Origin of the sequence: Microbacterium testaceum StLB037 (genome assembly GCF_008763945.1) — a bacterium.
GTDB classification, from domain to species: domain Bacteria; phylum Actinomycetota; class Actinomycetes; order Actinomycetales; family Microbacteriaceae; genus Microbacterium; species Microbacterium testaceum_G.
The window spans coordinates 420,725-477,300 of the sequence record NZ_VTQH01000002.1 but is presented as its reverse complement, the minus strand read 5'-3'; the positions used below and the strand labels follow the sequence as shown (position 1 = coordinate 477,300).

The window sequence follows — 56,576 nt, the reverse complement described above, 5'->3', positions numbered from 1 at the left end:
ACGGCTCGCTGTGGGTTCTGGGCGACAACCGCAACAGCTCCCGCGACTCGCGGTACAACCAGGATCAGCCCGGCCGCGGGTTCGTCCCCGTCGACAACGTCGTGGGGCGCGCGTTCCTGATCACGTGGCCGTTCGATCGGTTCGGTCTCATCGACTTCCACCACGAGGTGTTCGCGGGGGTTCCCGCGCCGGGAGCGCAGTGATCGAACCGACCCTGACCCTCGAGCGTCGCCTGCTCAAAGAGCACGCGATCGTCATCGCGTGCGATGAGGTGGGGCGCGGGGCTCTCGCCGGCCCCGTGGCGGTGGGCGCGGCGGTCATCGACCCGGCGCGGTCGCGCAAACGGGTTCCGCAGGGTCTGCGCGACTCGAAACTCGTGCCCGAGGCGCGCCGGCCCGAGGTCGCGGCCCGCGCCGCCGCGTTCGTGCAGCACAGCGCCGTGGGGTGGGCGAGCTCGGTCGAGGTCGACGAGATCGGGATCATCCGGGCTCTGGGTCTCGCCGCCGTCCGCGCCATCGCCGACCTGCGCGCGCACGGTGTGGTTCCCGAGGAGGCACTCGTCATCCTGGACGGCAACCACGACTACATCACCCCCGCGGGGGAGTCCGGTCTGACCGTGCGCCCGATCATCAAGGCCGACCGTGATTGCGCCAGTGCGGCCGCGGCATCCGTCATCGCCAAAGTCGCCCGTGACACCCTCATGACCGGGCTGCACGACGATCTTCCCGCCTACGGGTGGGCGCGCAACAAGGGGTACGCGAGCCTCGACCACCGCGACGCCATCAGTGCGCACGGAATGAGCGTGCATCACCGGCACTCCTGGGCGATCGCGGCCGCTCCGACGCTTTTCTGATCTCCTCTGCGGTGACGGCCGGCGAACGCGCCCGAGCGGCTGACGCGTGCGGCCGGCGGGGCGGTGCGCGCCTAGGATGGAAGAACCATGGATGACGACGTCTTCGAGGATTACGACCGCGAACTCGAGCTGGCCCTGTACCGGGAGTACCGCGATGTCGTGCGCCAGTTCACCTACGTGATCGAGACCGAGCGCCGGTTCTATCTCGCGAACGACGTCAACGTCGTGCGCCGCGACACCGAGCACGACTTCTACTTCGAGATCTCGATGACCGACGTGTGGGTGTGGGACATCTACCGCGCCGACCGGTTCGTGAAGTCCGTGCGCGTGCTGACGTTCAAAGACGTCAATGTCGAAGAGCTGTCGCGGCACGACTTCCAGTTGCCGGACGAACTCTCGCTCGACAACTGAGGCTCCTCCACAGCCGGTCGATTCTCGCGACTGTCCCCGGATAGTGCCCTCGCCTCGGCAGGCGGAGTGGGACGGATGCCACGCTCTCGGGCATGGCAGCGAAAGACGAATTCGGCAGAGCCGGCGAAGACCGCGCCGTCGCGTACCTGACGGACGACGGCTACCGCATCCTCACCCGCAACTGGCGGTGCGCCCAGGGCGAGATCGACATCGTCGCCGTGCGCGACGACACGCTGGTCGTGGTGGAGGTCAAGACACGTCGCAGTGAGGACTACGGGCACCCGTTCGAGGCCATCGACGCCCGCAAGGCCCGCCGTCTGTGGTGCGTGGCGATGGCGTGGCTCGCGGCGCATCCCGACGAGGCGCGCGGCCGCCGGCTGCGTCTCGACGCGATCGGGTTGATCGGATCCGACCCCGCGCACGCTCGCCTCGAGCACCTCGAGGACGCCCTGTGACCCTGGCGCGCACGTGGGCGGTAGCCCTGTCGGGGTTGCACGGCGACCTCGTCGAGGTCGAGGCCGACGTGTCGTCGCAGACGCCCGAGTTCTCGATCATCGGCCTCGCAGACAAGGCGCTCGGTGAAGCCGGGCGTCGCGTGCGCGGAGCCTGCACGAACCGCGGCCTCGACCTGCCGAAACGCCGGATCACCGTCAATCTCTCGCCGGCGAGCCTGCCGAAGCGGGGGTCGGGGTTCGATGTGGCGATCGCGGTGGCCGCCCTCGCGACGTCCATACGAATGGATGCCGCCCGCGTGGCGCAGACCGTGCACATCGGCGAACTGGGGCTCGATGGGCGGCTGCGGCCGGTCCCCGGCGTGCTTCCCGCCGTCGTCGCCGCTCAGCGCGCCGGGCACCGTCGCGTGGTGGTTCCGGCCGCCAACGCGGCCGAGGCCGGTCTGATCGGAGGGATCGAAGTGTTCGCGGCTACGTGCTTGGCCGAGGTGGTGCGGTGGCACGGCGGCACGAGCGATGCGCCGGTTCTCGCCCCCGTCGAGGCGCCGACCGTGCCGGCCGGTGACGACGAACCGCTCGAGCTCGCCGATGTCGTCGGGCAGGGCGACGCCGTGGACGCTCTCGTCGTCGCCGCGGCGGGCGGGCACCACCTGCTGATGAGCGGGCCGCCGGGTGCGGGCAAGACGATGCTGGCGCGCCGGCTGCCCGGCATCCTGCCGCCCCTCGACGACGAGGCGGCGTTGGCGGTGGCTTCCGTCCGTTCGCTGTCGGGCGAGGCGGTGACGCGGCTGTCGCGGACGCCGCCGTTCGAGAGCCCGCACCACGGGGCGACCGCGGCTGCGCTGATCGGCGGGGGCTCCGGCGTGGTGCGGCCCGGAGCCATCGCCCGCGCGAGCGAAGGGGTGCTGTTCCTCGATGAGGGCGGCGAATTTCCGGCATCCGTTCTCGACGCCCTGCGTCAGCCGCTCGAGAACGGGGTGATCCAGGTGCATCGGTCGGGGGTGTCGGCCACCTATCCCGCGAGGTTCCAGCTCGTCGTGGCGACCAACCCGTGCCCGTGCGGGCAGTACGGCGTGGCCGGAGGGTCGTGCGAGTGCGCTCCGCAGGCGATCCGCCGGTACACCCGGCGGTTGTCAGGACCGCTGCTCGACCGCATCGACATCGACCTCCGGATGCAGCGTGTGGCGCGGGCGCGACACGAGGGGAGCGCGCGGTCGGTGTCGTCGGCAGAGGCGCGGGCCGTCGTGGCGGAGGCGCGCGCCCGGGCGGCGCGGAGGTGGGCCGAGACGCCCTGGCGACGCAATGCCGACGTGCCGGGCACATGGTTGCGCGGGCCGGCGGCGCCCGCACCCGAGGTGCTGGGTCCCCTCGACACCGCGCTGCGGCGCGGGGCCCTGACGTTGCGCGGATACGACCGGCTCTTGCGAGTGGCGTGGACGGTCGCCGACATCGCGGGCCACGACGACCTCCGCAGCGACGACGTGGGGCGCGCGCTGTACCTCCGCCGAGGAGCGGGGGCGTGATGTCGGTCGGGGAACGCGCGCCCGAGTGGGAGCGGGCTTTGCGGGGACTGCGGGGTCGGGGCGACGATGAGGAGCTCGCGGACGCATACGCGAGGGCGGTCTGGAGCGTTCTGGCGGAGCCGGGCGACGGAGCGGCGGGCGCGCTGATCCTCGAACGCGGTGCGGTCGAGGCGCTGCGGGTGGCCCTGTCGGGCGACGATGAGGAGTTGCAGTCGGCCCGGGCCCGCTGGCTTCCCCGTTATCGACCCGACGAGATCGATGCCGTGCTGGACGCTGCGCGCCGGGCGGGCGCGTCGCTCGTCGTCCCGGGCGACCCGTGCTGGCCCCCGCGGATGGACGACCTCGGTGTGCACACCCCTGTCGCACTCTGGCGGCGCGGGGAGTACTGCCCGGGAGACCGGCCGATGGTGGCACTGGTCGGCGCGCGCGCGTCGACGGCGTACGGCGAGGGAGTGGCCGCCGACCTCGCGGCCGAACTGTCCACGGCGGGTGTCACCGTGGTGTCGGGGGCCGCCTACGGCATCGACGGGGCGGCGCACCGCGCGGCGCTGTCCACGGGCGGCACGACCCTCGCCTTCCTGGCCGGGGGCGTCGATCGCGCGTACCCTCGCGGGCACGAGAGGCTCCTCGCGCAGATCGCGGCCTCGGGTGCGGTGTGGAGCGAGACGCCGTGCGGGGCCGCGCCCACCAAATGGCGGTTCCTCTCGCGCAACAGACTCATCGCCGCGATCGCCGACGCCGTCGTGGTCGTCGAAGCGGGGTGGCGGAGCGGGTCCCTCAATACGGCGGCTCACGCGGCGAGCCTCGGACGGGCTCTTGGAGCGGTGCCGGGCCCGGTCACCAGCGCGGCGTCGGCGGGGTGCCATCGCATCCTCCGCGAATACGACGGGGTGTGCGTGACGTCGGCCGCGGATGTGCTCGAGATGATCGGGGCGGTCGGGCGGACGGCGCACGAGCCGGGGGACCGCACCGACGACACCACGAGGGTCTTCGACGCGCTGTCCGCGCGGTCCGCGCGCTCCACCGCCGAGGTCGCTCGCCGCAGCGGTCTGAGTTCCGACGAGGCCGGGGTGCTCCTGGGCTTCGCCGAGCTCGAGGGGCGTGCCCGTCGAGATGAAGCGGGGTCGTGGTTGTCGGTGCGGTCGGAGCGGGGCAGTGCGAGGGGGTGAGCGAAACGGCGAACGGCGCGCGTCGTCGCCCCCGACCCGCGCGCAGCCGGGCACTCTGGAGGTGTGCAGCTGTCAGCGGTCGTCGAGGGGTACGTCACCCATCTGTCCGTGGTGCGGAGGCTCTCGTCGGCCACCGTTCGGGCCTACCGTTCGGATCTGGCCGATCTGCTGACGTTCCTGGGCGACCGCCCCTTCGAGGAGGTCGTCGTCGAAGACCTGCGGGAGTGGCAGTGGCAGTCGGCGCAGTCGGGACTCTCCAAGGCGACGGCGGCCCGCCGTGCCTCGACGGTCCGCGGGCTGTTCGCGTGGGCCGTCGAGGAGGAGATCGTCGCGGTCGACCCCGCGCGACGGCTCGTCTCCCCGAAGCGCGGGAGGACGCTGCCCTCCGTCGCGACGGCGGACGCGCTGGATGAGGTTCTGTCGCACGCCGCCGAGCTTGCCGCGAGCGGTGACCCGATCGCGCTGCGAGACCACGCACTTCTCGAGGTCCTCTACGGTTCGGGAGCGCGCGTGTCCGAGGTATGCGGCCTCGATCTGGACGACATCGATCACGACCGCCGGACCCTTCTGCTGCGCGGCAAGGGCGACAAGGAACGAGTCGTTCCGTTCGGCGCCCCGGCCGCACGCGCACTGGAGGCGTATCTCGTGCGGGCCCGGCCGGTGCTGCGCGCTCGGGCGCTCGAAAGGGGAGCGTCGGGTGCGGGCGGCGGGGAAGGGGTGCGTCGTGCGGGGGCGACCGCGCCGATCGCCCGCTCCGACGGCCGAGTGCCTGATCGCGCCGTCTTCCTCGGGGCGAAGGGTTCACGGCTCGGGCCACGCGCCGTGCACGCCCTGGTGTCGCGCACCGTGGCTCCGAGCGTGGGTTCCGAGGTGCTCGGTCCGCATGCCCTGCGTCACTCTGCGGCGACGCACCTGCTCGACGGCGGAGCGGATCTCCGAGCGGTCCAGGAGATCCTCGGACACGCCAGCCTCGGCACGACCCAGATCTACACGCACGTCTCCGCGGAGCGCCTCCGCGAGGCCTACCGTCTCGCGCACCCCCGGGCCTGAAGGACCCGGAGCGGTACGTCACGAGTCGGGTCGTGAGATGTACCTCTACAGCCCCCGGACCGTCGACGCGTAGCTCCCGTCTCAATGTCGGAGGTTGGCGATAGCTTTCTGCCATGACCCGCCCCGCACCCTCCGCCGACCGGCCGACGCCGGTGTTTCGGGAGTGCGATGGTGCGCCGTGGCCGAGCGATGACGAGCTCGAGTTCGAAGCCGAGAGGGCGGCTTTCCGGGAAAGCGGCGATGTCGAGTGGTGGACGGATGCCGAGGCCCCGGTGCCCGGTGAGGTGTCTGTGCCTGCGGGGCAGGTGTTTCCGTGTGACGGTCTCGGTGACGTCGATTCGTGGGAGCGGGACGCCCTCACGCACCCGCTCGATAGCGTGTTTCTGGCGGTGTCGGATGTCGATGGGCGGGTGGGCCACCTGGAGAATGTGGTCGCGGAGCGGCAGCGGGCGACGGCGGAGGAGTACCGCCTGATCCTGGCGATCCTCGACGACGCCGCGTTCGATCCGACACCGTGGGTCGGGCCCGACCCGACGCTCGATCGTGCGTGGCAGGATCCCCGGGGCCGCACCCCTAGGGCCGTGCGGCGTGACCGTGTCGATCTCGCCGAGCGCGCGGCGGTGGCGGAGATCGCGGTGCGTCTGCACTTGTCCGAGCAGACCGTTCGCATGCGGGCGGCGCATGCGCGGACGTTGGCGGTGGGGTGCCCGAAGCTGTGGGAGGCGTTCGGTGAGGGGCGCCTGTCCGAGAGGCACGCGGTGGATGCGGCGCGGTTGGCGTCGACTCTGCCCGCCGGTGACGCCGACGCGTTCGCGCGTTTCGATGACGAGGCGTGCCCGCCCGCGCTGGTGCTGACCCCGGCGAAGTTCGCCGTCGCAGCCCGCGCGATCCGTGAACGCGTGCACGCTGAATCGATCGAGGCCCGTCACCGCCGCGCCGCGGAGGACCGCGGGGTGTGGATGAGAGCCGAGCTGGATGGCATGGCCTCCCTGCACGCACTGCTGCCCGCTGACCGGGCTCGGGCCGTCATGTCGCGTCTCGACAAGGCTGCCCGGCACTTGCGTGCTGCGAACGACGAAGAACGCACCCTCGCGCAGCTGCGCGCCGACGCCTTCGCCGACCTCATCACGATGACGGACGCCCCGGCAGAGGCGACGACGGCCCCACCCGTGTTCCCCAACGCTTCCGGTACCGCGCGCGGCGCGCACTCCGCTACCCGCTCCGCACCGTCGCCCGCGTCGCACGGCGCCTCGCCCGTACTGCAAGACGACTCGCCCGCACCGCACGGCGGCTCGCCCGTACCGCACGACGGCTCACCCGCACCGCTCGACGGCTTATCTGCACCGCACGGCGGCTTGACGGCGCCGCCAGATGGCCCGCCCGGACCGCACGACGACCCGCCCGCACCGCACGACGACCCGCCCGCAACACGCGACGACCCGCCCGCGCCTGTCGCGCCTGCCTCACCGCGCACGTTCCGCTCCGCCCCACCGGCGACGATCATCGTCACCGTCCCCGCGCTCACGCTCCTCGGTCACGACACCGAACCGGCCACCCTCGAGGGGTACGGACCCATCGACCTCGACACCGCCCGGCGCCTGGCCGGCACCGCGACCTCGTGGATCCGACTGCTCACCCACCCCGTCACCGGCGCACCCCTCGTGCTCGACCGCAAGACCTACCGGGTACCCGTCGCGCTTCGCCGGTGGCTCGGGATCACCTCACCCACCTGCGTGTTCCCCGGCTGCAACCGCGCCGCACGCGACTGCGACATCGACCACCTCACCGCCTGGGCCGACGGCGGCACCACCGACGACGACAACCTCGACCCGAAATGCCGCCACCACCACCGCCTCCGCCACGACACCCACTGGAACATCAACCACCCACCCGACGCCCCCACCACCTGGACCTCACCCCTCGGCGGCACCTACGACACCGACCCACCACCCTTCTGAGGTCGGCATCGGACGGGCCGGCACGACCAACCGTGCGAACCCAGCACCGGGAGGGAAGCCGCGTCCCAGACCGGCGCTCCCCGTGCTCGCGTGACATCGGTACGAGTGAGGCCGCCCGCCTTGACCGCAGGTGGCAGCGCACCGGTCCGATTCCTGCCGGCACCGGAAGCCTCACGTCCGGCGCATACGAGGTATTTCGTCCCGGTCCGCGGGCACGCCCACGGATGCGGGCCGACCGCCACCCCAACTTCGAGCACGTTCGTGAATATGGGCCAACCCCGTGCCATCTCGAGCACGCCCGTAAACTCCGACCTCAGCCTCACGCGTGCCGGCCGACCGCCACTCCAACTCCGAGCACGCTCGTACACCCCGGCCCCGCCCCAACCGTCCGCAGGCCGGCGCCCGCCGTCCATGGGCCGTCCTGATTGTGAACAACCGCGTACCCGCGGTTCCACCCACACACACACACACACCGTCCGCGCAGCCGCCCTCGCGACCTTCTAGGTGCGAACACCGCCGCCACCCCCTAGCGTGGGGACGTGCCCATCCGCCGCCCGTTCCCCGCCGCCACCGGCGTCATCGCCCTCGTGGCTGTGCTCAGCGCGTGCGCTCCGACCCCCGAGCCCGTCGAGACCCGACTGCCTCCCGGACTCTCTGCGTCGAGCGCTCCGCCGACCGCGGCTGCACCGTCCCCGTCGATCGTCACCGTATCTCCCGCACCCGTGACCTCGGCCACGCCCTCGGCGCCCGCGACCGGCGCGGATGACGGCGCCTTCTCCTGCGGTGACGGCGGCAGTCAGACCGTGTCCGGCGCCGAGCAGACGTTCCGCGTCACGGGGACGTGCGCGGAACTCGCGGTGTCGGGCTCCGCCCTGACCGTCGACGCGTCCTCCGCGCGCATCGGGACGCTGCGTATCTCGGGAGATCGAGCCCGAGTGGATGCCACCGCGATCGACACGCTCGTCCTGCAGGGCAACGACGGCTCGGTGACCTCAGCCGGAGCGATCGGAAGCGCCGACGTCAGCGGCGACCGTGCGTCCATCACGGCGGGCGGCGCAATCTCCGCCGTGACGGTCCGCGGCCAGGACAACGTCGTGCGAGCGACGGGTGGCGTCGGCGCGGTGACGGTCGAAGGGCGCGGCAACCAGATCGGCTGACCCGACCCCGACACGGGCCGGCAGCACGGCAGAAGGACGGCTCGCGGAACACCGCCCAGCAGACGCAGGGGATTGACGTATTCGCCGTTCCACCGGACGCCGAAGTGGACGACCCCCGGTCCCGCGTGACCCTCGACCGACACGCGTCCCACCGGGCCCGCTCGCGCCACGGCCGTACCGACCGTGAGATCGGTGTCGACCGGTTCCAAGGTCGTCACGAGGCCGTCGCCGTGGTCAATCGTGATGAGCGAGCGGCCGGCTACCCTCCCGGCGAAGGCGACCCGCCCGGCGGCAGGGGAGCGGACCGCCTCGGCGCGCAGATCCACGCCCCGGTGACCCGGCCCGTAGGCGTGTGCGGGGGCGACGAACGGCCGGAGCACCTCGGGGGGAGTCACCGGCCACACCCATCCGCGATTCGCGAGGGGATCGACGTCGACGGCCGCGACGGGCGGGGCCGCGAGAAGGGCGCCGACCAGCAGAATCACAGCCACACAGCGGAGGGATGCCGATCTCATGCGGGCAGTCTGCCGCGCGCGGCTCAGCCTGATCCGGTGCGATCGCGTGATCGGGGGGAAACGGTCGCTCGGATGCGGTTGGGGAGGAGTGGTCCTGTATGCTGGAGGACGCATCTCGTATGTCGGGATGACTCCGCGTGCCCACAGCGCACCGTGCCGCCCCTCGGGGCAGCGCACCGCGCGGCATCCACACCCCTTGGTCCCTCGCTCCGGCGAGTGGCGGGTGTGCGCCGGGTACCAGGCTCGCCAGACCTCCGTCTGGCGCGACACAACCACAACCACGGCGCGAGAGCGCCCAGAAACAGGAGTACGACCATGGCCGTCGTCACCATCCGCCAGCTGCTCGACAGCGGCGTTCACTTCGGACACCAGACCCGCCGGTGGAACCCGAAAGTCAAGCGCTTCATCCTGACCGAGCGCAGCGGCATCCACATCATCGACCTGCAGCAGTCGCTCGGGTACATCGACAAGGCGTACGAGTTCGTCAAGGAGACCGTCGCGCACGGCGGCACCATCCTCTTCGTCGGCACCAAGAAGCAGGCGCAGGAAGTCCTCGCCGAGCAGGCGACCCGCGTGGGCCAGCCTTACGTCAACCAGCGCTGGCTCGGTGGCCTCCTCACCAACTTCCAGACGGTGTCGAAGCGCCTCGCCCGCATGAAGGAGCTCGAGGAGCTCGACTACGAGAACCCCGCCGAGAGCGGCTTCACCAAGAAGGAGCTCCTTCTCAAGAAGCGTGAGCTCGACAAGCTGCACAAGTCGCTCGGTGGTATCCGCAACCTGCAGAAGACCCCCTCGGCGATCTGGGTCGTCGACGCCAAGCGCGAGCACCTCGCGGTCGACGAGGCCAAGAAGCTCGGCATCCCCGTGATCGGCATCCTCGACACCAACGCCGACCCCGACGAGTTCCAGTACCCGATCCCCGGTAACGACGACGCGATCCGCTCGGTGAGCCTGCTCACGCGCATCATCGCCGACGCCGCCGCCGAGGGCCTGATCCAGCGCCACCAGCCCGCCGGTGAGGAAGAGGCCGCCGAGCCCCTCGCCGAGTGGGAGCGCGAGCTGCTCGAGGCCCCCGCGGAGTCGACCGAGGCCGCGGCCGCCGAGTCGACCGAGACCGAGGCTCCGGCCGCCGAGTCGACCGACGCCGCGTCGACCGAGGCCGCCGAGACCGAGGCCGCTGACGCCGAGGCCACCGACAGCAAGTAAGCCGCGAGGCACTCCGTTCGCCTCCGCGTGAACGGCGCGCCACCCGCACAGGCTACGATCCGGCGGGGTCGTGACAGCTCCCTCCTCGGAGGAAGCGACACGGCCCCGCCGGGCTCACATTCAGAACCAACGACAAGGAGACGCCACACCATGGCAAACTTCACGATCGCCGACATCAAGGCGCTGCGCGAGCAGCTCGGCACGGGCATGGTCGACACCAAGAAGGCGCTCGAAGAGGCGGACGGCGACGTCGAGAAGGCCGTCGAGATCCTGCGCCTCAAGGGTGCCAAGGGCAACGCCAAGCGCGCCGACCGTTCGACCAGCGAGGGTCTCGTCACCGCTCGCGAGAACGACGGTTCCGTGACGCTGCTCGAGCTCGCTTGCGAGACCGACTTCGTCGCCAAGAACGAGCGCTTCATCGCGCTGGCCGACAAGGTCGTCGACGCCGCGGCCGCCGCCGGTGCCGACTCGGTCGAGGCCGCCCTGGCCGCCGACGCCGACGGCAAGACCGTCGAGCAGCTCATCTCGGACGAGGCCGCGATCATCGGCGAGAAGGTCGAGCTCCGTCGCGTGCGCACCATCTCGGGCGACAAGTTCGAGGTCTACCTGCACAAGACCAGCAAGGACCTGCCCCCGCAGGTCGGCGTGGTCCTGGCCTACTCGGGCGATGACGCCGAGACCGCTCGCTCCATCGCGCAGCACATCTCGTTCGCGAACCCCTCGTACCTCACCCGCGACGCCGTGCCCGAGGCCGACGTCGAGAAGGAGCGCGAGATCGTCACCGAGATCTCCCGCAACGAGGGCAAGCCCGAGGCGGCGCTCCCGAAGATCGTCGAGGGTCGCGTGAACGCGTTCTTCAAGCAGGTCTCGCTGCTCGACCAGGACTACGCGAAGGACAACAAGCTGTCCGTCGCCAAGGTCGCGTCCGACGCCGGTCTCACGCTGACCGACTTCGCGCGCTTCAAGGTCGGCGCGTAACCCTTCGACAGGCTCACGGCCCGTCATGAGGCCCGGGATGCCACGGCATCCCGGGCCTTTTCCCTGCCCGCGATCGAGAAGGCTTCCTGCGTATCGGTCGAGCGGGCGGGGGGATAGTTTGTTCAAGACGAGAGGACATCACACGTGATCGATGAATCCACCAAGCGCCGCCGCGTTCTGCTGAAGCTGTCGGGGGAGGCGTTCGGCGGAGGCCAATTGGGCGTGAACCCCGACGTCGTGGGGCAGATCGCCCGTGAGATCGCCGAGGCGGTCGACCGCGTCGACATCGCCATCGTCGTCGGAGGTGGGAACTTCTTCCGCGGCGCCGAGCTCAGCCAGCGCGGCATGGACCGGGGACGCGCCGACTACATGGGCATGCTCGGCACCGTGATGAACTCCCTCGCGCTGCAGGACTTCCTCGAGCAGGCCGGCGCCGCCACGCGCGTGCAGTCCGCCATCTCGATGACCCAGGTGGCGGAGCCCTACATCCCGCGCCGCGCCGTCCGCCACCTCGAGAAGGGTCGCGTCGTGATCTTCGGCGCGGGAGCCGGCCTGCCGTACTTCTCGACCGACACCGTCGCCGCCCAGCGCGCGCTCGAGATCGGCGCGACCGAGGTGCTCGTCGCCAAGAACGGCGTCGACGGCGTCTACACCGCCGACCCGAGAGTCGATTCCTCCGCGACCAAGCTCGACCACGTCACCTACGGCGACGCCCTCCAGAAGGGACTCAAGGTCGTGGACTCCACCGCCTTCAGCCTCTGCATGGACAACGGCATGGACATGCGCGTGTTCGGGATGGAACCCGCGGGGAACGTCACCAAGGCGTTGCTCGGCGAGACGATCGGAACCCTCGTCACCGCATGACGCGCCGCGCGGGCCCGGGGGAGCCGGGCCCGCGCGCGACTAGACTGAACAGTCAGTCCCAACGAATGGAGTCACCGTGATTTCCGATGTCCTCGCCGATGCCGGAGCGCGCATGGATCGCGCCGTGGAGGCCGCCAAGGAAGACTTCGCGACGGTCCGTACCGGGCGCGCGAACCCGCAGATGTTCCAGAAGGTGCTGGTCGACTACTACGGTTCGCCCACCCCGCTGGCTCAGCTCGCCTCGCTGAACAACCCCGAGGCTCGCACTCTCGTCATCAACCCGTACGACAAGTCGGCGCTGAAGGCGATCGAGCAGGCCATCCGCGACATGCCGAACCTCGGGGTCAACCCGACCAACGACGGCAACATCGTGCGCGTCACCATGCCCGAGCTCACCCAGGACCGCCGCAAGGAGTACGTCAAGATCGTGCGCGGCAAGGGCGAGGACGCCAAGGTGCAGGTGCGCAACCTCCGCCGCAAGGCCAAGGACGACCTCGACGCGCTGAAGAGCGATGTCGGCGAAGACGAACTCGTCCGCGCCGAGAAGGAGCTCGACACGGTCACGCGCACGCACGTCGACCTGATCGACGAGGCTCTCAAGCGCAAAGAGGCAGAGCTCCTCGAGGTCTGACCCCGATGTCCGACGCCCCCGAGACCGGTGAGAGCGAGCCCGTCGATCCGACCGGCCCGACGCGCCGGACTGACGCGGCGCGCCGATCGCCGATCACCGGCGAGGGCGTGACCGCGATCGAATCGCAGCTGCGCGCGATGCGGTCGGATGCCGATCAGCGCATCGCGCACGCGCGCGCCGAGTTCGATCAGGCCAACGAGCGCATCAAGCAGCGCACCGGCCGAGACCTCATCGTCGCCACCCTCATCGGGGTGGGGATCGGCGTGATCGTCATCGCCTCGCTCATCTTCATCAAGTGGCTGTTCGTGCTGTTCGCGGCGGCCGCCATGGTGCTGGGCGTGCTCGAGTTCTCGCGCGCCCTGCAGGTGTCGGGCCGCCGCGTCGACGTCGTACCGCAGTTGATCATGGGGTTCCTGCTGCTTCTCAGCGGGTTCTTCCTCGGCCCGTGGGTGCATTGGATCACCACCCTCGTCGCCGTCGTCGTGGTGATCGTCTGGCGTCTGGTCGCGCAGATGTTCGCCTCCGACGGTCGCGCGCACATCGAGGTCATCGGCGACGTGCTCGTCGCGAGCTTCGTCCAGCTGTACGTGCCCTTCCTCACCAGCGTCGCGATGATCCTCCTCGCGCAGCCGCGCGGGGAGTGGTGGGTGCTCGCGTTCCTTATCCTCGCGGTGGCCGCCGACACCGGCGCGTACGTCTCGGGCCTCACGTTCGGCCGGGGCGGACGGCATCCGATGGCCCCTCGGATCAGCCCGAAGAAGACGTGGGAGGGATTCGCCGGCGCGTGCGTCGCGGCGCTCGTGGCGGGGGCGCTCCTCGCGGCCTTCATGCTGCAGGTTCCCTGGTGGGCCGGACTGATCTTCGGCGCCGTGGTGCTGGCGACGGCCACCGTCGGCGACCTGGGGGAGTCGATGCTCAAGCGCGATCTCGGCATCAAGGACATGAGCTCGTGGCTGCCCGGGCACGGGGGAGTGCTCGACCGCCTGGACTCGATCCTGCCGTCCGCCACCGCCGCCCTCGTGATGTTCTACCTGCTCGCCCCGTTGGGAGTGTCATGACCGAGACGCCGATCCACGACACCGTGGCCGCGACGCCGTTCCCGACGACCTCCGGTCGCACCAAGGGGTATGAGAAGCGCGCCGTCGACGTGTTCCTCGCCCGTGCGCGCGAGGCGTTCGAAGCCGACGAGGTGGGTGCCCTTCGCTCCACCGAAGTACGCGCGGCCGCCTTCCCGCTCGTGAAGGGCGGCTACCGGATCGATGCGGTCGATGCCGCCCTCGGCCGCGTCGAAGACGCCTTCGCCGCGCGCGAGCGCGAGTACGCGCTGTCTCGTCTCGGCGCCCGCGCCTGGGTCGCCGAGACGCGCGACACGGCGCAGGTCGTCCTCGACCGACTCCGCCGCCCCCGGGGGTCGCGCTTCGATCGCGTGGGGTTCCTGCGATACGGCTACCGCGTCGACGAGGTCGACGTCGTGGCCGATCGCGTCGCCCGCTACCTGGCGGCCGGCGACCCGGTGACCCCGGAGCAGGTGCGATCGGTCGCGTTCCGGATGCAGCGCGGGGGGTACCGCGAGACCCAGGTCGATGCGGTGCTCGACGCGGTCGTCGAAGTGATGCTCGCCGTCGGATGACGCCGTCCCGTGGAAACCGCCGCCGGGCGTCGGTAGAATCGAGCGCACTGTGACTTCTGGTTCGGAACTCTCCCGCGCATCCGCCTCCCGGCTCGCCCGCCGGGGCGCGTCGGTCGATGTCGTTCCGCCCGCCCTTCCTCGCCGCTCGGGCCCGCGGTGGTCGCGTCGGCGCGGGGTGGTCGGCGTCTTCGGCGCCGCCGCAGCCGTGCTCTTCGCGGGAGCCTACGTCGGCCCGATGGGGGCGTCGCTCCTTCCGGCCCAGGCCGATGAGCCGCACACCGTCACTCTCTACGCCGAGGGACTCGGCGACACCCAGGCCGTGTCGACGTCGGGCGAGAAGCAGGCGCCGCAGCTGGACCGCGCGAGTTACAACGTCTACGTCAAGCCCAAGCCGACCCCGACGCCCACCCCGACCGCGTCTCGCTCGCAGGACTCGGGATCCGGCTCGTCCTCGGGCGGCTCCGGGCCGGTGCTGTACTCCGGCGGCGGCGCACCCGCCGAGTGGATGGCCGCGGCCGGCATCTCCGAGGCCGACATGGGCTACGTCGACTACATCGTGAGCCGCGAGAGCGGCTGGAACCCGAACGCGACGAACCGCTCCTCGGGCGCGTGCGGGCTGGTGCAGGCTCTGCCGTGCAGCAAGGTCCCCGGCAACGGCTACGACCCGGTCGACAACCTGCGCTGGGGGACCGGCTACGCCACCGGCCGGTACGGCGGATGGGCCGGCGCCTACGCGTTCTGGACCGCCAACCACTGGTGGTGAGCGGCATCCATGCCCCGCTCCCGTAGACGACGCTCCGATTCATCGCGCGCGGACGAGTCGCTCGACCGCCTCATCGCGGGGTGGAAGCGCACCGAGGTCAAACGCGGCGGCGAGTGGACCGTGCAGCCGATCTCGGCTCCGCAGGCGGTCAAGGACTACCTGTGCCCGGGGTGCGGCCGCACGGTCGAGGCGGGCACCGCACACGTCGTCGTCTGGCGCGCCGACGGCGTCCTGGGCGACGCCGCCGACCTCGCCGCCCGTCGCCACTGGCACACGCACTGTTGGAGGATTGCCTGATGGAGATCCGCGGACCCGTTCTGCTTCCCGCCCGTCGTGAAGACATCGAGCTGCGCACGGTCGACGAGCTGACCCTCGTCGGCGAGCTGGCCCTGCCCGAGGACCGCGAACCGGTGGGAACGCTCGTCACGCTGCATCCGCTGCCCACGGCCGGCGGGTTCATGGACTCCCACATCCTGCGCAAGGCCGCCGGCCGCCTTCCGGCGCTGGCCGATCTGGCCGTGCTGCGCTTCAACACCCGCGGCACCACGTCGACGCGGGGAACCAGCGAGGGGTCGTTCGACGGGGGAGCGAAGGAGTGCTTCGACGTCGCCGCGGCCGTCGACTTGGTGCGTGAACGCGGTCTTCCGCGTCCCTGGCTCGTGGGCTGGTCGTTCGGTACCGAACTCGCGCTGAAGTACGGGCGCGATCACGACATCGAGGGCGTCATCCTGCTCTCACCCCCGCTGCACCGTGCGACGGCCGACGAGGTCGCCGCCTGGGCGGGCGATACGCGCCGCATGGTCGTGCTGGTGCCCGAGTTCGACGACTACCTGCGTCCCGACGAGGCCCGCGAGCGGTTCTCTTCGGTCCCGGATGCCACGCTCATCGCGGTCGAGGGTGGCAAGCACCTGTGGGTCGGCGAGACGCAGACGCGCCGCGTGCTCACGGAGATCGTCGCCGCGGTCAACCCCGACGCGCTGCCGCTGCCCGTGGAGTGGGACGGCGACGTCGCGGGCTGAACCCGCGGGCCGGTGCTCCGGCGTCGGCCCCGAGCGTTCGCGCGGCGTCAGCGCTCGTTCTGCCGCGGGATGATGACCTCGCGGTAGATGATGAGGATGCTCGCGGCGACCGGGATCGCGATGAGCGCCCCCAGCAGGTTCAACAGCGCGCCGCCCGCGAGCGCCGAGATCACCACGACCGAGCCCGGCACCGACACGGCACGGTTCATGATGCGCGGCGAGATCACGTACGCCTCCACCTGCATGTAGACGAGGTAGTAGATCGCCGCGGCGAGGATCGCCCAGGTCGGCGTCCCCAGCCCCGGGATCAGGCACGTCAGCACGATGATCGTCGAGCCGGTGAGCGTTCCGACGAGCGGGATGAGCGAGAAGAAGAACGCGATCACGGCGAGCACCGCCGGGAAGGGCGCATTGATGATCGAGAGGAAGATCGCGCTCAGCACGCCGTTGATGACGCCGAGGCTGACCTGCCCCATGACGTAATACCCGACCGAGTCGGTGATCTTCTCGGCGAGCTCGATGAAGCGGGCGCGCTTCGAGGCCGGCACGAGCTGGTAGACGGCCGACTTCAGCGAGGGGGTGGATGCCGTGAAGTAGATCGTGAGGATAAGCACGATGAACGCGCCCCCCAGTCCCGCGGCCACCGCGCCGCCCACGGTCAGCAGGCTGTTGCCGATCATCGTCGAGATGCTCCCGACATCGAGCGTCGAGAACCAGTGCTGGATGCCGCCCCAGACGTCGTCGATCTTCAACCACGGGAGCGTCTGCGAGACCCACCTCTGCACGTCGGTGACGATCTCGTTCCAGCGACCGGGTTGCAGCAGCTGCTCGATCTGGGTCACGAGCTGGCCGATCTGGTTCACGATGATCGGGACGACCATGAAGATGATGCCCGCGAAGACGCCGAGCACCGCCAGGATCGTCACGAGCACCGCCGCCCAGCGCGGCAGGCCGCGCCGCTCGAGGAATGAGACCACGGGGTCGAGACCGAGAGACAGGAACAGCGCGGTGCCGACGTAGAGCAGGATGGTCGACAGGTTCTGCACACTGCCGATGAGCAGCAGGCCCACTCCCACGCCCAGTGTGGCGAGCAGAGCGACCCGGAAGGGGTTGTGGATCTTCATGCCGAACGACTCCCGCATCAGCCGGGCAAGCGCGCCCGTGTCGTCAGGATACTGAGCCGGTCGCCGTCGCGAGTGCGCGGCGGGCCTCGCCGCGAACTTTCAGGCGCCCTCGGATAGTCTGAAATGTCGATTCGGTGGCGCCCGAGCCACCGGTGGGGATGGTGTGAAGCGTGAGATTCGTCTGGGCCGTGGTGGCATTCGTCATCGCTGCGGCCATGATCGGTGCCGGTATCGCTCAACGGACCGTGTTCCACGGTCCGTCCGAGACCTCGGCGAACGTGCAGACCGAGGGCTCGACGGCGTTCACGCTGATCGACGGAGCCGTCCTGAACAGCGTCCCGGGCGCCCAGACGTTGCGCGTGCAGGGTGACGGCGCGGTGTTCGTCTCGTACGGGCGCACGGCCGACGTCACCGCCTGGCTCGCCGACGTCCCGTACACGGCGGTGACCGTCGACGGCGAGGGCACCGTGCAGACCGCCGAGGTCGACCCGACGGTGGCTCCCGCCTCGGGCGCCGCGACCACCGGGCGTTCCCCCGTGGACTCCGACCTCTGGCTCGACGAGTTCGAGCAGACGGGATCGCTGTCGACCACCCTCCAGCTCCCGAGCGACATGAGCGTGCTCGTCGCCTCCGACGGCACCGCCCCGGCCCCGGCGAACATCAGCGTCACCTGGCCCATCGACGACTCGACGCCCTGGGCCGGCCCGCTCATCGTCGGCGGCGGTATCGTCCTGCTCGTCGGGCTCGTGCTGTACCTGCTCGGCATCCGCCACGTGCGTCGGCAGCGACGCCCCCGCCGCAAGGGTCTGCCCCTGCCCGTCACCGAGCCGATCTCGACCGTCGACGCGGATGCCGAGAGCAAGGGCGTCGTGAGCACGACCCCCGGACGACGCGGTGCGGCCCGTGCCCTGGGCGGGCGTCGCGCGCTGATCGCCGTGCCGGCCCTAGGTATCTCAGCGGCTCTTCTCGCAGGCTGCTCCGCCGACGCGTGGCCGCAGTTCGCCGCGACCGAGTCGCCGAGCCCCACCCCGACCGTGATCGTGCCGGAGGGGCAGTTCCCGCCGGCGGTCACCGAGGCGCAGGCCCAGCGGATCGTCGCGAAGGTCTCGTCGACTGTCGCCCAGGCCGATGCCTCCCTCGACGCGACCGCCGCCGCGGAACGCCTCGCGGGCCCCGCCCTGGCGGAGCGCGAGACCAACTACAAGCTGCGCGCCGCGATCTCGGATCGCCCGGCGCTGCCGGCGATCCCCGCCGAGCCGGTGCAGATCGTCCTGCCGCAGACCACGGGAACGTGGCCGCGCACCCTGATGACGGTGGTGGAATCGGCGGATGCCGCGACCCCCACGACCACGATCATGATGATGACGCAGCAGACGCCGTGGGAGGAGTACAAGGCCTCGTACGTGGGCAACCTCGAGGCGTCGACCAACCTGCCCGAACTCGCCGCGGCGTACGTGGGCGCGACGCAGGTGCCGCCGGACTCGTCGTTTCTCGTGATGGCTCCCGAGAAGGTGGCCGCGGCCTACGCCGACGTGATCAACAACGGCCAGAACAGCGCGTCGTACGCGAAGTTCGACACCGCGAACGACCTGCTGCTCGCCGCCATCCAGGACAACAAGACCAAGCGCACGGACGAGCTCAATCAGACCGGTGCGGGCACGGCCGAGATCAGCTTCTCGGCCTCGGCGGGAGCGGCGACGCCCATCGCCCTGGCCACCCTCGACACGGGCGCGATCGTCGCGGTCAACGTCTACGAGAGCGACACGGCCAAGCCGACCAACAAGGACGCCGTGATCAAGCTCGACAACAACCCGGCGGTCAAGGCCCTGACCGGGGTCGACCAGTCGGCGACAGGCTTCACCACCACCTACTCCGACCAGGTCTTCTTCTACGTGCCCAGCCAGGGCTCCGACGATCAGATCCGTCTGCTCGGCTACCGATCCAGTCTCCTCGAAGCGAAGGTGTCCCCGTGAGCATTCCCGCCCCCGGTTCCGTGATGCGCGGTGCCGTCGACCTCTCGTCGCTGCGCAACCGCCCCCAGCCTCCCGCTGCACCCGCAGCAGGCGCAGCGGGCCCGGCCGGCGCCTCCGCCGCGCCCGCTCGTCCGGCCGGGTCGCTCCCGCTGGTGTTCGACGTGACCGACGACACGTTCGGCGAGGTGCTCGAACTCTCGCGCACGGTCCCCGTCGTCATCGACCTCTGGGCCGAGTGGTGCGGACCGTGCAAGCAGCTCAGCCCCGTGCTCGAGAAGGTCGTGACCGAACTGGCCGGTCGCCTCGTGCTGGCCAAGGTCGACGTCGACGCCAACCCGCAGCTCGCGCAGGGTTTCCGTGCGCAGTCGATCCCCATGGTGCTCGCCCTCGTGGCCGGCCAGCCCGTCCCCCTGTTCACGGGGGCCGTGCCCGAGCAGCAGGTGCGCGACGTCTTCGCGCAGCTCCTGCAGCTCGCCGCGCAGCACGGGGTGACCGGGACGGTTCCGGTCGACGGGGCCCCCGACGCCGAGGCCTCCGCGGCCGAGCCCGAGCTGCCCCCGCTGCACGCCGAGGCGTTCGCCGCGATCGAGGAGGGCGACTACGCCCGCGCGATCAGCGCGTACGAGCAGGCTCTGGCCGAGAACCCCCGGGATGCCGACGCGCGTGCCGGACTCGGTCAGGTGCGCCTGCTCGACCGCGTCCAGGGGGCCGACCTGCAGGCGGCCCGCGCTGCGGCGGCCGCCGAGCCCACCGGGCTCGAGGCGCAGTTCCTCGTGGCCGACCTCGATGTCGTGGGCGGCCACGTCGACGATGCTTTCGGCCGACTGCTCGACCTTTTCGCGGCCCTGCCGGCGGACGAGCGCGCTCCCGTCCGTGAGCGACTGCTGGAGCTGTTCGGTCTCGTCGGTGACGAGGACGCGCGCGTCATCCGGGCGCGGTCGCGCCTGGCCTCGCTGCTGTTCTGATCGCGGAGCCGACTGGGCCCCGCTCTCCTTCGGGAGGGCGGGGCCCCTCTTGTTCTTGAACACGAACGGCGAGACCCCGGGTGCCGAGCGGAGGGATCCGCACGGCATCCGGGGTCTGATGACTCCGTGTCAGCTTGCGGATCGGTGGTGCAGCCAAAGCACGCCGAGCGGCGGAAGCGTGAGCGTCGCGCTGCCGCGGCCGTCGGTCTCGACGGCGCCGAGATTACCCTGACCCGAACCGCCGAAGGCCTCGGCGTCGCTGTTGAGGATCTCGGTCCACGTGCCCGACTCGGGCAGGTCGAGCGGGAAGTCGGTCAACGGGACTCCGGAGAAGTTGCAGACGACCGCGATCGTGTTGCCGTGGTGGTCCCGGCGGGCGAACGCGAGCACGTTGGTGTTCCACGCGGGAGCGCCGAGGCGCGAGAACGCGGCTCCGTCGTGGTCGCGCGACCACAGGGCCGCCTGATCCTTGTAGACGCGGTTGAGCTCCGCGACGAAGGAGTGCAGCTGCGCGTGCGAGGGCTGATCGAGCATCCACCAGTCGATGCTGCGCGACTCCGACCACTCCGACATCTGGCCGAACTCCTGGCCCATGAACAGCAGCTGCTTGCCCGGGTGGCCCCACATGTACGCCAGGAACGCGCGCATGTTCGCGAGCTTCTGCCAGTGATCTCCCGGCATCCGTCCGAAGAGGCTGCCCTTGCCGTGCACGACCTCGTCGTGGCTGATCGGAAGGACGAAGTTCTCGCTGAAGGAGTAGACGAACGAGAACGACAGCTCGCCCTCGTGGTGCGAACGGTACATCGGGTCGCGCGCGATGTACTGCAGCGAGTCGTTCATCCAGCCCATGTTCCACTTGAACCCGAAGCCGAGGCCCGCGTGCGAGGTGGGGGCGGTGACGCCCGGGAAGCTGGTCGATTCCTCGGCGATCATCGCGATGCCGGGATAGCGCTTGTAGGAGGTCGCGTTGACCTCCTGCAGGAAGCGGATCGCCTCGAGGTTCTCGCGGCCGCCGAACTGGTTGGGCGCCCACTCCCCGTCGTTGCGGGAGTAGTCGAGGTAGAGCATGGAGGCCACGGCATCCACTCTCAATCCGTCGACGTGGAACTCCTCGAACCAGTACAGGGCGTTGGCGACGAGGAAGTTGCGCACCTCGTTGCGGCCGTAGTCGAAGATGAGCGTGCCCCAGTCCTTGTGCTCTCCGCGGCGGGGGTCGGGGTGCTCGTACAGGGCCTCGCCGTCGAAACGGGCGAGGGCGAATTCGTCCTTCGGGAAGTGTCCGGGGACCCAGTCCATGATCACGCCGATGCCGGCCTGGTGCAGGCGGTCGATCAGGTAGCGCAGATCGTCGGGCGAGCCGAAGCGGCTGGTGGGGGAGTAGTACCCCGACACCTGATAGCCCCACGAGCCGCCGAAGGGGTGCTCGGCCAAGGGGAGGAACTCGACGTGCGTGAAGCCCTGAGCGCCGACGTAGTCGATGATCTCGTCGGCCGCCTGGCGGTACGACAGTCCCTGCTTCCACGAGCCGAGGTGGAGTTCGTAGATCGACATGGGACGGTCGATCGGCGCGGTGCGCGACCGCTCCTCGACCCAGGCGTCGTCGGCCCATTCGTACGCGGAGTCGGTCACCACGGATGCCGTGGCCGGAGGAACCTCGGCGAGACGCGCCATCGGGTCTGCCTTCTCGATCCACTGGCCGCCCCGGGTGAGGATCTCGAACTTGTAGCGGGTGCCGACGCCGATGCCGGGGACGAACAGTTCCCAGACGCCGCTGCCGCCCATGGAGCGCATCGCGTGGCCGGAGCCGTCCCACCCGTTGAAGTCGCCGATCACCCGCAGGGCGCGCGCGTTGGGCGCCCACACCGTGAAGGCGGTTCCCGAGGAGCCGTCGAGCTCGCGCACGTGCGCGCCGAGGACGCGCCAGAGCTCTTCGTGACGTCCCTCGGTGATGAGGTGCAGGTCGAGCTCGCCCACGGACGGGGCGTGGCGGTAGCCGTCGTCGGCGACGTGTTCGGAGCCGTCGTACGACGCGCGCACGGTGTAGGCGCCGGGGTAGCCCTCGACGGGCGCCTCCCAGATGCCCCCGCGCACGTGCTCGAGGGTCACCGTCGAGCCGTCGGCCAGCTGGGCGACGACCTCGCGCGCGAGCGGGCGTCGCGAGCGGATGACCCACCCGTCGCCGGTCTCGTGCGCACCGAGCACGCTGTGCGGGTCGTGGTGCGCGCCGTGGGCGACGGCGTCCAGGATCTCGGGGGAAAGGGAGGTCATCGGTTCTCCTTGACATGCAGGATGTGCACCGGCTCGACGAAGGCGTCGAGGCGCACGAAGTTGTGGTCGGCCCAGGTCCACACCTGACCGGTCACGAGGTCCTCGACCTCGAAGGGCGTGCCGGGCTCGACGCCGAACACCGTGGTGTCGAGGTGCACCGTCGTCTCGCGCGCGGAGTGCGGGTCGACGTTGGCGACCACGAGGATCGTGTCGCTCTCGCCGGTCGGGGAGAGCTCAGCCGCGAGGTGCTTTGAGTACACGAGGATCAAGTCGTCGTCGCTCCAGTGCACGCTGAGGTTGCGCAGCTGCCGCAGCGCGGGGTGTGCGCGACGAGCGCCGTTCAGCATGCGCAGGTACGGAGCGAGGGAGTCGCCCGCGGCCTCGGCGCCGGCCCAATCGCGGAACTTGTACTCGTACTTCTCGTTGTCGATGTTCTCTTCCGAGCCCGGACGCGCGACGTTCTCGAAGAGCTCGTATCCGGCGTAGACGCCGTAGGTGGGTGCCGCGGTCGCGGCGATCGCGGCGCGGATCTTGTACGCTGGTCGACCACCGAACTGCAGGTACTCGGTGAGGATGTCGGGCGTGTTCACGAAGAGGTTCGGACGCAGGAAGTCGTCGGTCTCGTGCGCGAGGCCCGAGAGGAACTCCTCCAGCTCCTCCTTGGTGTTGCGCCACGTGAAATAGGTGTAGCTCTGCTGGAACCCGGCCATCGCGAGTCCCTGCAGCGGAGCCGGGCGCGTGAACGCCTCAGCGAGGAAGACCGCACCGGGCTCTTCGGCGCTGACGGTGGCGATGAGCCACTCCCAGAACTGAAGGGGCTTGGTGTGCGGGTTGTCGACGCGGAAGATCGTGACGCCCTGTGCGATCCAGTGGCGGACGATGCGCAGCACCTCGGCGCGGATGCCGTCGGGGTCGTTGTCGAAGTTCACCGGGTAGATGTCCTGGTACTTCTTCGGCGGGTTCTCGGCGAAGGCGATCGAGCCGTCGGGGAGCGTCGTGAACCACTCGGGGTGCTCGGCGACCCAGGGGTGGTCGGGAGAGGCCTGCAGGGCCAGGTCGAGGGCGACCTCGATGCCGTTGTCGCGCGCGGTGCCCACGAAGGCCCGGAAGTCTTCGAGCGTGCCGAGGTCGGGGTGGACGGTGTCATGACCGCCGGCGGCGCCGCCGATGGCCCACGGCGACCCGGGGTCGCCCGGCTCGGTGACGAGGGTGTTGTTCGGCCCCTTGCGGTTCGTCTGGCCGATCGGGTGGATCGGGGGGAGGTAGAGCACGTCGAAGCCGAGGTCGGCGACGGCGGGGAGACGCTCGGCGGCGGTGCGGAAGGTTCCGCTGATCACCGTGCCGTCGTCGGCGCGACGCGCGCCCTCGGACCGCGGGAAGAACTCGTACCAGGCACCCACCCCGGCGCGCTCGCGCTCGACGAGCAGCTCGGCATCTTTGCCGACCGACACCAGTCCCATCATCGGACGCACCTCGAACAGCGCGGCGATCTCGGGGTCGCGAACGATCTGCAAGGCGGTGTCGTCGTGCACGTCGGGGTCGCGGAGGGCGCGGGCGGCGTCGTAGAGCCGGTCTTTGTCGCTGCCGGGGCGCTTCTTCTCACCGCGCGCGCGGTCGAAGAGTTGCGCGCCCATCTCGCGCATGAGCGCGACGTCGACGCCCGCGGCGATCTTCAGCTCGGCGGCGTGCTCCCAGGTGGCGAAGTCATCGGCGAACGACTCGAACCGGAAGCGCCACACGCCCTGCTCGAGCGGGGCCACCAGGGTCGACCAGCGGTCGAAGCCGTCGTTCAGCGGGCGCAAACGGTGCAGCGACTCGTCGCCCGAGGGCGAGAACAGGCGCACCTGGACGCCGATACGGTCGTGCCCCTCGCGGAAGGCGGTGACGGTGAACGGAACGGCCTCGCCGACGTAGGCGGAGGGGCGGAAGCGGCCCCCCGGCACGCTCGGATGCGGCAGCGCCATCGGGATGCGCGGGGTGACCACGCTGCGCGAGGTGGGCGTCGGCTTGACCGGACGCACCGGAATCGAAGCGGCGCTGCGCCAGGGCAGCTCGGGCGAGGGAGTCGTCGTGGTGGCCACGGTCCGAACCTATCGCGGGGCGCCGACATCGCCGTACGGTTTCGCCCGGCCTTGACAGCGGGCCCGGATCAGTCGACGCGGAACAGCCGCATCGACGCCCCCGCGACCGGTACCACCTCGCCCGGGACGAAACGCTCCGCGGTCTCGACCGGTGTCTCGTCCGCGCTGGACCAGAGCGGGACGTAGACAGCGTCGTCGATGTCGGGCAGCGTGATCTCGGTGTCGACCTCGGTGCCGTGGACGACCAGCAGCACCCGGTTGGGGGCTTCGTCCTCGGGAGTCGAGGTCGCCAGGTATTGGAGCGTGCGGTGAGCGGGGTCGTTCCATCGCTCGCTCGACATCGTCGCGCCGCGCTCGTCGAACCACTCCATGACCGAGGCCGAGGGGATGACCTCGCCGAGCCGCGCGAAGCGCTTCGGGCGCAGCGCCGGGTTCTCGCGTCGCAGCTGGGTGAGCCGTCGCGTGTGCGCGAAGAGGTCGCGCTGCCACTCCGCGAGGTCCCACGAGAGCCACGTCAGGGCGGAGTCGTGGCAGTAGGCGTTGTTGTTGCCGCGCTGCGTGCGCCCCATCTCGTCGCCCGCGGTGATCATGGGCACCCCCGCCGACAGCAGCAGCGTCCCCATGAGGTTGCGCATGGCCTTGCGCCTGGTCGCGAGCACGCGCTCGTCGTCGGTGCGCCCCTCGGCGCCATGGTTGAAGGAGCGGTTCGTGTCGGCGCCGTCGCGGTTCTGCTCGCCGTTGCCGAGGTTGTGCTTGACGTCGTACGAGACGAGGTCGCGCAGCGTGAACCCGTCGTGCGCGGTGACGAAGTTGACGCTCGCCAGCGGCCCCCGCTCGTCGCTGAACGTGTTCGACGACCCGGCCAGGCGCGTGGCGAAGCCGCCGACGCCCACCGGGGCCGTGTCGGCGCGCCGGGCGTAGTCGATGTCGCTCAACCAGAAGTTGCGGACGCGGTCGCGGTAGCGGTCGTTCCACTCCAACCAGCCCTCGCCGAAGTTGCCGGTCTGCCAGCCGCCCATGCCGACGTCCCACGGCTCGGCGATCAGCTTCGTCCCGGACAGCACGGCGTCGTCGCGGATCGCCCGCAGCAGCGGGTGATCGGGGGTGAAGGAGTGACGCTCGTCGCGACCCAGCGTCACCGCGAGATCGAACCGGAACCCGTCGATCTGCACCTCGTCGCTCCAGTACCGCAACGAGTCCAGAATCAGGCGCGCAGCGGCATCCGTCGAGGTGTTCACCGCATTGCCGCAGCCGGTCTCGTCGATGTACGCGCCCTCGACGGTCTGACGGTAGTACGCCCTGTTGTCGATGCCGCGCAGGCTCGTGCGGGGGCCGCCGATGCCCTCTTCCGCGGTGTGGTTGTAGACGACGTCGAGCAGCACCTCGAGCCCCGCCTCGTGCAGCAGCTTGACCATCCCCTTGAACTCGCGCAGCACGGCCTCGGGCCCCTCGGCACGGCTCGCGGCGGTGGCGTACGGCGCGTGCGGGGTGAAGAAGTTCAGCGAGTTGTAGCCCCAGTAGTTCGACAGACCGAGCTGCAAGAGCCGCGGCTCGGTGGCGAAGGCGTGCACCGGCAGCAGCTCGACGCTGGTCACACCGAGAGAGAGCAGGTGCTCGATCATCGCGGGGTGCGCGAGTCCGGCGTAGGTGCCGTGCAGGGCGGGAGGGATGAACGGATGCCGCTTCGTCAGCCCCTTCACGTGCCCCTCGTAGATGACCGTGCGATCCAGGGGCACGCGCGGCTTCTGCGAGGCGCCCCAGTCGAAGGAGCCGTCGACGACCACCGAGCGCCAGTCGCCGTAGTTGCCCGAGACCAGTCCGCGCGAGTACGGCTCGATCAGCAGCGACTGCGGGTTGAAGGTGTGCCCCGGGCCCTGCGGTCCGCCGACGCGGATCGCGTAGCGCGCACCCGGGCGCAGCAGGGGAGTGGTCGCCTCGAACACGCCGCCGCCGACGGGGGTCATGGTGATGGTCTCGGTGGCCCAGTCGAGATCGACCTCGTCGAACACCAGCACCTGCATCGCGTCGGCCGAGCCCGACCACACGCGCAGCGTCCCGCCGTCGGGACCGAGCCGCACGCCCAGATCGTCGAGCGACGGATCGAGCAGGGCGGGACGGGTGGGCAGGACAGTCTCGGGTCGGACCATGCGTCTTAGGGTAGTGAACGGCGCTGGCGTTACCGGAAGGGCGAGGATGCGGGTATACCTCGATCACGCGGCGACCACCCCGTTGCGTCCCGAGGCGCGCGCGGCGTGGCTCGCCGCCCACGACGTGCTCGGCAACCCCTCGTCGATCCACGGCGCGGGCCAGGACGCCCGTCGCCTGCTCGAGGACGCCCGCGAGGCCGTCGCCGCGGTGCTCGGCTGCCAGCCCATCGAGGTGGTGTTCACCTCGGGCGGGACCGAGGCCGCCAACCTCGCCCTGAAGGGGCTGTGGTGGTCGCGCCCCGCCGACACCGAGGCGATCGTCCTGCCCGACGGAGAGCACCACGCGACCCTCGACGCCGTGGGCTGGCTCGCCTCCACGCACGAGGCCCGGGTGCGTCCGGTGCCCCTCGATCCGCTCGGCCGCATCGATCCCGAGGCGTTCTCGATCGCCCTGCCCGGCTCCGCCCTCGCCACGGCGCTGGTCGCGAGCAACGAGGTCGGAACGGTCCAGGATGCCGCCGACCTCACGGCCCGCGCACGCGACGCCGGAGTGCCCCTGCACCTCGACGCCGTCTCGGCGCTCGGCCAGATCCCGGTCGATTTCGCCGCCTGGCGCGGGGCGGGGAGCGACGCGTTCGGACTCGTGGCGATGTCGGTGTCGGCGCACAAGGTCGGCGGTCCCGTCGGGGTCGGCGCGGCCGTGGTCTCGCGACACGCCCGACTCACCCCGCTCGTCCACGGCGGAGGCCAGCAGCGCAGCCTGCGCGCCGGCACGCAGGACGTCCCGGGCGCCGCCGCCTTCGCCGCCGCCCTCACGGCGGCCGAGCGCGAGCGACACGCCGAGACGGCGCGGCTCGAAGCCCTCCGGGAGCGCCTGGTGGCCGGCATCCTGTCGTCCATTCCCTCCGCCCGGCTGCTCGGGCACCCGACCGAGCGTCTGCCCGGCAATGCGCACGTGCTGTTCCCGGATGCCGCGGGCGAGACGCTGCTGTTCCTGCTCGACATGCAGCAGATCGCGGTGTCGACGGGGTCGGCGTGCCAGGCCGGCGTCGCGGAGCCGTCGCATGTGGTGCTCGCGCTCGGGCTCGACGATCGCGCGGCTCGCTCGGTGCTGAGATTCACCCTCGGCTACACCTCTACGGCCGACGACGTCGACGCGGTGCTCACCCGGCTTCCGGACGCGTACGCCCGCGCGGTGGCATCCGGCGCCCGTTCAGACCGACGTTCGTAGACTGGGACGATGCGAGTTCTGGCGGCGATGAGCGGTGGGGTCGACTCCGCGGTGGCTGCGGCCCGCGCGGTGGAGGCGGGTCACGACGTGGTCGGCGTGCACCTGGCGCTCTCGCGCGCGGGCGGGACGCTGCGCGCCGGCAGCCGCGGCTGCTGCACGATCGAAGACGCGATGGACGCGCGGCGGGCCGCCGACAAGCTCGGGATGCCGTTCTACGTGTGGGACTTCTCGGAGCGCTTCCGCGACGACGTCATCGATGACTTCGTGTCGGAGTACCGCGCGGGGCGCACCCCCAACCCCTGCATGCGCTGCAACGAGAAGATCAAGTTCGCCGCCCTGCTCGAGCGCGCTCTCGAGCTCGGCTTCGACGCCGTCTGCACCGGGCACTACGCCACGCTCGTCGACACGCCCGACGGGCGCGAGCTGCACCGGGCGTCCGACAACGCGAAGGACCAGTCGTACGTGCTGGGCGTGCTCACGGCGGAGCAGCTCGCGCACACCTACTTCCCGCTCGGGTCGACCCCGTCGAAGGCGCTCGTGCGCGCCGAGGCCGAGGAGCGCGGGCTGTCGGTGGCGCAGAAGCCCGACAGCCACGACATCTGCTTCATCCCCGACGGCGACACGCGCGGGTGGCTCGCCGACAAGGTGGGCGCCGAGCGCGGCGAGATCCTCGACCGCAGCGGTGCCGTGGTCGGCACGCACGAGGGCGCGCACGCCTTCACCGTGGGGCAGCGCCGGGGCCTGCAGCTGGGTGTGCCCGCCGCCGACGGCAAGCCCCGCTTCGTTCTCGAGGTGCGCCCGATCAACAACACCGTCGTGGTGGGGCCCAAGGAGGCGCTCGCGTGCTCCGAGATCGCGGGAGAACGCTTCACCTGGGCGGGACGGGCTCCGGATGCCGACTCCTTCGCGTGCGACGTGCAGATCCGCGCGCACGCCGACCCGGTGCCGGCATTCGCGTCGATGACCGACGGTCTGCTGACAGTGCGCCCCGAGACGCCGTTCGACGGTGTGGCCCCCGGGCAGACCGCCGTGCTCTACGACGGCACGCGCGTGCTCGGGCAGTTCACGATCGACCGGACGGTGTCGGCGGTCCCGGTCGAGGCCTGAGCCGCGCCGGGGTGGGGCGTGCAAGGCCCTCCGGCGATGTCGGAACCCCTCCCTAAGCTGGATGCGTGACCGAGCACGATCAGCTTCCCGACCTCAGCCTCGACGAGGCCCGCGCCGAGGCCGCCGACCTCACCCAGCGCATTGTCGCGGCGCGCGACGCCTACTACGGGCGCGACGCCGAGGTCGTCGACGACGCGACCTATGACGGGTGGATGCACCGGCTCGAGGCGCTCGAGCGCCTCCACCCCGAACTGCAGGGGCAGGACAGCCCGACCCTCTCGGTTGGCGCGGCCGAGGCCACCGATCTCGCGACGATCGAGCACGCCGAGCGCATGCTCAGCCTCGACAATGTCTTCTCTCCCGAAGAGCTTCGTGACTGGGCGGTCAAGACCGAGGCCGCGGCGGGCCGCGCCGTGCACTGGTTGAGCGAGCTCAAGATCGACGGCCTCGCGATCAGCCTGCGCTACGAGAACGGGGTGCTCACCTCGGCCGCGACGCGCGGCGACGGCCGGGTGGGCGAGATCGTCACCGAGAACGCGCTGCGTCTCGCCGACATCCCCCGCGAGCTGTCGGGCGAGGGCCACCCCGCGATCGTCGAGGTGCGCGGCGAGGTGTTCATCCCCGTCGCGAAGTTCGAGAACCTCAACCGTCTGCAGGGGGAGTTCCGCGAACGCGCGCTGGCCGAGGCGCGCGAGCGTGCCGCCGGCCGTCGCGGGGGCCGCGCGTTCGACGAGGAGAAGGCCGAGATCGCCGCCGCGCGCCGCTTCCCGGCGTTCGCCAACCCCCGCAACGCGGCCAGCGGCGGCCTGCGCCAGCAGATCGAGAAGAAGACCGGCCTCGAGCTCGAAGCAGGCCTCGCGCGCATCGACTCCCTCCAGCTCTACGTTCACGGCATCGGTGCGTGGCAGAACCCTCCGGTCGCCGCGCAGAGCGAGATCTACGACCTCCTGGCATCCTGGGGCCTGCCGACCTCGCCCTACAGCCGCGTCGAGTCGTCCATCGACGGCGTGCTCGCCTTCGTGGCGCATCACGGCGAGCACCGGCACGACGTCGAGCACGAGATCGACGGCGTCGTCGTCAAGGTCGACGAGCTCGCCCTGCACGACGAGCTCGGCGCCACCAGCCGCGCCCCGCGCTGGGCGATCGCGTACAAGTACCCGCCCGAGCAGGTGAACACGAAGCTGCTCGACATCGTCGTCTCGGTCGGACGCACCGGTCGCGCGACGCCCTTCGCGGTCATGGAGCCGGCCAAGGTCGCCGGCAGCGTCGTCCGCCAGGCTACGCTGCACAATCAGGACGTCGTGAAGGTCAAGGGCGTCCTCATCGGCGACACGGTCGTCCTCCGCAAGGCCGGCGACGTGATCCCCGAGGTCCTCGGCCCGGTGGTCGAACTGCGCGACGGCAGCGAACGCGCGTTCGTCATGCCCGCGGACTGCCCCGAGTGCGGCACGCCGCTGCGCCCCGCGAAAGAGGGCGACATCGACCTGCGGTGCCCGAACGCCCGCTCGTGCCCGGCCCAGGTGCGCGGGCGCGTCGAGCACATCGGTTCCCGTGGGGCGCTCGACATCGAAGCCCTCGGCGAGGTCACGGCCGCGGCCCTCACGCAGCCCGAGGTCCCCGACCAGCCGCCGCTCGACACCGAGGCGGGACTGTTCGAGCTGACCGTCGACCAGCTCGTCCCGATCGAGGTCGTCGTCCGCGACTCCGAGACGGGGGAGCGCAAGGTCGACCCCGACACCGGCGAACTCGTGCGGCGCCTGCCGTTCCAGAAGCTGTCGCCCGCGACCTATCCTCCCGGCACCGAAGACCTCGATCCGGCGGAGCGCCGCCGCCGCGGCATCCGGAAGGACTACCGCGAGGTCCGTCCCTCCGAGCAGGCGACGAAGCTCCTCGCCGAGCTCGACAAGGCCAAGACCAAAGACCTCTGGCGGCTCCTCGTGTCGCTCAACATCCGTCATGTCGGGCCGGTCGCCGCCCGCGCGCTCGCGCAGTGGTTCGGATCACTGGATGCCATCCGCGCGGCGTCGCGCGAAGAGCTCGCCGCGGTCGAGGGGGTGGGCGGCATCATCGCCGACGCGGTGATCGACTGGTTCGAGGTCGACTGGCACCGCGAGATCGTCGAGCGGTGGGTGGCCGCCGGGGTGCGATTCGCGATTCCGGGGCACCCCGGGCCGGGGGCGGCGGCGGCCGCGGGCGGCGTGCTCGCGGGACTGACCGTCGTGGCGACCGGATCGCTCGAGGGGTACACGCGCGAGGGGGCTCAAGAGGCGATCCTCGCCGCGGGCGGCAAGGCCGCCTCCAGCGTGTCCAAGAAGACCGACTTCGTCGCCGCGGGTCCGGGCGCCGGTTCCAAGCTCGCGAAGGCGGAGGAGTTGGGCCTGCGGATCCTCGACGCGGCGCAGTTCCGCATCCTGGTCGAGCAGGGCCCGGCGGCGCTCGACGGGGCGCTCGGTGATGGCGGAGCGACGGAGGCTGACGACGCCGGTGAGGTGACGTAGCCGCGGACGGAAGCGCGACGGACGAGGGCCGTAGCCCCCGCCCGTCGCGTCCCGAACCGTGGTGATCAGCTTGCGCAGGCCGACGCGGCCTCGGTGAAGCTGGTCTGCAGCGTGTTCACCTGCTCGCCGATCCCGCTCGCCTGGGAAGGATCGGCCACGACCTTCTCGAGGAAGGCCGCGTAGTCCTGCAGGGCTCCGCTCGCCTTCTGCGCGACGGGGGCGATCTCTTCGTTGGTGATGCTGGAGAACTCCGTGCTGACGTCGGAGGCGAGCTGGGTGAACTGCGCCAGCGTCGCCTGCGGGTCGGAGGTGTTCACCGTCGATCCGGCGCTGCTGACCTCCTCGAGCTGCGTGCGGATGATGTCGCAGGCTTCCTGCTTCGACTGATCCCCGCCGCCGGCCGCGGGGGCGGCGCTCTCCTGCGTCGTGGTGGTCCCGGCGTCGTTCAGGCTCTCGTCGCTCGACTCGGAGTCGCCCGACGACCCGCCGGCACAACCGGTGAGCAGGAGCAGGGCCGAGGCGGCGATGAGTGCGAACGGAGCACGCGTCGTGGTCATGTGATTCCCCCCAAGGTCACATCCGGGCGCGAGTCGGCCCGCGATGCGCCCACGGTACCGATCCGACCGGCGCGCTGACCAGTTCGGTTCGACCCTTGCGCGATCGGCCCCCCTTGCGGCAGGGGTCGACGGCCTTCAGCCGGCGAGGAGCCGATCGCGCACCTGACGGCGCAGCACCTTGCCGATGAGCGAGCGGGGGAGCTCGTCGACGACGACGATGCGCTTCGGGACTTTGTAGGGGGTCAGGATGCCGCGGGCGAAGGCCCGCACCGCCTCGACGTCGACCTCACCCGGCGTCGAAGCGACGACGGCGGCGACGACCTCCTCGCCCGAGTGCGGGTCGGGAAGACCGACGACGGCGACGTCGGCCACCGAGGGGTGCTGACGGAGCACGTTCTCGACCTCCGTGGGGGCGACGTTGAAGCCGCCGGTGATGATGAGCTCCTTGATGCGATCGACGATGCGGACGAATCCGGCCTCGTCGATCGTCACGATGTCGCCGGTGCGGAACCACCCGTCGACGAAGACCCGCGCGGTCTCTTCGGGCTTGCCGTAGTAGCCCGAGAACACCTGCGGCCCCCGGACGAGCAGCTCACCGCGTTCGACGTCGACGCGCGGGTCGTCGGGATCGACGACACGGCATTCGGTTCCCGGCAGCGGCAGACCGACCGTCCCCGCGACGCGATTGTCGGCGACAGGGTTGGCCATCAGGACCGGGGAGCACTCGCTCAAGCCGTAGCCCTCGACGAGGAACCCGCCGGTCGCCTCTTCGAACGGCACGACGAGAGAATGAGGCAGGGCCATCGCGCCCGAGATCGCGACGTCGGTGCCGGTGAGCGCCACGCCCTTCTCGTTCGCCGCGGCGAGGAGGCGCTCGGCGATCGGGGGGACCAGCGGCAGGAACGTCGCGGGGTGCTTCTTCGTCACCGCCAGCACGAGGTCGGGGTCGAACTTGGGGAAGAGCACCAGGCGCGCCCCCATCGACATCGCGAAGGTCAGGCAGAGCGTGAGCCCGTAGGCATGGAACATCGGCAGCACGGCATACACGACGCATCCTTCGCCGCGCACGATCTGCGGCACCCAGGCGCGGGCCTGCGCGGCGTTGGCGAGGAGATTGGCGTGCGTGAGCATCGCGCCCTTGGGGGATCCGGTCGTACCGCTGGTGTACTGGATGATGGCGAGATCCGTCGCGGCCGGCCGGGGATGCGTCTCGGGCAGGGGCGCATGCCGGAGCAGGTCGGCCCAGGTGTCGGCATCCCGAACCGTCGTCGTCAGAGCGGAGCGGGCCTCGCGCGCCTTCGCGATGGGCAGACGCAGCGCGAGGCGGGTGCGCAGCGGCATGGCCTCGGTCACGTCGACCGAGACGAGGGTGTCGACCCTCAGGTCGGCGGGGAAGTCCTGGACCGTGGCGACGACCTTGCTCCACACGATGGCGTGCTTCGCGCCGTGGTCCTCGAACTGCTTGCGCAGCTCGCGCGGCGTGTAGAGCGGGTTGTGCTCGACGACGACGGCGCCCAGGCGCAGCACGGCGTAGAACGCCACGATGTGCTGCGGACAGTTCGGCAGCACGATCGCGACGGGGTCTCCCGCCTTCACCCCGCGCTCGGCGAGGGCTGCGGCGACCCGCGCGATCTCGCGGGCCATCTCGGCGTAGGTCGTCTCGCGGCCGAAGAACTGCAGGGCGGGGGCGTCGGGGTAGTCCCGCACCGAGGCGTCGACGATGTCGACGAGCGACCCGCTCTGCGGCTCCAGGTCTTCGGGGACCCCGGCGGCATAGCTCGAGGTCCAGGGGCGCGGCGGATCGAAGCTCGTCACCCGGCCAGCCTAGGGGCCGGTGCGCGGCGGGGGCGAGGCGGGGACCGCACCGTGTGCGAACTAGACTTGCCGGGTGTCTGAAATCACTCCTGATCTCGTGCGCCATCTCGGTGTGCTCGCCCGGATCCAGTTGAGCGACGAGGAGGTCCAGAGCCTCACCGGCCAGCTGGATGCCATCGTCGACAACATCGCGAAGGTGTCCGAGGTGGCAACCCCCGAGGTCGTCGCGACGAGCCACCCGATCCCGCTCGAGAACGTCTTCCGCCCCGACGTCGTGCAGCAGCAGCTCACGCGCGAGCAGGTGCTGCAGAACGCGCCCGACCAGGCCGACGGCCGGTTCCGGGTGACCGCGATCCTGGGAGAAGAGCAGTGACCGATCTGACCCGCCTCACCGCCGCCGACCTGGCATCCGCGCTCTCGAGCAAAGAGGTGTCGAGCGTCGAGGCCACGCAGGCCCACCTCGACCGCATCGCCGCCGTCGACGGCGACGTCCACGCCTTCCTGCACGTCAGCGACCACGCCCTCGAGGTCGCGGCCGACATCGACCGTCGCCGCGCGGCGGGCGAGCAGCTGCACGAGCTCGCGGGAGTCCCGCTCGCGGTGAAGGACGTGCTCGTCACCACCGACATGCCCTCCACGAGCGGATCGAAGATCCTCGAGGGCTACATGTCGCCCTACGACGCCACGGTCGTCGCGCGCTCGCGCGCCGCGGGCCTCGTGCCGCTCGGCAAGACCAACATGGACGAGTTCGCGATGGGCTCCTCGACCGAGTTCTCGGCGTACGGCCCCACCCGCAACCCGTGGGACCTCGACCGCATCCCCGGCGGCTCCGGTGGAGGCTCGGCCGCGGCCGTCGCCGCCTTCGAAGCCCCGTTGGCCCTCGGCTCCGACACGGGCGGCTCGATCCGCCAGCCCGCGCACGTCACCGGCACGGTCGGCGTGAAGCCCACCTACGGCGGTGTGAGCCGCTACGGCGCGATCGCCCTGGCGTCCAGCCTCGATCAGGTCGGTCCCGTCACCCGCACCGTTCTCGATGCCGGTCTGCTGCACGACGTCATCGGCGGGCACGACGTCAACGACTCGACCTCGCTGTCGGACGCGTGGCCCTCGTTCGCCGCCGCCGCCCGCGAGGGCGCGACGGGAGAGGTTCTGAAGGGACTCAAGGTCGGCGTGATCCGCGAGCTCGACGACCGCGGCTTCCAGAAGGGCGTGTCGGACTCGTTCCGCGCGTCGCTGGCCGCCATGGAGGCGCAGGGCGCCGAGATCGTCGAGATCAGCGCCCCGCACTTCGAGTACGGCGTCGCCGCGTACTACCTGATCCTCCCCGCCGAGGCCTCCAGCAACCTGGCGAAGTTCGACTCGGTGCGCTTCGGCCTGCGGGTCACCCCGCAGGGGACCCCCACCGTCGAGAACGTCATGGCCGCGACGCGCGACGCGGGCTTCGGTCCCGAGGTCAAGCGCCGCATCATCCTCGGCACGTACGCCCTGTCGGCCGGCTACTACGACGCCTACTACGGCAGCGCCCAGAAGGTGCGCACGCTCATCCAGCACGACTTCGACGCCGCGTTCGCGCAGGTCGACGTCATCGCAACGCCGTCGGCGCCGACCACGGCCTTCCGCCTCGGCGAGAAGATCGACGACCCGCTGCAGATGTACCTCAACGACGTGACCACGATTCCCGCGAACCTCGCGGGCGTACCCGGCATCTCGGTGCCGAGCGGTCTCGCCGCAGAGGACGGCCTGCCCGTCGGCATCCAATTCCTCGCCCCCGCCCGTGAGGACGCCCGGCTGTACCGCGTCGGTGCCGCCCTCGAGGCGCTGCTCGTCGACCAGTGGGGCGCCCCGCTGCTCGACAAGGCCCCCACTCTCACGAACGGAGCGTCCCTCTGATGGCGAAAGATGCCCTGATGGACTTCGACGAGGCGCTCGAGATGTTCGAGCCGGTCCTCGGTTTCGAGGTGCACGTCGAGCTCAACACGGCGACCAAGATGTTCTCGGCCGCGCCCAACCCGGCCAACGAGGCCCACCACGGCGCCGAGCCGAACACGCTCGTCGCCCCCGTCGACATGGGTCTGCCCGGCGCCCTGCCGGTGGTCAACGCCGAGGCCATCCGCTCGTCGATCAGCCTCGGACTGGCGCTGGGGTGCTCGATCGCGCCGTCGAGCCGTTTCGCGCGGAAGAACTACTTCTATCCCGACCTCGGCAAGAACTACCAGATCTCGCAGTACGACGAGCCGATCGCCTTCGAGGGCTCGGTCGAGGTCGAGCTCGAGGACGGCACGATCGTGACCGTGCCGATCGAGCGCGCGCACATGGAAGAAGACGCCGGCAAGCTCACCCATATGGGCGGCTCGACCGGGCGTATCCAGGGTGCCGAGTACTCGCTCGTCGACTACAACCGCGCCGGCGTGCCGCTCGTCGAGATCGTCACGAAGCCGATCTTCGGCGCAGAGCACTCCGCCCCCGCGCTGGCGAAGGCCTACGTCGCGACGATCCGCGACATCGTGCGCGGCCTCGGCATCTCCGAGGCGCGGCTCGAGCGCGGAAACCTCCGCTGCGACGCGAACGTGTCGTTGCGCCCCCGCGGCCAGGAGAAGCTGGGCACGCGCACCGAGACGAAGAATGTCAACTCCATGCGTTCGGTCGAGCGTGCGGTGCGCTACGAGATCCAGCGTCAGGCCGCGATCCTCGCCAAGGGTGGGACGATCACGCAGGAGACGCGTCACTGGCACGAGGACACCGGTCGCACCTCCCCGGGGCGCCCGAAGTCGGATGCCGACGACTACCGGTACTTCCCCGAGCCCGACCTGCTGCCCGTCGTGCCCGCCCCCGAGCTGATCGAGGAGCTGCGCGCCGCCCTCCCCGAGCCGCCCGCGGCTCGTCGCCGCCGCCTCAAGAGCGAGTGGGGCTTCACGGACCTCGAGTTCCAGGACGTCGCGAACGGCGGACTGCTCGACGCGGTGGCCGACACGATCGCCGCCGGTGCCGCGCCCGCCTCGGCGCGCAAGTGGTGGACGGGTGAGATCACCCGCGTCGCCAACGCGCAGGAGCGGGATGCCGCCGACCTCGTCTCGCCCGAGAACGTCGCCGCCCTGCAGAAGCTCGTCGACGAGGGGACGCTCACCGACAAGCTGGCCCGCCAGGTGCTCGAGGGCGTCATCGCCGGCGAGGGCACCCCGCAAGAGGTCGTCGACGCCCGCGGTCTCGCCGTGGTCTCGGACGACGGAGCGCTCATCGCCGCGATCGACGAGGCCCTGGCCGCCCAGCCCGACGTGCTCGCGAAGATCCGCGACGGCAAGGTGCAGGCCGCCGGCGCCGTCATCGGCGCGGTGATGAAGGCGATGAAGGGCCAGGCCGACGCCGCGCGCGTGCGCGAGCTCGTGCTGGAGCGCGCCGCCGCGCAGTAGTCGACACCGGATGCCACGGCACCGCGCCCCGCGAGGGGTGGGGCCGTGGCATCCGGCGTTTTCGGGCAGGTGCGCGCGTTCGTTTCCGCACACCCTCGGTCATCTGCGCAGGGTCAGTGGCGACGGGGCGATGGCGGCTGAGGATGTGCGGATCGCTGAGCTACCGCGATCGCCCGCGGTCCGATGTCGGAGGTCCGGGGGAGAATGGATGCCATGGGACGAGGTGACGGAACGGGGCGCATCGTCTCGCGCCCCGACGCCGACGACACGGGCACGGGCATCCTGCACGTGGACATGGACGCCTTCTTCGCCTCGGTCGCCGTGCTCGACGACCCCTCGCTCGCGGGCAAGCCCCTCATCATCGGCGGGTCCGAGGGGCGCGGCGTGGTCTCGAGCGCCTCATACGAGGCCCGCCGCTACGGCGTGAAGTCGGCGATGCCCGTCTCGATCGCGCTGCGCCTGTGTCCCACCGCGATCGTGGTGAACCCTCCGTACCACCGCTACACCGAGATGTCGCGGCAGGTCATGGCGATCTTCCACGACGTCACCCCGCTCGTGGAGCCCCTGTCGATCGACGAGGCCTTCCTCGACGTCCGCGGCGCCCGGCGACTGTGGGGGAGCCCGGGCACGATCGCCCGCGACCTGAGGGCCCGGGTGAAGGCCGAGACCGGCCTCACCTGCAGCATCGGGGTCGCCGCGACCAAGCACGTCGCCAAGATGGCGTCCACCATCTCCAAGCCCGACGGACTGCTCGTGGTCGCCGAGGCCGACACCGAGGCGTTCCTTCGCCCTCGCTCGGTGCGGGCGCTGTGGGGCGTGGGACCCAAGGCGGCCGAGGCGCTCGAGTCCCGCGGCATCCGGCTCATCTCCGACATCCTCGACACCCCGCGGCACTCGCTCGACCAGGTCCTGGGTGCGGCGATGGGGGAGCGGATCTGGCACCTGTCACGGGGCATCGACGCCCGCGAGGTTCACACGGGACGCAGCGAGAAGAGCGTCGGACACGAAGAGACCTTCCACACCGACCTCTCCGACACCCGGTTGCTCCACGTCGAGCTGCGGCGGCTCGCCGACCGCGTCGGTGCGCGCCTGCGCGGGCAGCACTACGAGGCCTCGACGATCTCCATCAAGGTGCGCTTCTCCGACTTCGCGACGCTCAGCCGCTCGCGGACCCTGAAAGAGCCCACCTCCGTCGGCCAGCGCATCGGCGACGCGGCGATCGAGCTCTTCGACTCCATCGACCGGCGCCAGGCCGTCCGCCTCGTCGGCGTTCGCGGCGAGAAGCTGAGGCCCGCGGCGATGGCCGCGACGCTCTGGGACGACGATGCCGAATGGCGTCGGGTCGAGGGGGCGCTCGACGGCGCCATCGCCCGTTTCGGCCGCGGCGCGGTGACGCGCGGTTCGCTGCTCGGCCCCTCGCGCGGCGGGGGAGCGCTGCCGACCAATCCGCGGCCGTCGTACGATCACTGACACGCGGCTCCCCACCGCGCAACGCCCCTGGGAGGTGCCGGGTCGGGCCGGTACGGTGGGGGGCATGCCCAACATCGCATTGGAACTCGGCAAGCAGGCCACCAGTCTCGGCGTCACCTCCGCCTACGGCGAGCAGCAGGACGTCGACGGCGTGCGCATCGTCCCCGTCGCCCTGGTCTGGGCCGGGTACGGTGGCGGCTCGGACGAGCAGGGGAACGGCGGCGGTGGCGGCGGCGGGTACACGCTCCCGCTCGGCGCCTACATCCGACGCGGCGACGACCTGCGGTTCGATCCGAACCTCGTCTCGCTTCTGGCCGTCGGCATCCCGTTCGTGTGGGTCGCCGGTCGCGCCCTCAGCCGTGTCATCCGCGCCCTCAAGAAGTAACGCGGACCCGGTCGACCACGCCCTCGCCGCGGCCCTCGCCGCGGTGACGGCGCGCATCGCCGCGGTCGGAGCGGCGAACCCGGTCGTGGCCGTGGACGGGCGCAGCGGGGCAGGAAAGAGCTCTCTAGCCCGACGCCTCGTCGCGGCCTGGCCCGGGCGCGGACGCGTGCAGCTCGTCGCCCTTGACGACCTGTACCCCGGGTGGGACGGCTTGGCCGACGGCGTCGAGTACGTGCGGCAGACGATCCTCTCGCCGCACGCCCGCGGTCTCGTCGGGGTGTGGGAGAGGTGGGACTGGGAGTCCGGCGCGCGCGCCGAGGCATACGCCGTCGACCCCTCCCTCCCGCTCGTCGTGGAGGGCTCCGGTCTTCTCACCCCCGACATCGCCCGCCTCGCCGACGTGTCGGTCTGGGTCGACGCGCCGCTGCCGTCGCGCAAGGCGCGTGCCCTGGGCCGCGACGGCGACACCTATCGCCCGCACTGGGACCGGTGGGCGGAGCAGGAGGAGCGACACCTCGCCGCGCACGACCCCGCACGCCTCGCCGACCTCGTCGTGTCGGTTCCCTGACGGGGCCGTCCCGCGGTCCTACGCGCGGTCGAGGGCCGCGACGAGGCCGTCGAGGCGGTAGCCGATCCAGTCGTACACGCCGTACCGGGGATCCTGCGGGTCGTGATCGTCATCGGATTGGATACCGAGACGCGTCGCCATCACCAGGCGCAGCGCCGAGAGGGTTCGCATCCACGCGAGAGCTTCGGTCTCGCCGAGGGCGACGGCGATCGTCGCGTCGGGGTCGCTCTCGGGGTCGAGATCAGCGCCGTCAAGACCGAGGGTGTGCAGAACCGTCGCGGCGTCCTGCGAGCGACGCTCGAGAAGGTCACCGCCCGTGAGACGGCGGAACTCGCGGCTCGCGGCGGCATCGTCGGGGTAGGCGTCGGGTTGCAGTCGCTCGATCGCCGGGTCGTCGCCGGGGCGCGACTCGGCCAGCAGGTCGCGGAACTGCCCCACGATGCCCGCGAGATGCAGGGCCTCGAGTCCGCTGATCTCCAGCACGACGATGCGCTCGCTCACGCGGGGTCCTTTCTGACGGTGGCCCAGAGGCTGTAATCGTGCATGGCCTGCACGTGGGCCTCCATGACCTCGCGCGGGCCGCGGGCGACGACGGCGTGGCCGTCGTGGTGCACCGCGAGCATCAGCCTGTTCGCAGTGGGGGCGTCGTACCCGAAGTAGGTGCGGAAGACGTGCGTGACGTAGCTCATGAGGTTGACCGGGTCGTTCCACACCACGGTCTGCCACGACGACGGCGGCGCCGCGGTGAGCTCGGTATCGAGGTCGACATCGAGATCGGGAGTGGCCAGCCCCGTCATCACGCCCACCCCAGTTCGTGCAGCCGCTCGTCGTCGATCCCGTAGAAGTGGGCGATCTCGTGGACGAGCGTGGTGTGGATCTCATCACGCAGTTCGGCCTCGTCCTCGCACGCGGCGAGGTGCGGCTCCCGGTACACGATGATGCGGTCGGGGAGCTCTCCGACGCCGTAACGCTCACGCTCCGTGAGCGCCCACCCGTCGTAGAGCCCGAGCGGATCGAGAGAGCCGTCTTCGGGGCGGTCCTCGACGACGAAGATGACGTTGTCGAGTCCGTCGACCATGTCGTCGGGCAGGCGGTCCAGCTCATCGATCACGAGACGTTCGAATGCCTCGGCGTCCATCTGGAGCGCCGGGCGCGCGTCGACGTCGTCGGTCACGGCGGGCCTCCCGGGGTTGTCGAGCCGTCTCACGGATGCGGGCACCGCTCCCTGGCATCCCGAACCGATTCTACGGCGCGGGGGAGAGAGGGTCTCGAACGACGAAGGCCCGGGAGCGATGCTCTCCGGGCCTTCGAGGGGATGGGGTGGCTAACGGGACTTGAACCCGCGGCCCCCGCGACCACAACGCGGTGCTCTACCAACTGAGCTATAGCCACCATGTGTCTGCCGCAGCAGACAACTGAACAATTATGTCATACGTCGAGCGCGAACGACGACACGGCCGACGCCGAGACGGCCTTGGCCTCGTCGCTCGTGGGCCCCGGCTGGGGAACGAAGACCGCGGCGCGGTAGTACGCGAGCTCGCGGATGGACTCGCGGATGTCGGCCAGGGCGCGGTGCCCGCCGTTCTTGGTGGGCGCCTGGAAGTACGCGCGGGGGTACCAGCGGCGCGAGAGCTCTTTGATGCTGGACACGTCGACGTTGCGGTAGTGCAGCCAGCGGTCGACGCGGGGCATGTACTTCGCCAGGAACATGCGGTCGGTGCCGATGGTGTTGCCGGCGAGCGGCGCCTTCCCCTCGACCGGCGCGAACCGCTGGATGTACTCGAGCGTCTGGAACTCGGCATCCGCCAGGCTCACCCCGTTCGGGATCTCCTCGAGCAGGCCCGAGGAGCGGTGCATCTCGGTGACGAAATCGCCCATGTTGGCGAGTGCGGAGTCGTCGGGTTTGATGACGATCTGGAAGCCGGGGTCGAGCACGTTGAGCTCGAAATCGGTGATGACGACGGCGATCTCGACCAGTTCGTCGACGCCCAGGTCGAGCCCGGTCATCTCGCAGTCGATCCAGACGAGCCGGTCGTTCTCGGAGGCGTTTACCATCCCCACATTCTAGTGAGGGGTCCCGACACCGGCTTCGGTCCCCCAGACACGATTCGAACGTGTGACCGGCGGATTAGAAGGCCGCTGCTCTATCCACTGAGCTACTGGGGGTCGTGATCAGGATATCGCCCGACTCCGGCGCGCCGCACCAGCCCCTGGCGCGTCCGCCGCGGCGGGGGTACATTCCGGCGAAAGAGAGCAAAGGAGCACTCATGTCCGAGACGGTGACACGACGCATCTGGGTGGCCTACGGCCCGAACGGTGTGGTCGGGAAGATCCAGAAGGATGCCGACGGCTACCGCGTGCACATGGCGGGCAAGGACGAGCCGCTCGGCGTCTACCCCACGATGGAGATCGCCAAGAACGCCGTGCACTCCCACCTCAAGCCCGGCAGCGAGAGGCCTGAGTTCCGGGAGCACTGAGCGCGGCCTGAGCCGCGGGCGCCGGGGATTCGTCTCCGGCGCCCTCTTCACCCTCGCGCCCTTTTCACGCTCGCGCCCTTTTCACGCTCGCGCCCTTCTCGCGCTCGCGCCCTTTTCACGCTCGCGCCACCTTCACGCTCGCGCCACCGAGCGCGGGGGAGCGGCGTGCGTCGGTGCGGCGAGTAGCGGGAGGGCCAGGTGCACGAGGGGTCCGATCCCGAGGGCGAACACGACCGTACCGATGCCGACGGTTCCTCCGAGCAGCCAGCCCAGCAGCAGGACCGAGCCCTCGACGCTCAGCCGGCACGCCCAGATCGGCCACCCGAAGCGCGCATTCATCCCCGTCATCAGTCCGTCGCGCGGCCCGGGCCCGAAGTGGGCTCCGATGTAGAGACCGGATGCCACGGCCACCAGCACCACACCCGCGACGAGCATGAGGGCCTGGAGCCAGAACGTGTCGGGGTGGGGGAGGACGCCGAGCGAGAGCTGCAGACTCGTTCCGACGAGGAGGATGTTCGCGACGGTTCCCACACCGGGCTTCTGCCGGAGGGGGATCCACAGGAGCAGAACGCCCAGTCCGACGATGTTCGTGATCCAGCCGATGCCGATCCCCGACACCCGCGACAGCCCCTGTGCGAAGACGGTCCACGGGTCGACGCCGAGCCCGGCGGCGACGGTGACGGCGCACCCGAAGCCGTAGAGCACGAGTCCGACGAAGAGGCGCACGATCCGAGAAGGCATGGGGGAATCCAATCACGGGATTGGCTACGTGCAAGGATGCCAATTCGACTACCGTGGCCGCATGGACTCTCGCGTATCGGCTCGAACCCTGGCATCGGCGCTGGGCGGGTGGCGGGGGAGCGGTCCGGCCTACGAGTCCCTCGCCGACGGTGTGCGCCTGCTCTGCCTCGACAACCGACTGGCGCCCGCCACCGCTCTGCCGGCGGAACGCGAGCTGGCGGCCGCCCTCGGGGTGAGCCGCACCACGGTGGCCGCCGCCTATCAGAGCCTGCGCGACACCGGTCACATCGAGAGTCTGCGCGGCAGCGGAAGCGTGACTCTGCCGCTGCGTCGCACCGATCCGGGGCGACACGAGCTCGACGCCGAGACGATCGACCTGCAGCAGGCGAGTCCCGCGGCGTGGCCGGGACTTCCCGGGGTCATGGCCGAGGTGGTCCAGGACGCCCCCGCACTCGTCGCGCGCATCGGCTACGACGTCGTGGGCGACCCGGGCCTGCGCACGGCGATCGCCGAGCACTACCGCGAACGCGGCCTGGCGACCACCGCCGACCAGATCCTCGTGACGACTGGAGCGCAGAGCGCGATCCATCTCATCGCGTCCGTCCTGCTGCACCGCGCGGACCGCGTCTTGATCGAGACACCCACTTACCCGCACGCGGCCGACGCCTTCCGGCGGGTCGGAGCGCGTCTGGTGGGCGTGCCCGTCGACTCCAGGGACGGGTGGGACCTCGACCGCGCGGAGCAGACGTTCGCCCGGACGCTCCCGTCGCTCGCCTACCTCATGCCGGACTTCCACAACCCCACCGGACGCACGATGTCGGAGGCCGACACGGAGGCCTTCCTCGCCGGCGCGCGCTCTGCGGGCACCCTGCTGGTGCTCGACGAGACCACCGCGCAGCTCGACATCGACCGCCCCACCGGCCCGGCACGGTTCCCCGACGACGACCGCGTCATCCGGGTGGGGTCGCTGGGCAAGACCGTGTGGGGTGGGTTGCGGGTGGGGTGGGTGAGGGCCGCTCCCGACATCGTCCGCCGGCTGGCGAGCGGTCGCCCCGTGCACGATCTGGGAACGCCCGAACTCGAGCAGGCCATCGCGGCTCGTCTGATTCCCCGCCTCGGTGAGATCGCCGCGCAGCGCGGCACCCTTCTGCGGGCCGGACGTGACAGCGTGGTCGAGGAGCTGCGCCGGCTCCTGCCCGAGTGGGAGATTCCCGACGTCACCGGCGGAGTCTCGCTGTGGGTGGGGATCGGAGAGCCGCTGAGCACGCCGCTGGTCATGTCGGCCCGCGCCCGGGGGCTTGCCCTCTCGGCGGGGTCGCGGTTCGCGGTCGAGGGTGGCCACGATCGCCGGCTGCGCGTGCCGTTCACGGCATCGCCGCCGACGTTGCGGCGAGCCGTCGGCATCCTTCGCGCCGCGTGGGACGACGTGCGAGGCGGGAGCGACGTTCCGACACGCACCGACTTCGCGACCGTGGTCTGAGCGGTGCGGCGCCGACGGCCCCGATCGCTCGGGGCGGCCCCGATCGGCGCGGCCGCGCCGCCTCACCGCAGGTAGCGCAGACACTCGAGCGCGTCGGTGGACGACCAGAACTCGCCCAGGCGACGGAAGCTGCCGGTGGCGGTGTGGAACCGCTCGGCGGCGTAACGCCAACCCCCCTCGGCCGCGATGGCGCGGACGTGGCCCACGACCACCCCGCGCGGGTCGGCGATGCGCCACAGGCCCGCGGCGACGTGCGTCGCCGCTCCCCACCCGGCCGGACGCGGGGCCGGGGCGAGGTCGTTCCACAGTGCGGTGCTCATGCGATGACGGTAGAACCAACCTCCGACATTGCCCCGGCCGTTTGCCGCGCCCCTCCCTCCCCAGGCGGCGAGGTGGGCGAGTTCTCCACGGAACGGGGAGAGGAGCCGTTCGTGCGGGTGCGGATCCGGCCATCCTGAGCGTGGCTCCGGCATCCGTCGGGCACACGGATGCCGGAGCGCACACCCCGTCGAGAGGAAGCAAGGACATGAGCGATCACATCACCCTGGTGGGCAACATCGTCGGCGAACTGGAGCAGCGCTCCACGCGGAACGGAGGTCCGATCGCAGCCTTCCGGCTCGCCGTCGGCGAACGTCGACTCGATCGGGAGCGGGGGGAGTGGGTGGACGGCCACACGAACTACTACAACGCCTCGGTCTTCGGCGATCTCGGCGCGCACGCGCTGACGTCGCTGCGCAAGGGGCAGCGGGTCGTGCTGACCGGCCGGCTCCGACTGCGCGAGTGGGAGAACGAGAGTAAACGCGGCGTCAGCGCCGATGTGACCGTCGACGCGATCGGACACGACCTGCGCTGGGGGACCTCGACGTTCGAGCGAGCGGGCAAGCCGTCGGCCGACGCGCTCGCGGGCGGCGCAGAGGCGGTGGCTGCGGCGGCCGAGGAGGCGTGGGCGGCTCCGGGCGTCGACGAGAGCACGAACGGCCTCGACGTGATCGGCGTGGGTGCCGGAGTGGAGGGCGCGCCTTCGGCGGGAGCGCGAGAGGACGGGCCGTTCTGAGTCCGGGTGCCGGGCCGTGGTCGGGTCGCGGAGCCGACTCACCCGCGGCCCGGATCACGGCGGCCGGGTCCGTAGACTCGGACGCGTGTCTCGTCTCTTCGGTCGTCCCCTCGCCGCCCTGACCGTCGTCGCGGTGCTCGGCCTGGCCGGGTGCACCGGCCAGACCCCCGACCCGGGTTCCGTCGGCACGGCGGATGCGTCGGCCTCGGCGGCCGAGACGTCCGCCGCCCAGACCCCCTCGGCGGACGCGTCCGCCTCCACCGTCCCGACCGCCGCGGCGCCCACCTTCGTCGCGGGTGGGACGGCGGCGCAGAACCTGCCGTTCTTCGCACAGGTCGTGTCGGGCGTGTGGTCGGGGCCCGATCAGGCGAAAGGTCGCGCCTACATCGACGCCCTGACGGCGGCGGGCTTCGACAAGGCGGCGATGCAGGTGACCGCCGATCAGTCCACGATCGGCAACCCCGCCGAGAGCATCGAGTTCTCGGTGCGCAGCGGCGACGAGTGCCTCGTCGGGCAGGTCGGGCCCTCGATCGGCAACCCCGTCACGTCGGTGCTTCCGGGGCTCTCGTCGGGCGGGTGCCTGATCGGGCAGACGCGCACGATCGACTGGTGACATCGCGCCGTCCCCCGTCGGCGAGAGGTCTCATCGCCCCTAGACTGGATGGGTTATGGCGGAATACATCTACTCCATGGTCCGCGCCCGCAAGGCTGTGGGCGACAAGCTGATCCTCGACGACGTCACCATGTCGTTCCTCCCCGGTGCCAAGATCGGCATGGTCGGGCCGAACGGTGCGGGTAAGTCGACGATCCTGAAGATCATGGCGGGGCTTGACAACCCCTCCAACGGCGAGGCGCGGCTCAGCCCGGGCTTCACCGTGGGCATCCTCATGCAGGAGCCCGAGCTCGACGACAGCAAGACGGTGCTGGAGAACATCCAGGACGGCGTCGCGATCAAGCCGAAGCTCGACCGGTTCAACGAGATCTCGGCCCTCATGGCCGACCCCGACGCCGACTTCGACGCCCTGCTCGCCGAGATGGGCACCCTGCAGGAGGAGATCGACGCCGCCGACGGCTGGGACCTCGACTCGCAGCTCGAGCAGGCGATGGACGCCCTGCGCACCCCGCCCGCGGACGCGTCGGTCGTGCCCCTCTCGGGTGGTGAGCGTCGCCGCGTGGCCCTGGCGAAGCTGCTGCTGCAGAAGCCTGATCTCCTGCTCCTCGACGAGCCCACCAACCACCTCGACGCCGAGAGCGTGCTCTGGCTCGAGCAGCACCTCAAGGCCTACAAGGGCGCCGTCATCGCCATCACGCACGACCGGTACTTCCTCGACAACGTCGCGGAGTGGATCGCCGAGGTCGACCGCGGGCACCTGTACCCCTACGAGGGCAACTACTCGACCTACCTCGAGAAGAAGGGGCAGCGTCTCGACGTCCAGGGCAAGAAGGACGCCAAGCTCGCCAAGCGCTTGAAGGAAGAGCTCGAGTGGGTCCGCTCGAACGCCAAGGGCCGTCAGGTCAAGTCCAAGGCGCGCCTCGCCCGTTACGAGGAGATGGCGGCCGAGGCCGAGCGCACGCGCAAGTTGGACTTCGACGAGATCCAGATCCCCGCTGGCCCGCGCCTGGGCAGCATCGTCATCGATGCCAAGAAGCTCGAGAAGAGCTTCGGCGACCGATCGCTCATCAGCAACCTGAGCTTCAACCTGCCCCCGAACGGCATCGTCGGCGTCATCGGCCCGAACGGTGTGGGTAAGACCACTCTGTTCAAGACGATCGTCGGACTCGAGCCCCTCGACGGCGGCACGCTGAAGATCGGTGAGACCGTGAAGATCAGCTACGTCGACCAGTCGCGCGCCAACATCGACCCCGAGAAGACGCTGTGGGAGGTCGTGTCGGACGGGCTCGACATCATCACCGTGGGCAAGACCGAGATCCCCTCGCGCGCCTACGTGTCGAAGTTCGGCTTCAAGGGGCCCGACCAGCAGAAGAAGGCAGGCGTGCTCTCCGGTGGTGAGCGCAACCGTCTCAACCTGGCCCTGACGCTGAAAGAGGGCGGCAACCTGCTGCTCCTCGACGAGCCGACGAACGACCTCGACGTCGAGACGTTGAGCTCGCTCGAGAACGCCCTGCTCGAGTTCCCCGGCTGCGCCGTGGTCATCACGCACGACCGGTGGTTCCTCGATCGCATCGCGACGCACATCCTGGCCTACGAGGGCACCGAGGAGAACCCCGACCAGTGGCACTGGTTCGAGGGCAACTTCGAGGCCTACGAGGCGAACAAGATCGAGCGTCTCGGCGCCGACGCCGCCAACCCGTCGCGCTCGACCTACCGCAAGCTCACGCGTGACTGACGATCGTTCGACGATCCCCGACGAGGGTCCGGCCGACGCCGGGCCCTCGCGGGTGCACGTGCCCATCCACCTCCGGTGGGGCGACCTCGACGCGCTCGGTCACGTGAACAACACCTCGATGCTGAAGCTGCTCGAAGAGGCACGGTTGCGCGCCTTCTGGCACAGCGACGACGAGGGCGAGCCGCTTCCCACGGCCATCTTCGACATGGACGTGCTCGAGAACGGCGGTGCCCGCGCGACACTCATCGCCCGGCAGGAGATCGAGTACCTCCGGCCCGTGCCGTACACGCAGCGCCCTCTCGACGTGCACATGTGGATCGGCGCGATGGGCGGCTCCAGCGCGGACATCTGCTACGAGGTCTACAGTCCCGTCGGCGAGGCCGAACCCGTGCTCTACGCCCGGGCCACCGCCGTCACGGTGCTCGTCGACACCTCGACCGGTCGGCCCACCCGCTGGACCGACGCCGAGCGCTCCGCGTGGGCGCCCTACATCGGCGACCCGATCGAGTACCGCCGGCGCCCCTCGCGCGGCTGAGTCCTATGAGCGTGCCACCGCGGCGCCCCCTCGAGGGGCCCGGGCGCTCGCACACCGACCGGACCAGCGCGCGAACCCCCGCGGATCGCCGGGTTTCCGGCATCCGGGATCACTCGCGCGGGACGCGCACCATGACCTCCTGCGCGACGCTCGCGAGGAGAACGCCGTCGCGCGTGTAGATGCGGCCCGTCGACAGGCCGCGACCGCCGCGGGCGTTGGGCGACTCCTGCACGTACAGCAGCCAGTCGTCGACCCGGCCGGGGCGGTGCCACCACATGGCGTGGTCGAGGCTCGCGACCCGGAGTCCGGGGGCGTTCCACGCCACGCCGTGGGCCCGCATGATCGATTCCTGGATCGTGAGATCGCTGAGATACGCGAGGGCGGCTCGGTGCACCGCCGGGTCGTCGCCGATCGGGCGTCGAAGTCGCATCCACACCGCCTGGCGCGGCACGTGCTCTCCCTCGACGGCCGAGTACAGCGGCGAGGTCACGTGCCGTACGTCGACGGGGCTCTCGGAGAAGATCCGACGGCTCATCGGGTGCAGGGCCTCGATGTCGAGGGCGGGGGAGTCGTCGGGCTGCGGGATGCCCTCGGGCATCGGCTCGAAGTGCTCGAGACCGGGATCCTCGTCCTGGAACGACGAGATCATCGAGAAGATCGGCACCCCGGACTGGAATGCCTGCGTCCGACGCGTCGAGAACGAGCGGCCGTCGTGGATGCGGTCGACCGAGAAGGTGATTCCGTCGTCCGGGTCTCCCGGACGCAGGAAGTATCCGTGCATCGAGTGCACGGAACGCTCCGGGGGGAGCGTGCGCGAGGCCGCGACGATGGTCTGCGCGAGCACCTGGCCGCCGTAGACGCGACCGGTCGGCATCGGCTGCGACACGCCCGTGAAGATGTCCTCCGTCGTGCGCGCGCCCGCGTCGCGCAGATCGAGCACGGCGAGCAGAGACGCGACGGGATCGTGGGCCTCGGTCACTCTGTCTCCCGTTCCGGCGCGATGGAGCCGCACCGCTTGATAGTTTAGGGCGGGTGTCCGCGCGCCTGTTGTTCCCCGACCCGCAGGCGGCAGCCGACCTGCTCACCTTCGCCGCCCGAACGATCCGTCTGGGTGACGGAACCGTCCGGCTGCGCGCCGAGGCGGGCGTGCTCGTCGCCACCGCCGCCCCTCTCGCTCCGCGGGGACTGCTCGACGCGACTCCCACGGTGCTGGGGCTGCGCGTCTCGGCGATCGACCCCGAACTCGAGTGCGATCTGGTGGTGGAGGCGTCTGCCCTGCTCCCGGCCCCCGACGACGCCACGGCCGTCGTGCTGCCCGAGACCGCGACCTCTCCCGCCTGGGCCGGCATCTCGCCCCCGCGCGGAGGATGGGAGCAGACGGATGCCATCGACGCGGCCGTTCTGGCCTCCCGCGCTCAGTACGGGGTCGCGGCCGTCGCCGACGCGCTTCCTGCCGACGCCGGCGAAGACGTGGTGCGACTGGTCCGGGCGCAGGTGTGGGGCCCGCCCGACGACGCCCTGGGCGGTCTGCCGCTGGGAACGGCGTTCGCAGCTTTCGCCCTGGGCTTCATCGCCGGGTCCGAAGAGGCGCCCGTGCGCCGCAGCGGGGCCTGGACGCGAGTGAGCCTCGCGCGCGGGCACGTGCTCGTGCGGGGCCCGGTGCGGTCGGGTCTCACCGCGGTCCGCTCCACCGGCAGCTGATCCAGCAAGCGCACAGGTGGCCTCTTTACGCTGAACACAGCAAGGGGAGTACTCCCGACGCGGCGTATCCGTCATCACGAGCCCACGGTTGGGTTCCGGGTGCGTCGGTCCGAAAGGGCGGAGGAGACCTTGACGTCGCGGCAGCATGCCGCCCGTCGAGAGGTTTCCCCCATGGTCTCGTTCTCCCGTCTGTTCGATCTCGCCTCCAAGGCCGCCGGTAAGGCCGCGTCGTCGCCGCGGACGCCGGGGGCTGCCGGCGGCAAGGACTGGCGCGATATGGTGCGCTCCGCCGCCGACGCCGTCACGGGCGACCGCCGCGCGGACGCGCCGCCGGCAGCGCCGCCCTGGAGCACCACGCACGCCGCGACCGGTCGGTACGCCCCGCCCGCGGCATCCGGTTCGTCCTCGGCCCTGTCGGCCGACGACCGCGCGGCGATCGCCCGCTACGACTACCTGCTGCGCACCGCCGACCCCGATCGGGTCGAGCAGATGCACCGCGAGGCGTTCGCCCGTCTCACCCCGGCGCAGCGCGCGCACGTGAAGGAGCGGATGGATGCCGATCTCGCCCCGCACGAGCGTCCTCGGACCGACGCCGCGGACGACCTCGCACGCACCGCTGCGCGTGCGGAGGCCGCGCGCCCGGGGCGCATGTCGGGGCTGCTGGCGAAAGCCGGCCGCGGGGGTCTGATCGGCGCAGGCGTCGTCGGGGCCGGAGGGCTGTTGGCCGCGGTGGCCGGCGGAGCGATCGTCAGCGCCGTCGCGGGCCCGCTGCTCGCGCACGCCGGACAGATGGGCGTCGACTTCGCGGGGCTCGCAGAGGGGGTCGACCTCGAGGCGATGGCATCCGGCGTCGATCTCGCCTCGCTCGCGGAGGACACCGGCATCGGCGAGTGGGCGGGTGGCGCTCAGGATGCCTGGTCGGGCGCCGGCGAGCAGATCAGCGGGTTCGGCGAGGGGCTGTCGAACCTCGACATCCCCGGGTTCGGCGACTTCCTCGGGCGGTGAGTCCGGCGGCGGTCAATCGCTCGCGCGGATCGGGAGCCCCGTGTCGGGGCGCCCGCCCTGCTGAGGGCCGATGCCGCGCGGCTCGAACGTGTTGACCATCGCGTACGCCGCCCGTTCGAGGTAGTCCCACAGGGGCGCTTCGAACGCGGGCGGCAGCGAGATCTCATCGACGGCCGCGCGCATGTGGCGCAGCCACCGGTCCCGCGCGTCGGGGTCGACGTGGAACGGCATGTGGCGCATGCGCAGGCGCGGGTGCCCGCGGGTCTCACCGTACGTCGTCGGTCCGCCCCAGTACTGCGCGAGGAACAGCGTGAGGCGCTCGGCGGCCGGGCCGAGGTCTTCCTCGGGGTACATGGGCTTGAGCACCTCGTCGGAGGCGACCCCGCGGTAGAACGCATCGACGAGGCGGCGGAAGGTATCCATGCCGCCGACCTGGTCGTAGAAGCTGACGGGCTCGGTCACGACTCGTCCTTCTCGTCGGCGCGCACGGCCGGGGGCGTGGGTTTGGGCTGGCCGGCACCGGGCGCGGGCGGCAGATCGACGATCGCTGTGGGGGTGTCGTCTCGCACGGCCTTCTTCTTCACCTTCGGTGCGGGGGCGTCGGCCGTGTGATCCTCGACGGTCTCCGACACGTCGAGCTTGCTGCGGCGGGGGCGCCAGATCGGGCGGCTTGCCGCGACGGGGACCTGGGTCTCCTTCGTCTTCGGCGGGTGCGCTCCGCGGACGCTCTGAGCGCCCTCGGCGCCGGTCAGCACGATCGAGTTCAGCTGCGGCAGCGCGATGCCCATCGCGTCGATCGCCCTCTTCAGACGCGCGCGCAACTCGCGGGCGACGTCGTCCTTCGCACTCGAGCGCGTCTTCATGACGAGCCGGATGACGAGGGCGTCGCCACTGATGGACTCCAGGCCCCAGATCTCGGGCTGCTCGATGATGCGCGAGCGCCACTTGGTCTCTTTCGCCATCGTCTTCGCCGCGGTGAGCATGGCCTTCTCGACGTCGTCGATGTCGGCGTCGACCGGCACGGCGAGGTCGATGATGACGCGCGACCAGCCCTGCGACATGTTGCCGATGCGCGTGATCTCGCCGTTGCGCACGTACCAGAGCGTGCCGTTGACGTCGCGGACGTGGGTGATGCGGACGCTGACGAACTCGACGATTCCGGTCGCGAGCCCGAGGTCGACGACGTCGCCGATGCCGATCTGGTCCTCGGCCACGATGAAGATGCCGTTCAGCACGTCTTTGACGATGTTCTGCGCGCCGAAGCCGAGGCCGGCGCCGATCGCGGCGGTCAACAGCGTCAGTGAGGCGAGGGCATTAGGAGCGACGATCCCGGCGATCCACACCAGGGCGACGATCACGAGGATCACGTTGACGATGTTCTGCAGGATCGTGCCGAGCGTGCGGGTGCGCTGCACCAGTCGCACCGCACTGAGCGGTGAGCGGTCGAGCGCCTGCGTATCGTCGACGCGCGCTTTGCTCTTGGCGCCGTTGACGATGCGGTCGACCACGCGGCGGATGATGACGCGGAGGATCCAGGCGGCGACGGCGACACCGACTATGATGCCCAGGATTTGCAGCAGCGTGCTGCCGAAGCTCAGCAGCTGGCCGCCGATCCAACTCAGGTTGTCGGAATTCACCAGATCGGCGGGCGAGGTGAAGGTGGGCGTGGGGCTCGGTTCGGGGGTTTCGGCGAGAACGAACATCGGATTCAGCCTAACGACGGATGCCTCGGCGCCGGCTGAGCGTCGAGGCATCCGCCACAGCGGTCGTCAGGCGTCGCGCGAGCGCAGGGCGACCCACCCCACCAGCAGCGGACCGACGACCCACCCGGCCATCGTGAGGGCGGGTTCGAGCAGGTCCTCGGCCCCGGGCTGCGTCAGGGAACCTGCCGCGCTGACGGGGAGGTACGTGCCCGACTCGACCACCCACATCCAGTCCGGGCCCGCGATGGAGAAGAGGCTGAGCATGATCGGCAGCACGAACAGCACACCGACCGTCACGGCGATGGCCCCCGCGCCGCTGCGCAGCAGGAAGCCGAAGCCGACCCCCATCAGGGTGAAGCAGGCCATCGACAGCACGCCGAGGGCCAGCGGAACGACCGAATCGGCCGGCGACGTCCAGTCGATGCTCGTGCCGAGCAGGGGTGCGGTGGCCGCGATCGCGACGGCGTAGATGACAACCGTGGTCGCCATCATGGTGAGCGCGACGATGATCGCCTTCGCCAGGAGCACCGCGCCCCGGCGCGGTTCAGCGGTCAGCGTCGAGCGGATCATGCCGGTGGAGTACTCCCCGGTCACCACGATCGCGCCGAGGATGCCGGCCACGAGCATCGTGAACTGGGTGGGCGCCAGAATGACGTTCGTCGGCGCCATGCCCCCTTCGAATCCGCTCGTGGCGAGCGCGATGAGCAGCGAGATCCCCACCGACAGCGCGGCCGTGACGCCGAGCGACCACCAGGTCGAGCGGAGCGTGAGGATCTTGATCGCCTCGCTCTTGAGGAGGTGCGCGAAGCTGAGGCGGTGGGTGCCTGTGTGCGTCGCCCGGCGGGGCGCGGCGGCGAGGGCGGTCATGCGATCTCCTTGGTCTTGTACTCGACGGAGTCGTCGGTCAGCGCGAGGTAGGCGTCTTCGAGCGAGCCGACCCGCGGGCTGAGTTCATAGAGGGGGATGCCGTGAGCGGCGGCGGTGTCGCCGACGGTCTCGGGCGTGATCCCGGTGATCTGCGCCGCACCCGGCTCGACGGCCGAGATGGTGGCATCCGGGATCTCGAGGGCGGCCACGAGCTCGCTCAGACGGGGGGAGCGCACGACGAGCGTGGTCGTGGTCCAGGTGCGCACGAGCTCGGCGAGCGGGGCGTCGGCCAGGACTCGGCCGCGGCCGAGGACGATGACGTGGTCGGCGGTCTGCGACATCTCGCTCATGAGATGACTCGACAGCAGCACCGTGCGACCCTCGGCGGCGAGGTGCCGCACGAACTGGCGCACCCACCGCACGCCCTCGGGGTCGAGCCCGTTGACCGGTTCGTCGAGGATGAGCGTGTGCGGGTCGCCGAGCAGGGCCGCCGCGATCCCGAGTCGCTGCCCCATGCCGAGGGAGAAGCCGCCGGCGCGCTTGCCCGCGACGGCGCCGATCCCGGTGAGCTCGATGACCTCGTCGACGCGCTGGGTGCCGATGCCGTGCGTGGCGGCCATCGCGCGCAGGTGGTTCCGCGCCGATCGACCGGTGTGGATGGCCTTGGCATCCAGCAGCACGCCCACCTCGGTGAGGGGGGAGCGCAGGTGCCGGTAGTCCTGACCGCCCACAGTGACGTGTCCCGCGGTGGGGCGGTCGAGCCCGACGATCATGCGCATCGTCGTCGACTTGCCCGCACCGTTGGGGCCGAGGAAACCGGTCACCCGGCCGGGGGCCACCGTGAACGAAACGCCGTCGACGGCGGTCTTGTCGCCGTATCGCTTGGTGAGGTTCTCTGCAACGATCATGGCTTCCACGCTACGGAGGGGCCTCCGTGCGCCGCGTCCCTCGAAAGGATGACCCGGCCTGCCGCGAGGATGACCGGAAACGACGGATGCCCCCTCCCGAGGGGGAGAGGGCATCCGATCGAGCGGGACGGATTACTGCGCGTCGCGCTCCTGCACGGCCAGGGCGCGCTCGACACCGGCGAGGTTCTCGCCGACGAGGCGGCGAAGGGCGGGCGCGGCGTCGGCGTTCTGCGCCAGCCACGCGCGCGTCGCATCCCGCAGGGCGGTGTTCGCCAGAGCGGCCGGGTAGAGCCCCACGATGAGGTAGTTCGCGATCTGGTAGCTGCGCGACTCCCAGATGGGCAGCAGCATCGCGAAGTACGGCTCGACGAAGTCGGCGAGCACGTCGACCGTCGCGGGGTTCGTGAAGCCGGCGGCCGTCGACCGCACGATGGTGTTGGGGGCGTCGGTGCGCTCGATGAGCGAGTCCCAGGCCTCCTGCTTCGCCTCGTGCGAGGGCAGCGACGCCTTGGCCATGGCAGCGAACTCACCGCCCTTGGCCGTGTTGTCGGCGGCGCGCGCCTCGTCGATGTCGGCCGCAGTGACCGCACCCGCAGAGGCGAGCGAGACCAGCAGCTGCCATGACAGGTCGGTGTCGATCTCGAGGCCCTCGAGGGTCGTCGTGCCGTCGCGCAGGGCCTTCACCGTCTCGGCGTGCGCCGGAGTGGCGGCGGCCGAAGCGAACGCGGTGACGAACTGCAGCTGGCTGTCGCTACCGGCCTCGGCCTTCTGCGCGAGCTCCCACAGCCCGTCGGCCACGCGCGCGCGCGCGGCGGCGCGGGTCGACGGCGCGACGTACGAGTTCGCGGCGAGCTGCAGCTGCCCGAGGGTCGTGCGCACGGTGGTCGACTCGGTCTCGGAGCCGATGTTCTGCAGGACGAGGTCGAGGTAGTCGGTCGCCGAGGACTCGGCATCCCGAGTCTGATCCCACGCCGCACCCCACACGAGCGAGCGCGCGAGCGGGTCGGAGATGTCCTTGAGGTGCGCGATGGCGGTGGACAGCGAACGCTCGTCGAGGCGGATCTTCGCGTAGGCGAGGTCGTCGTCGTTGAGCAGGACGAGATCGGGACGACGGATGCCGCGCAGCTCGGCGACCTCGGTCCGGTCGCCGTCCACGTCGATCTCGATGTGGTGCACGCGCTCGAGGGCGCCGCCCTCGGTGAGGGAGTAGAAGCCGACACCGAGGCGGTGGGGGCGGATGGTCGGGTAGTCGCTCGGTGCGGTCTGCACGATGGCGAAGCGCGAGATCGTGCCATCGGAGCCCTCTTCGATGAGCGGGGTCAGGGTGTTCACGCCCGCCGTCTCGAGCCACTTCTTGGCCCAGTCGCCCAGGTCGCGGCCGCTGGTGGCCTCGAGCTCGACGAGCAGGTCGCCCACCTCGGTGTTCGACCACTGGTGCTTCTGGAAGTACGCGGCGACCCCGGCGAAGAACTGCTCGATGCCCACCCACGCGGCGAGCTGCTTGAGCACCGACCCGCCCTTGGCGTAGGTGATGCCGTCGAAGTTGACCTGCACGTCTTCGAGGTCGTTGATCTCGGCGACGACGGGATGGGTCGAGGGCAGCTGGTCCTGGCGGTAGGCCCAGGTCTTCTCCATGGCGTTGAAGGTCGTCCAGGCGGCCTCCCACTCGGTGGCCTCGGCGGTGGCGATGGTCGAAGCCCACTCGGCGAACGACTCGTTCAGCCACAGGTCGTTCCACCACTTCATGGTCACGAGGTCGCCGAACCACATGTGGGCGAGCTCGTGCAGGATCGTCACGACGCGACGTTCCTTCACGGCATCCGTCACCTTGCTGCGGAAGACGTAGGTCTCGGTGAAGGTGACCGCCCCGGCGTTCTCCATGGCGCCCGCGTTGAACTCGGGGACGAAGAGCTGGTCGTACTTGGCGAAGGGATAGGGGAAGCCGAACTTCTCCTCGAAATAGGCGAAGCCCTGCCGGGTCT

The 56,576-nt window shown here is 70.7% G+C and carries 55 protein-coding genes, 2 tRNA genes and 1 pseudogene (2 of these 58 running past the window's edge); 37 read left to right on the top strand and 21 right to left on the bottom strand.

Annotated features, from left to right (window positions below; translation table 11 throughout):
* The 9 genes from lepB to F9B98_RS10905 form a co-directional block, all read left to right on the top strand.
* A protein-coding gene (lepB, locus tag F9B98_RS10945; protein WP_150957202.1) for a signal peptidase I crosses the window boundary here: on the top strand, positions 1–203 show its end. The gene continues 547 nt to the left of window position 1, outside the view; 203 of the gene's 750 nt are visible here — the last part of the coding sequence; the start codon falls outside the window, past its left edge; its stop codon occupies positions 201–203.
* Positions 200–853: a ribonuclease HII gene (locus tag F9B98_RS10940; RefSeq protein WP_150957199.1), complete on the top strand. Its 654-nt coding sequence runs from the start codon at positions 200–202 to the stop codon at positions 851–853. Before lepB ends, F9B98_RS10940 begins: the two co-directional genes overlap by 4 nt.
* A gap of 87 nt (positions 854–940) precedes the next feature.
* Complete coding sequence (locus F9B98_RS10935) at positions 941–1,264, top strand: DUF2469 family protein (RefSeq protein ID WP_055836674.1); 324 nt, start codon at positions 941–943, stop codon at positions 1,262–1,264.
* Positions 1,265–1,356: 92 nt separating this feature from the next.
* Positions 1,357–1,719, top strand: coding sequence for a YraN family protein (locus F9B98_RS10930; RefSeq protein ID WP_150957196.1), 363 nt, complete (start codon positions 1,357–1,359; stop codon positions 1,717–1,719).
* On the top strand, positions 1,716–3,239 hold the full coding sequence (locus F9B98_RS10925; RefSeq protein WP_150957192.1) for a YifB family Mg chelatase-like AAA ATPase: 1,524 nt from the start codon (positions 1,716–1,718) through the stop codon (positions 3,237–3,239). Before F9B98_RS10930 ends, F9B98_RS10925 begins: the two co-directional genes overlap by 4 nt.
* Positions 3,239–4,408: a DNA-processing protein DprA gene (gene dprA / locus F9B98_RS10920; protein WP_150957816.1), complete on the top strand. Its 1,170-nt coding sequence runs from the start codon at positions 3,239–3,241 to the stop codon at positions 4,406–4,408. The genes F9B98_RS10925 and dprA overlap by 1 nt, the downstream gene beginning before the upstream one ends.
* 63 nt (positions 4,409–4,471) lie before the next feature.
* On the top strand, positions 4,472–5,458 hold the full coding sequence (locus tag F9B98_RS10915) for a tyrosine recombinase XerC (RefSeq protein WP_150957189.1): 987 nt from the start codon (positions 4,472–4,474) through the stop codon (positions 5,456–5,458).
* 113 nt (positions 5,459–5,571) lie between these two features.
* Entirely contained in the window at positions 5,572–7,416 is a 1,845-nt protein-coding gene (locus F9B98_RS10910; protein ID WP_150957187.1) for an HNH endonuclease signature motif containing protein, read from the top strand.
* A gap of 539 nt (positions 7,417–7,955) precedes the next feature.
* Positions 7,956–8,573, top strand: a complete 618-nt coding sequence (locus F9B98_RS10905) for a DUF3060 domain-containing protein (RefSeq protein WP_150957184.1) — start codon at positions 7,956–7,958, stop codon at positions 8,571–8,573.
* An 80-nt stretch (positions 8,574–8,653) separates the two neighbouring features.
* Here the strand turns inward: F9B98_RS10905 and F9B98_RS10900 are convergent.
* Positions 8,654–9,088, bottom strand: a pseudogene (locus F9B98_RS10900) (murein hydrolase activator EnvC family protein); the annotation flags it as partial.
* 315 nt (positions 9,089–9,403) lie between these two features.
* On the opposite strand from F9B98_RS10900, the gene rpsB reads away from it, so the two are divergent.
* The 9 genes from rpsB (at position 9,404) to F9B98_RS10855 (ending at position 16,179) form a co-directional block, all read left to right on the top strand.
* On the top strand, positions 9,404–10,294 hold the full coding sequence (gene rpsB / locus F9B98_RS10895; RefSeq protein ID WP_150957181.1) for a 30S ribosomal protein S2: 891 nt from the start codon (positions 9,404–9,406) through the stop codon (positions 10,292–10,294).
* Between the two features lie 150 nt (positions 10,295–10,444).
* Positions 10,445–11,272, top strand: a complete 828-nt coding sequence (gene tsf, locus F9B98_RS10890; protein ID WP_150957177.1) for a translation elongation factor Ts — start codon at positions 10,445–10,447, stop codon at positions 11,270–11,272.
* Between the two features lie 144 nt (positions 11,273–11,416).
* Complete coding sequence (pyrH, locus tag F9B98_RS10885) at positions 11,417–12,136, top strand: UMP kinase (protein WP_150957174.1); 720 nt, start codon at positions 11,417–11,419, stop codon at positions 12,134–12,136.
* A 76-nt stretch (positions 12,137–12,212) separates the two neighbouring features.
* The gene (frr, locus tag F9B98_RS10880; protein ID WP_056230923.1) at positions 12,213–12,767 is read left to right on the top strand and encodes a ribosome recycling factor; all 555 of its coding nucleotides are present in this window, start codon (positions 12,213–12,215) and stop codon (positions 12,765–12,767) included.
* A gap of 5 nt (positions 12,768–12,772) precedes the next feature.
* Positions 12,773–13,825 carry a phosphatidate cytidylyltransferase gene (locus tag F9B98_RS10875; RefSeq protein ID WP_150957171.1) on the top strand — a complete coding sequence of 351 codons (1,053 nt, stop codon included), beginning with the start codon at positions 12,773–12,775 and terminating at the stop codon, positions 13,823–13,825.
* Positions 13,822–14,397 (top strand): DivIVA domain-containing protein, encoded by a 576-nt coding sequence (locus F9B98_RS10870; protein ID WP_150957168.1) that lies wholly within the window; start codon positions 13,822–13,824, stop codon positions 14,395–14,397. Before F9B98_RS10875 ends, F9B98_RS10870 begins: the two co-directional genes overlap by 4 nt.
* Before the next feature lie 49 nt (positions 14,398–14,446).
* Positions 14,447–15,160 (top strand): transglycosylase SLT domain-containing protein, encoded by a 714-nt coding sequence (locus tag F9B98_RS10865; protein ID WP_225310311.1) that lies wholly within the window; start codon positions 14,447–14,449, stop codon positions 15,158–15,160.
* Positions 15,161–15,169: 9 nt separating this feature from the next.
* Positions 15,170–15,457 carry a hypothetical protein gene (locus tag F9B98_RS10860; protein ID WP_150957165.1) on the top strand — a complete coding sequence of 96 codons (288 nt, stop codon included), beginning with the start codon at positions 15,170–15,172 and terminating at the stop codon, positions 15,455–15,457.
* Positions 15,457–16,179, top strand: coding sequence for an alpha/beta hydrolase (locus F9B98_RS10855; RefSeq protein ID WP_150957161.1), 723 nt, complete (start codon positions 15,457–15,459; stop codon positions 16,177–16,179). Before F9B98_RS10860 ends, F9B98_RS10855 begins: the two co-directional genes overlap by 1 nt.
* A gap of 47 nt (positions 16,180–16,226) precedes the next feature.
* Here F9B98_RS10855 and F9B98_RS10850 read toward each other — a convergent pair whose 3' ends face one another.
* On the bottom strand, positions 16,227–17,303 hold the full coding sequence (locus tag F9B98_RS10850) for an AI-2E family transporter (protein ID WP_150957158.1): 1,077 nt from the start codon (positions 17,301–17,303) through the stop codon (positions 16,227–16,229).
* A gap of 170 nt (positions 17,304–17,473) precedes the next feature.
* Between F9B98_RS10850 and F9B98_RS10845 the strand changes: the two genes are divergently transcribed.
* The gene (locus tag F9B98_RS10845; RefSeq protein WP_150957154.1) at positions 17,474–19,276 is read left to right on the top strand and encodes a glycosyl transferase; all 1,803 of its coding nucleotides are present in this window, start codon (positions 17,474–17,476) and stop codon (positions 19,274–19,276) included.
* Positions 19,273–20,241, top strand: coding sequence for a tetratricopeptide repeat protein (locus tag F9B98_RS10840; RefSeq protein WP_150957151.1), 969 nt, complete (start codon positions 19,273–19,275; stop codon positions 20,239–20,241). Before F9B98_RS10845 ends, F9B98_RS10840 begins: the two co-directional genes overlap by 4 nt.
* A gap of 129 nt (positions 20,242–20,370) precedes the next feature.
* Here F9B98_RS10840 and glgB read toward each other — a convergent pair whose 3' ends face one another.
* From glgB to glgX, 3 genes are all read right to left on the bottom strand, one after another.
* Positions 20,371–22,509: a 1,4-alpha-glucan branching protein GlgB gene (glgB, locus tag F9B98_RS10835; protein WP_150957147.1), complete on the bottom strand. Its 2,139-nt coding sequence runs from the start codon at positions 22,507–22,509 to the stop codon at positions 20,371–20,373.
* On the bottom strand, positions 22,506–24,473 hold the full coding sequence (locus F9B98_RS10830; RefSeq protein WP_150957812.1) for a maltotransferase domain-containing protein: 1,968 nt from the start codon (positions 24,471–24,473) through the stop codon (positions 22,506–22,508). Before F9B98_RS10830 ends, glgB begins: the two co-directional genes overlap by 4 nt.
* Before the next feature lie 185 nt (positions 24,474–24,658).
* The gene (gene glgX, locus F9B98_RS10825; protein ID WP_150957144.1) at positions 24,659–26,737 is read right to left on the bottom strand and encodes a glycogen debranching protein GlgX; all 2,079 of its coding nucleotides are present in this window, start codon (positions 26,735–26,737) and stop codon (positions 24,659–24,661) included.
* Positions 26,738–26,783: 46 nt separating this feature from the next.
* On the opposite strand from glgX, the gene F9B98_RS10820 reads away from it, so the two are divergent.
* The 3 genes from F9B98_RS10820 (at position 26,784) to ligA (ending at position 31,573) form a co-directional block, all read left to right on the top strand.
* Complete coding sequence (locus tag F9B98_RS10820; RefSeq protein WP_150957141.1) at positions 26,784–27,968, top strand: cysteine desulfurase family protein; 1,185 nt, start codon at positions 26,784–26,786, stop codon at positions 27,966–27,968.
* Positions 27,969–27,977: 9 nt separating this feature from the next.
* Positions 27,978–29,075: a tRNA 2-thiouridine(34) synthase MnmA gene (gene mnmA, locus F9B98_RS10815; RefSeq protein ID WP_150957138.1), complete on the top strand. Its 1,098-nt coding sequence runs from the start codon at positions 27,978–27,980 to the stop codon at positions 29,073–29,075.
* Positions 29,076–29,140: 65 nt separating this feature from the next.
* Positions 29,141–31,573 (top strand): NAD-dependent DNA ligase LigA, encoded by a 2,433-nt coding sequence (ligA, locus tag F9B98_RS10810; RefSeq protein ID WP_150957135.1) that lies wholly within the window; start codon positions 29,141–29,143, stop codon positions 31,571–31,573.
* 65 nt (positions 31,574–31,638) lie between these two features.
* On the opposite strand, the gene F9B98_RS10805 is transcribed toward ligA, so the two are convergent.
* Positions 31,639–32,130: a hypothetical protein gene (locus F9B98_RS10805; protein ID WP_150957132.1), complete on the bottom strand. Its 492-nt coding sequence runs from the start codon at positions 32,128–32,130 to the stop codon at positions 31,639–31,641.
* A 135-nt stretch (positions 32,131–32,265) separates the two neighbouring features.
* Positions 32,266–33,945: a long-chain-fatty-acid--CoA ligase gene (locus F9B98_RS10800; protein ID WP_150957128.1), complete on the bottom strand. Its 1,680-nt coding sequence runs from the start codon at positions 33,943–33,945 to the stop codon at positions 32,266–32,268.
* Between the two features lie 73 nt (positions 33,946–34,018).
* Between F9B98_RS10800 and gatC the strand changes: the two genes are divergently transcribed.
* From gatC to F9B98_RS10770, 6 genes are all read left to right on the top strand, one after another.
* Positions 34,019–34,318, top strand: a complete 300-nt coding sequence (gene gatC, locus F9B98_RS10795; protein ID WP_056230955.1) for an Asp-tRNA(Asn)/Glu-tRNA(Gln) amidotransferase subunit GatC — start codon at positions 34,019–34,021, stop codon at positions 34,316–34,318.
* Positions 34,315–35,835, top strand: a complete 1,521-nt coding sequence (gatA, locus tag F9B98_RS10790; RefSeq protein ID WP_150957125.1) for an Asp-tRNA(Asn)/Glu-tRNA(Gln) amidotransferase subunit GatA — start codon at positions 34,315–34,317, stop codon at positions 35,833–35,835. Before gatC ends, gatA begins: the two co-directional genes overlap by 4 nt.
* Complete coding sequence (gene gatB / locus F9B98_RS10785) at positions 35,835–37,352, top strand: Asp-tRNA(Asn)/Glu-tRNA(Gln) amidotransferase subunit GatB (RefSeq protein ID WP_150957122.1); 1,518 nt, start codon at positions 35,835–35,837, stop codon at positions 37,350–37,352. Before gatA ends, gatB begins: the two co-directional genes overlap by 1 nt.
* 213 nt (positions 37,353–37,565) lie before the next feature.
* Positions 37,566–38,822: a DNA polymerase IV gene (locus F9B98_RS10780; protein ID WP_150957119.1), complete on the top strand. Its 1,257-nt coding sequence runs from the start codon at positions 37,566–37,568 to the stop codon at positions 38,820–38,822.
* Between the two features lie 64 nt (positions 38,823–38,886).
* Complete coding sequence (locus tag F9B98_RS10775) at positions 38,887–39,207, top strand: hypothetical protein (RefSeq protein WP_150957116.1); 321 nt, start codon at positions 38,887–38,889, stop codon at positions 39,205–39,207.
* Entirely contained in the window at positions 39,182–39,775 is a 594-nt protein-coding gene (locus F9B98_RS10770) for a hypothetical protein (RefSeq protein ID WP_150957112.1), read from the top strand. The genes F9B98_RS10775 and F9B98_RS10770 overlap by 26 nt, the downstream gene beginning before the upstream one ends.
* A gap of 18 nt (positions 39,776–39,793) precedes the next feature.
* Here the strand turns inward: F9B98_RS10770 and F9B98_RS10765 are convergent, their stop codons facing one another.
* The 6 genes from F9B98_RS10765 to F9B98_RS10740 form a co-directional block, all read right to left on the bottom strand.
* Positions 39,794–40,276 (bottom strand): DUF2017 family protein, encoded by a 483-nt coding sequence (locus F9B98_RS10765; RefSeq protein ID WP_225310310.1) that lies wholly within the window; start codon positions 40,274–40,276, stop codon positions 39,794–39,796.
* Positions 40,273–40,572, bottom strand: a complete 300-nt coding sequence (clpS, locus tag F9B98_RS10760) for an ATP-dependent Clp protease adapter ClpS (RefSeq protein WP_150957109.1) — start codon at positions 40,570–40,572, stop codon at positions 40,273–40,275. Before clpS ends, F9B98_RS10765 begins: the two co-directional genes overlap by 4 nt.
* Positions 40,572–40,913, bottom strand: coding sequence for a metallopeptidase family protein (locus tag F9B98_RS10755; RefSeq protein WP_150957807.1), 342 nt, complete (start codon positions 40,911–40,913; stop codon positions 40,572–40,574). Before F9B98_RS10755 ends, clpS begins: the two co-directional genes overlap by 1 nt.
* A gap of 178 nt (positions 40,914–41,091) precedes the next feature.
* Positions 41,092–41,167 (bottom strand) — tRNA-His (locus tag F9B98_RS10750).
* 36 nt (positions 41,168–41,203) lie between these two features.
* Positions 41,204–41,830, bottom strand: coding sequence for an oligoribonuclease (orn, locus tag F9B98_RS10745; protein WP_150957106.1), 627 nt, complete (start codon positions 41,828–41,830; stop codon positions 41,204–41,206).
* 38 nt (positions 41,831–41,868) lie between these two features.
* A tRNA-Arg gene (locus tag F9B98_RS10740) sits at positions 41,869–41,941 on the bottom strand.
* Between the two features lie 101 nt (positions 41,942–42,042).
* Here F9B98_RS10740 and F9B98_RS10735 point away from each other — a divergent pair.
* Positions 42,043–42,252, top strand: coding sequence for a methyltransferase (locus F9B98_RS10735; RefSeq protein ID WP_150957103.1), 210 nt, complete (start codon positions 42,043–42,045; stop codon positions 42,250–42,252).
* Between the two features lie 132 nt (positions 42,253–42,384).
* Here the strand turns inward: F9B98_RS10735 and F9B98_RS10730 are convergent, their stop codons facing one another.
* A complete protein-coding gene (locus F9B98_RS10730; protein ID WP_150957099.1) occupies positions 42,385–42,993 on the bottom strand; it encodes a YczE/YyaS/YitT family protein in 609 nt (202 codons plus the stop codon).
* Positions 42,994–43,054: 61 nt separating this feature from the next.
* Here F9B98_RS10730 and F9B98_RS10725 point away from each other — a divergent pair, with 61 nt between their 5' ends.
* Entirely contained in the window at positions 43,055–44,473 is a 1,419-nt protein-coding gene (locus F9B98_RS10725; protein ID WP_150957095.1) for a PLP-dependent aminotransferase family protein, read from the top strand.
* Positions 44,474–44,535: 62 nt separating this feature from the next.
* Here the strand turns inward: F9B98_RS10725 and F9B98_RS10720 are convergent, their stop codons facing one another.
* Positions 44,536–44,793, bottom strand: a complete 258-nt coding sequence (locus F9B98_RS10720; protein ID WP_150957093.1) for a hypothetical protein — start codon at positions 44,791–44,793, stop codon at positions 44,536–44,538.
* Positions 44,794–44,999: 206 nt separating this feature from the next.
* Here F9B98_RS10720 and F9B98_RS10715 point away from each other — a divergent pair, with 206 nt between their 5' ends.
* The 4 genes from F9B98_RS10715 (at position 45,000) to F9B98_RS10700 (ending at position 48,410) form a co-directional block, all read left to right on the top strand.
* Complete coding sequence (locus F9B98_RS10715; protein ID WP_150957091.1) at positions 45,000–45,527, top strand: single-stranded DNA-binding protein; 528 nt, start codon at positions 45,000–45,002, stop codon at positions 45,525–45,527.
* An 85-nt stretch (positions 45,528–45,612) separates the two neighbouring features.
* Entirely contained in the window at positions 45,613–46,140 is a 528-nt protein-coding gene (locus F9B98_RS15950; protein WP_191966770.1) for a DUF6993 domain-containing protein, read from the top strand.
* A 55-nt stretch (positions 46,141–46,195) separates the two neighbouring features.
* On the top strand, positions 46,196–47,875 hold the full coding sequence (ettA, locus tag F9B98_RS10705) for an energy-dependent translational throttle protein EttA (RefSeq protein ID WP_150957088.1): 1,680 nt from the start codon (positions 46,196–46,198) through the stop codon (positions 47,873–47,875).
* Positions 47,868–48,410 carry an acyl-CoA thioesterase gene (locus F9B98_RS10700; protein ID WP_225310308.1) on the top strand — a complete coding sequence of 181 codons (543 nt, stop codon included), beginning with the start codon at positions 47,868–47,870 and terminating at the stop codon, positions 48,408–48,410. Before ettA ends, F9B98_RS10700 begins: the two co-directional genes overlap by 8 nt.
* Before the next feature lie 109 nt (positions 48,411–48,519).
* On the opposite strand, the gene F9B98_RS10695 is transcribed toward F9B98_RS10700, so the two are convergent.
* Positions 48,520–49,389, bottom strand: a complete 870-nt coding sequence (locus tag F9B98_RS10695) for an acyl-CoA thioesterase (RefSeq protein ID WP_150957085.1) — start codon at positions 49,387–49,389, stop codon at positions 48,520–48,522.
* Positions 49,390–49,442: 53 nt separating this feature from the next.
* Between F9B98_RS10695 and F9B98_RS10690 the strand changes: the two genes are divergently transcribed.
* Positions 49,443–50,111, top strand: coding sequence for a hypothetical protein (locus tag F9B98_RS10690; RefSeq protein WP_150957082.1), 669 nt, complete (start codon positions 49,443–49,445; stop codon positions 50,109–50,111).
* A gap of 171 nt (positions 50,112–50,282) precedes the next feature.
* On the top strand, positions 50,283–51,116 hold the full coding sequence (locus F9B98_RS10685; RefSeq protein WP_150957079.1) for a cation-transporting ATPase: 834 nt from the start codon (positions 50,283–50,285) through the stop codon (positions 51,114–51,116).
* A gap of 12 nt (positions 51,117–51,128) precedes the next feature.
* Here the strand turns inward: F9B98_RS10685 and F9B98_RS10680 are convergent, their stop codons facing one another.
* The 5 genes from F9B98_RS10680 to pepN all read right to left on the bottom strand — a co-directional run.
* On the bottom strand, positions 51,129–51,578 hold the full coding sequence (locus tag F9B98_RS10680; RefSeq protein ID WP_150957076.1) for a globin: 450 nt from the start codon (positions 51,576–51,578) through the stop codon (positions 51,129–51,131).
* A complete protein-coding gene (locus tag F9B98_RS10675) occupies positions 51,575–52,819 on the bottom strand; it encodes a mechanosensitive ion channel family protein (protein WP_150957073.1) in 1,245 nt (414 codons plus the stop codon). Before F9B98_RS10675 ends, F9B98_RS10680 begins: the two co-directional genes overlap by 4 nt.
* A 66-nt stretch (positions 52,820–52,885) precedes the next feature.
* Positions 52,886–53,686 carry an ABC transporter permease subunit gene (locus F9B98_RS10670; protein ID WP_150957070.1) on the bottom strand — a complete coding sequence of 267 codons (801 nt, stop codon included), beginning with the start codon at positions 53,684–53,686 and terminating at the stop codon, positions 52,886–52,888.
* Positions 53,683–54,594, bottom strand: a complete 912-nt coding sequence (locus tag F9B98_RS10665; protein ID WP_150957067.1) for an ABC transporter ATP-binding protein — start codon at positions 54,592–54,594, stop codon at positions 53,683–53,685. Before F9B98_RS10665 ends, F9B98_RS10670 begins: the two co-directional genes overlap by 4 nt.
* A gap of 132 nt (positions 54,595–54,726) precedes the next feature.
* Positions 54,727–56,576, bottom strand: the 3' portion of a protein-coding gene (gene pepN / locus F9B98_RS10660; RefSeq protein WP_150957064.1) for an aminopeptidase N. The gene runs 700 nt beyond the window's last position; only the last 1,850 of its 2,550 coding nucleotides appear in the window; the start codon falls outside the window, past its right edge; its stop codon occupies positions 54,727–54,729.

Excerpts from the sequence above, each read along its gene's own strand:
- F9B98_RS10675 (WP_150957073.1), bottom strand. The coding sequence starts at position 52,819 with ATGTTCGTTCTCGCCGAAACCCCCGAACCGAGCCCCACGCCCACCTTC.
- orn (WP_150957106.1), bottom strand. The coding sequence starts at position 41,830 with ATGGTAAACGCCTCCGAGAACGACCGGCTCGTCTGGATCGACTGCGAG.
- F9B98_RS10780 (WP_150957119.1), top strand. The coding sequence starts at position 37,566 with ATGGGACGAGGTGACGGAACGGGGCGCATCGTCTCGCGCCCCGACGCC.
- F9B98_RS10830 (WP_150957812.1), bottom strand. The coding sequence starts at position 24,473 with ATGGCGCTGCCGCATCCGAGCGTGCCGGGGGGCCGCTTCCGCCCCTCC.
- F9B98_RS10935 (WP_055836674.1), top strand. The coding sequence starts at position 941 with ATGGATGACGACGTCTTCGAGGATTACGACCGCGAACTCGAGCTGGCC.
- F9B98_RS10715 (WP_150957091.1), top strand. The coding sequence starts at position 45,000 with ATGAGCGATCACATCACCCTGGTGGGCAACATCGTCGGCGAACTGGAG.
- F9B98_RS10860 (WP_150957165.1), top strand. The coding sequence starts at position 15,170 with ATGCCCCGCTCCCGTAGACGACGCTCCGATTCATCGCGCGCGGACGAG.
- tsf (WP_150957177.1), top strand. The coding sequence starts at position 10,445 with ATGGCAAACTTCACGATCGCCGACATCAAGGCGCTGCGCGAGCAGCTC.
- rpsB (WP_150957181.1), top strand. The coding sequence starts at position 9,404 with ATGGCCGTCGTCACCATCCGCCAGCTGCTCGACAGCGGCGTTCACTTC.
- F9B98_RS10930 (WP_150957196.1), top strand. The coding sequence starts at position 1,357 with ATGGCAGCGAAAGACGAATTCGGCAGAGCCGGCGAAGACCGCGCCGTC.
- mnmA (WP_150957138.1), top strand. The coding sequence starts at position 27,978 with ATGCGAGTTCTGGCGGCGATGAGCGGTGGGGTCGACTCCGCGGTGGCT.
- F9B98_RS10820 (WP_150957141.1), top strand. The coding sequence starts at position 26,784 with ATGCGGGTATACCTCGATCACGCGGCGACCACCCCGTTGCGTCCCGAG.
- F9B98_RS10670 (WP_150957070.1), bottom strand. The coding sequence starts at position 53,686 with ATGACCGCCCTCGCCGCCGCGCCCCGCCGGGCGACGCACACAGGCACC.
- F9B98_RS10685 (WP_150957079.1), top strand. The coding sequence starts at position 50,283 with ATGGTCTCGTTCTCCCGTCTGTTCGATCTCGCCTCCAAGGCCGCCGGT.
- F9B98_RS10855 (WP_150957161.1), top strand. The coding sequence starts at position 15,457 with ATGGAGATCCGCGGACCCGTTCTGCTTCCCGCCCGTCGTGAAGACATC.
- F9B98_RS10665 (WP_150957067.1), bottom strand. The coding sequence starts at position 54,594 with ATGATCGTTGCAGAGAACCTCACCAAGCGATACGGCGACAAGACCGCC.
- F9B98_RS10910 (WP_150957187.1), top strand. The coding sequence starts at position 5,572 with ATGACCCGCCCCGCACCCTCCGCCGACCGGCCGACGCCGGTGTTTCGG.
- F9B98_RS10805 (WP_150957132.1), bottom strand. The coding sequence starts at position 32,130 with ATGACCACGACGCGTGCTCCGTTCGCACTCATCGCCGCCTCGGCCCTG.
- F9B98_RS10725 (WP_150957095.1), top strand. The coding sequence starts at position 43,055 with ATGGACTCTCGCGTATCGGCTCGAACCCTGGCATCGGCGCTGGGCGGG.
- clpS (WP_150957109.1), bottom strand. The coding sequence starts at position 40,572 with ATGACGGGGCTGGCCACTCCCGATCTCGATGTCGACCTCGATACCGAG.
- F9B98_RS10730 (WP_150957099.1), bottom strand. The coding sequence starts at position 42,993 with ATGCCTTCTCGGATCGTGCGCCTCTTCGTCGGACTCGTGCTCTACGGC.
- F9B98_RS10870 (WP_150957168.1), top strand. The coding sequence starts at position 13,822 with ATGACCGAGACGCCGATCCACGACACCGTGGCCGCGACGCCGTTCCCG.
- gatB (WP_150957122.1), top strand. The coding sequence starts at position 35,835 with ATGGCGAAAGATGCCCTGATGGACTTCGACGAGGCGCTCGAGATGTTC.
- F9B98_RS10720 (WP_150957093.1), bottom strand. The coding sequence starts at position 44,793 with ATGAGCACCGCACTGTGGAACGACCTCGCCCCGGCCCCGCGTCCGGCC.
- F9B98_RS10735 (WP_150957103.1), top strand. The coding sequence starts at position 42,043 with ATGTCCGAGACGGTGACACGACGCATCTGGGTGGCCTACGGCCCGAAC.
- F9B98_RS10850 (WP_150957158.1), bottom strand. The coding sequence starts at position 17,303 with ATGAAGATCCACAACCCCTTCCGGGTCGCTCTGCTCGCCACACTGGGC.
- F9B98_RS10775 (WP_150957116.1), top strand. The coding sequence starts at position 38,887 with ATGCCCAACATCGCATTGGAACTCGGCAAGCAGGCCACCAGTCTCGGC.
- F9B98_RS10755 (WP_150957807.1), bottom strand. The coding sequence starts at position 40,913 with ATGGACGCCGAGGCATTCGAACGTCTCGTGATCGATGAGCTGGACCGC.
- dprA (WP_150957816.1), top strand. The coding sequence starts at position 3,239 with ATGTCGGTCGGGGAACGCGCGCCCGAGTGGGAGCGGGCTTTGCGGGGA.
- glgB (WP_150957147.1), bottom strand. The coding sequence starts at position 22,509 with ATGACCTCCCTTTCCCCCGAGATCCTGGACGCCGTCGCCCACGGCGCG.
- F9B98_RS10875 (WP_150957171.1), top strand. The coding sequence starts at position 12,773 with ATGTCCGACGCCCCCGAGACCGGTGAGAGCGAGCCCGTCGATCCGACC.
- glgX (WP_150957144.1), bottom strand. The coding sequence starts at position 26,737 with ATGGTCCGACCCGAGACTGTCCTGCCCACCCGTCCCGCCCTGCTCGAT.
- ettA (WP_150957088.1), top strand. The coding sequence starts at position 46,196 with ATGGCGGAATACATCTACTCCATGGTCCGCGCCCGCAAGGCTGTGGGC.